Raw genomic sequence first — 57,671 nt, forward strand, 5'->3', positions numbered from 1 at the left:
TACTATCCAGCTCATTCGCATATAGATGTAAAGAAGAGGCGCAACCCTTAAAAAGGAAGACTAGGCTTCAAGGAGGTTAACTACGACCCCTATCTGTACAAATATTATCTCACCAGATTAGTGAGATAGAAAAGAAAATATAGTTTTTAAACTATGACTTTATTATACGAGGTGGTAATAAAAATACTTTTGAAAATAACATAGAATGTTAGATGAACACCTCTTTAGCTAACATACAGCAGGAGTACTATCGAAAACAAGGGCGGCATAGCCGTACATCTCGACCCTTGATTTTTGATTGTACACCTGCTATTTTTCTATTTAAGTTTCAAGTAATAAATATAAGTGAGCCTAACTAAAAAACAACATCTTCATATCATATGAATCAACGACATTGAATAAATATGATCGTTTATCCTATACAAATCACTCTATTTCTAGTATGGGAAATAATGTTCCAATTTGTTACAATAATAAGTATATAAAGTTTTTGGGAGTGAAAATGGTGACTAGTACAATTATAGAATTAAAGAATGTTTCAAAAAAATATGGTGATAAAATAATATTAGACAATGTAAGTCTAAAGCTCAATACAGGTGAACTGGTAATAATAAAGGGAATCTCTGGAGCAGGGAAGACAACATTATTAAACATATTAGCTTTTTTGGAAACAAAGGATTCTGGAGAATTATTCTGGAAAAACCAAAATATTGATATATTAAGTTCAAAGGAGAAGAAAAATATTAGAAGAACAGAAATGGGATTCATCTTTCAAGATTTTAATCTATATGAAAATTTAACTGTTGAAGAAAATTTAGAGATTTTTTTATCCCTAGCAACAGAAATGAAAAAAAATGAAATTCAAAGGCAAATAAAGGAATATTTAGATAAATTTCACATGGAGGATAGAAGAAAAACTTATGCAAGATTACTTTCAGGAGGAGAAAGACAAAGAGTTGCTGTAATGAGGGCTTTTCTAATAAATTCATCTATTGTTTTTGCCGATGAACCTTCTGCAAATATTGATGATGAAAACAAGAGAATAATAAGGGATTATTTAGCAGAGTTAAAAATTGGAGGTAAATCTATAATCATTGTTACACATGATGATTACTATGATAAACTTGCCGATGAAATATATGTTTTAAAAAACGGAAACTTAAGTGAAGCAAGTTGGGGGTAAAAAAATGAAAATAGTTTTATTATTTTTTAGAAGGAATTTCAAGAAATTCACAGGTATAATGTTCTCTATGATATCTTTCCTTTTGGTTATGAATCTCATATTAGGGATAATATTATCAGTGAAGGATCAATTTAAAACAGATATAGTTGATAACACTGATTTATATTTTATAGAAGTGTATAACGAGGAATCTCCTATGGATATTCCCCTAGAGTTAAGAGATGAAGTTAATTCTCTGGATGGAGTAGAGTCCTCATTTTTTGACTTTTCTCATCCAGTAAAGATTACTGATAGCCAAATAAACAACCTAGATATGACAAATATACTTGGAGTTGAGACAAAGGCATTAAAATATTTTAATATTGAAGAAATTGATGTAAAAGATGATTTTATTTTTATTAATAATGAATTAGAAAACAATGAAAAATTTAGGGATCTCAAAAAAGGAGATAAAGTTTATATTAGAGACTATAAATATGTAGAAAAAGATGGTGTGATGGATAGTGAAGAGTATCTAATAGAGAGAACATTTTACGGTTTTTTTTAATTTAATGAAAACCATATATTTAGAAACAATATATCATTGATTAATTATGACACAGCAGAAGAAATTGCAACAGGTATGACGAGAACAGGAGAGCCATTTTTTAGCAGGTTTATAGTTATTGTGCCAGAAGTTGATAAATTAGAGGAAGATGTTAATTTCATTTTAGCCGTTGGCATGTTAGTCTTGATAGGAACAATAAAGCTTATTAGAACATTTAAGCCTAATAATACTTTGAATTTTTACAAAGAGGTGTTAAAATAATGACGAAAATTATAAATTTAATTTCAATTTTACTAATATGTTTAATAATTATGAGTGGATGTAGTATTAGTACAAAAACAGACCTTTTTATTGACAAAGAGAATAATGGGGACAAGACTTTTAATATAGTACAAAACCCAATTTTTTATGTAGAGCCTTATGATGGATACCTCAAATATACTTATTATGACGATAATGATTCAGTAGTAAAAAAAGTGAACATAGGATATGAAGAAATTAAAAAAGAAGATCTTTTAACCCTAAGTAGTAGCGGAAACTACATATTGGTTCAAAAAAATATGGGGAAAGAAATTGATAGACTTGTATCCCTAAAGGATCTAAGAAGTTATCCGCTTAAATCGAGTGGATATCAGATAATAGCGGAAAACAATGAAAGTATTCTTTTTCAGAGATTTAATCATAATGGAAACCTATGGACAGTGGAGATTTTTGATAAGTCTAATGCTACAATAAGTGAGAGTGTTTTCTATAAAAAAATAAATGAAACAGCCTCAGAAATGAATGAAGGCATAAGTTTGGGAGATAATCAATTTGTATTTCTTTTCAGAGAAGCCGATGGTACTTATCTTGCTTATGTAAATGGTAATGACCTAATATATGATAAATTAAGTGATGATATAATGAGGGATATAAAGATATTAAAAAGTGAAGAAAATAAACTGGTTATATACAAAGGATACAAGGAAAGTGATTTTAAAAGTTTAATTGAGCCTCAAATAATATATCTGACCTACAGGGTAGAAGATAACAAATTGAATGTAAATGTAGATAAGATTATTAGTATTAGAGATAAAAATGTAGACCTTGATGGCAGTGACTGCCTTGAATTTATAAATAACGAAGATGGGAGCTACTCTATGCTGTTTAAATACAAAGGAAATGGCGCTATAAAAGTATTAGAAATAAATCAGTCTGGAGATATGGTGGAAAAAGATTCAATAAATAACTTTGATACAAAGCGAGTTAGAGTTGAAGGTAATGGTTTCTATTGTTTTGATGGGAAACAATTAATTTTTCTAGATAAGTAAATAAATTTATGAATTTACTTAAATTGCAATAATAAAAGCATTAAAGATAATACATTTTAAACCGAGAATAAATGAGAGTGTCAGATGAGTTAATTGATATCAATTAACTCATCTGTTTTTAAACTACACATAAAGGGTATATACTATTAAACTAATGTTGGGAGTAATAAAATGAACTACTACTATGAGCCAATAAATAAAGATGAAAAGATACCAATAAAAATATTCACTCAGACACTTGAACAATTTCCATTTCATTGGCACGATGAGGCGGAAATTATTTTTGTTTTAAAAGGCAAATGTTCTATTTATATAGATAACAATGTGACAGAACTAATTAAGGGGGATATTTTTATCATCAATAGTAGAGAAATTCATCAACTCAAATCTTCAGACCAACCCAAATGTGAGCTTTTAGTTTTTCAATTTGATCTTGATTATTTTGAAGATAAACATAAAGGAATAAATAACTTGACGTTTAAAGTAGATATAAATAAAGACAACAATGATATCATCGATAGGATAAAGAGCATTTTAGCAATGATAATGGATCAAACACTTAAACATGGAGAATATTATGAATTGAGAATAGAATTATTATTTACAGAGTTGATATTACTATTGGTTGATAACTTTGCTGTTAGAAATAATATAAATTCGGCAAGTATAAATAATGACTCTGAAAAAGTGTTTGAGATAATTGAGTTTATAAAAGACAATATAGACAATCAAAATTTAACTATAAAATTGATAGCAGAAAAGTTTCATTATAATAGTCAATACTTGTCTAAGTACTTTAAAAAGAGCACAGGCATTCCAATTAAAAAATATATTGAAAACCTGAGAGTTTCAAGATCGATAAACGATTTGAAGTATACAGATTTAAAAATAGTCGATTTAGCATTGAAAAATGGATTTCCAGATACAAAGAGCTATTACAGAGCGTTTAAAAACAGTATGGGAATTACGCCGAATGAGTTTAGAAATGAACATAAAGTAGATATATCTTACATGGATTTTAAAAATTATTTTTCTATTAATACAGAAGAACTATTATCTGAGCTATTTTTATACTTAGATAATTCTAAGCCAATAATTACTAGTGCAGACACGGCCACCAAAGAAATTAACATTTTATTAGACTTAAATCAATTAAATGTAGAATTACCAACATTACAAAAACCATGGGAAAACCTTATAACAATTGGATACTCAGTAGAGGGTTTGAGAAAAGATCAACTCGATATTATAGAGAAAGTCCAAAAAGATATAGGATTTAAATATATTAGATTCCACGGAATTTTCTCTGATTTTTTATCTATTTACAATGAAGATTCTTTAGGGAAAACCTTTTATGATTATAATGATTTAGATATGCTGATTGACTCATTAATGAAACTTGATATTAAACCTTTTATAGAATTAACATTTATTCCTACAAAATTAACGCAAAATGGCAATACGATTTTTAAGTGGAAAGATTCTATATCGAAACCTAGTGATATAAATAAATGGAATGATTTAATTGATAATTTCATAAGACATATAATTGATAGATATGGTATTGATGAAGTAAAGGATTGGTACTTTGAAGTATGGAATGAACCTGAAATAGAAGGTGTATTTTGGGATGGCAGCAAAGAGGAATTCTTTGAGTTTTTTGTTAGTACTTATCAAACGATTAAAAACATCTCAAAAGATCTAAAAGTAGGAGGAGTTGGGAATATGAGCTTCTTGCTATTTTTAGATTGGTTGGATAAATTTTATCAATATATAAATGAAAAAGATGTAAAACTGGATTTCTATTCTTTTCATGTATATTCAGTAGAATTAGTTGAAAGTATAACAGAAATCTCAAAATTAAAAGAAAAAATAGATGTAAATGATTATGAAGCTGTAAAATACAAAGCAAAATTAGGAGATGAAAATAAAGTAAGCGATTACATCACTTTATCAATTGATAGAGTACAAAAACTCCATAATTTTACAAAGGAAGAGTATTGGATTACAGAATTTAATAGCTCAACAATATCAAGAGATTTAATTCATGATACAGTATATATGTCAAGCTTTCTTGTTAAAAACTACTTAGAAAACTTCGAAAAGGTCAAGGGAATTGGTTATTGGACTTTAACGGATTTAAATAATGAATTTGAAATAGAGAAAGCTTTATTTTATGGAGGATTTGGACTTTTTACCTACAACGGTATACCAAAAGCATCATATAATGCGTATAATCTCCTACATGAACTTAAAGGTAATATCTTAGAAAAAAATAGTAATTATATAGTGTTAAAAGATAAAGACGATGTCTATTTAATGTTCCATAATTATATTCACTATGATGCTCAATATGAAAACTTAGATTTTTCTAGAATAAATTTATTGGATAGGTATTCGATTTTTGATGAATATAATACTAAATTTAACATTAATTTAAATGGATTGAGCGGAAATTACAAAGTAGAACAATATATAGTTAATAGAGAACATGGTTCTAGCTTTGATGCTTGGGTTGAAATGGGGTATCCCAAGTATCCATCATTAGTTCAAATAGAGTATTTGAAATCTCGCTCAGTTCCCAAAATATTGTATGAAGAAATGGAATTGGCTGATAAATTTGAAGAGACATTTGTACTTCTCCCTCATGAAATCAGATTAGTTAAATTAATAAAGCTATATAAGTAATATTTTTTAAAATCTACATTACTTATATAGCTTTTATTTTATAGTCATAAATTGGTATTGCAAAGGTTACATAATGGAATACATAATATTTTGAAACTGGATATAATATATGAAAATATATTAAGAAAGGGAGATAAATATGACAAAAAATAATTATCTAACTGGAAAAGCTGAACGTCTATCATATGGGTCATGGTTCGTGGGTCAGAACATAATTTATTTCATGGTAGTTTCATATTTAGCAATTTTTTTAACAGATGAAGTCGGGTTATTTGAAGGTTCTGTGGCTGCACTATTTTTAGTGGCTAGAATTTGGGATGCTGTAAACGATCCCATAATTGGAAGTTTATTAGATAAAGTGAATTTAAAGAAGGGTAAATACAAACCATGGGTTGATGCAGTAACCATTTTTATGCCAATCATAACTATTTTATTATTTTGGAATTTTAATGGTTCTTCAACATTTAACTTGGTCTATGCAAGTGTTTCATATTTAATCTACGACATACTTTATACTATTAGTGATGTTCCTATATTTGCTTTAGCAACTGTTATGACTGACAATTCAGATGAACGTGTCAGTATAATATCTATAGGAAGAGTTGCTGCCGGAATTGCATCTCTTATAATAGGAATAATTGCTCCACAATTGATAGCGAGATTAGGATACCAGTCTACAATAATTTATTTGATGATTATAGCATTCATATTGATGTTTCCTTTGAGATTTTTTGTTAAAGAGAGAGTAAAATATAATACAGAAGAAAATATAAGCTTAAAAGAAATGATAAAAGCGGTAGGTACGAATAGATATTTGCTAATATTTTATATAGCTTATATAGCAATAAATGCAACATTTACTACGATGACAATAGCTCCGTATTTTGCAAAATGGAATATGGGGGATATAGGATTTAATACAACTATGATGATTACTATGGCACTTCCTATAATACTTCTTCCTGCGTTGACACCAATGTTAATTAGAAAATTTGGGAAAAGAAAAATTTTTATGTGGGGGATAGGTTCCTCAATTGTATTCAGTGTAATTCAATATTTTGTCGGATATGAAAACGTTATTGTTTTTTTAATTTTAAATTTCTTGAAGATGATAGGCTTAATTGCACCAATGATGATGAATGGTATGTTTAGTGCTGACTGTGTAGAGTACGGAGCTTATAAGTATGGACAAAGAAATGCTGGAATGATTTTTAGCGTTCAAACATTTTCTACAAAACTAGGAAGCGCAATATCGAGTTCTTTATCCCTCTTAATAATATCTTATTTTGGATACCAAGGGACTGCATCGGTTCAGACTGCTGAAGCTTTGAATGGGATATGGATAACATTGAGTTTAGTACCAATAATCGGTTTAGTAATAGCGTTTATTGTTTTTGGTAAATACTATGATCTCAGCGAAAGTGAAGTACAAAGGATGATTGATGAAATGGAAGAGAAAAATTTACTAAAAACGGAGTAAGGAGGTTTTTTAATGGAGAGTGCAAATAAGATAATAGAAAAATTAACTCTTGATGAGAAACTAAATCTACTATCAGGCAAAAATTTCTGGCAGTTATATGAAATTCCACAATTTAACTTACAAAGTATAATGATGACAGATGGACCTCATGGTCTTAGAAAGCAGGAAGATAGTGCAGACAATCTGGGTTTAAACAAAAGTGTACCTGCAACTTGTTATCCAACGGCTAGCTGTTTAGCAAGTTCTTGGGATGAAGAACTTATATATCAGGTCGGGGAGCATCTAGGTGCTGAATGCCAAGTCGAGAAAGTTTCTGTTTTGCTTGGACCAGGAGTTAACTTAAAAAGAAATCCACTATGCGGACGTAATTTTGAATATTACTCAGAGGATCCACTTCTATCTGGGAAGATGGCTAAATCATGGATAAGTGGTTTGCAATCCAAAAATACAGGAGCTTCGTTAAAACATTTCGCAGCAAATAATCAGGAATACTATAGAATGGTATCTGATTCAATAATAGATGAAAGAACTTTGCACGAACTTTACTTGAAAGGATTTGAGATAGCAGTTAGAGAATCTAAACCATGGACTGTGATGAGCTCATATAACTATATAAATGGAGTTAGGACAGGCGAAAGCAGAGAACTTTTGACAGAAATTTTGAGAAATGATTGGGGATTTGATGGAGTAGTTGTCAGTGACTGGACTGCAGTTGATGATAAAGTTGCATCAATAAAAGCTGGGCTAGATTTAGAAATGCCTGGGAATAAAGGACTGTATAATGAAGAAGTAAAAAAAGCTTTGATGTCAGGACAGTTGACTATGGAGGAGTTAGAAGAAAGAGTCTTAAATGTGCTGAAATTGATTCAAAAATCACAAAACAACTTGAATGAAGAATTTAAAACTTATGACAAAGCAAAACATCATGAATTTGCTAAAAAAGTAGCAACTGAATGTATAGTATTGCTCAAAAATGATAATTCGATTTTACCTTTAAGCAATGATAAAAAAGTAGCATTAATAGGAGAATTTGCAAAAGTCCCAAGATATCAAGGAAGTGGTAGTAGTCAAATAAATCCTACTAAATTATCAATTGCTTTTGAAGAATTTCAAAAGCGTTTAGGTGATAATTTAATTTATTCTGATGGTTATGACTTAAAAAATGATAGCGTGGATGACGAAAGATTAAAAGAAGCTATAGAAATAGCTTCTAAGTCAGATGTGGCTGTTTTGATGGTGGGTCTACCTGATTCTTACGAAAGTGAAGGATTTGATAGAAAACATTTAAGTTTGCCTGAAAGCCATGATATTTTAATTAAAGAAATATCTAAAGTACAAGAAAATGTCGTTGTGATTCTATCAAATGGAGCTCCTGTGCTTATGCCATGGATAAACGATGTTGACGGAATTGTCGAGCAATACTTATCAGGTCAAGCCTCAGGAGAAGCAATCGCTGAGATTATATTTGGAGATGTAAACCCTTCAGGGAAATTAGCAGAAACTTTTCCGTTATCTTTAGAATCTGTACCTTCAAGTCACTTCTTCCCTGGAGAGCCAAGGCAAGTGCAGTATCGAGAAGGATTATATGTAGGATATCGTGCACACGATAGTTTAGGAACAGAGGTATTGTTTCCATTTGGACATGGTTTATCATACACGAAATTTGAATACAGTGCTTTAAGTACGGATAAGCCGACATATAAAAAAGGTGACACGATAAATGTAGCTTTTGATCTCAAAAATATCGGGGATAGAACAGGTAAAGAAATATGCCAATTGTATGTAGAAAAAATTGACTCAAAAGTATATAGACCAAAGAAAGAATTAAAAGCCTATGCAAAAATAGAATTAAAACCAGGAGATTTAAAACATACGATTTTGAATATAAAAGTAACCGATTTATATGTCTTTCAAAATGGCGAGTTTAAAGTAGAATCAGGTAGATATATTCTTCATATAGGAAGCTCATCAAGAGATATAAGATCAAAAACAGAGATATACATTGAAAGTGATGATGAAGTTTTTGATGATGGACTCAAAGAATATAAAGATATCACTCCAAATTATATATTCAACGAAAGCGACTTTGAAAAATTACTTGGGAGACCTGTTCCAAGACCAATTGCTACAAAACCTTATACAAGAAATACAACTTTGGGAGAGATAAAAGATACTTTTATTGGGAAAAGAATAGTTGGAGTTGTAGAAAAACAGGTTTCAAAAATGTCTATTGATGAAGAAAATACAATGAGCAATATGATAAGCGCAATGATATACCAAATGCCATTGAGAACGTTAGCTAGTTTTAGTGGCGGTGCAATATCTATCAATAGAATTGACGGGTTGGTTAATTTGTTGAATAAAAATTATTTAAAGGGAATAGGAAAAATTATTAAAGGTTAAATAAAAATCCTCGATATATTTATATACCGAGGATTTTTTGCTTACCATCTCCTATAATAATATATTAATATATTAATATATTATTATAGGAGATGGTTTTATATGTATGAGGAATTCTTTGATTCGAAAAGACAAGAACAAATGAGAAGATCCTTTTTAAAGATTGCTGAGAAAGGGAATTTGAAAAGCTATAAAAAAAACAGCATCATAAAAATACCAGATAAAAAGTGCATAGTAATAGTGATATCTGGAAATATAAAACAATCAATTTACAGTATGGATGGCGAAGAGAAAATTCTATATCTTCTTCAAGGTGGAGAGATATTTAAAGAAATGGATTATTTTTGTGGTGGTGAAAGCACTTTAGTTACGAAAGCGCTGGAAGATAGTACAATTTCGATTTTAGAAGAAGAGGTTATTGAGAATATATTATTAGAAAATCCCAATATTTACAGGGACATTATCCACAGTATAACAAGAAAGTTTAGGATAGTGATGTTTCAGATGGCAAATATGGCTTTCAGCGATTCTCTAGGGAAAGTTGCAGACACGTTGATAAGGCTATATTATCAGGAAGGGCAAGATATGGATAGAGGAAAGAAAATAAATGAAAAATTCACGCATGAAGAGATAGCAAAATTAATTGGTTGTTCTAGGGTTACAGTTACTAGAGCTTTGAATAAATTCAAAGATGAGAATATGTTAGAGATAAATAATGGAGAAATTATAATCCGAGATATTGAAAATTTAGAAAAATTTATCAAATGGAAGTGATTTTGTATACTGGTATACAGAAAGGCACCTTATTGTAGTGTATATTTAAATAAAAATAAATGGAGGTGTGAAAATGATTAAATTACTCGGAGTTTTAATCATTGTTGTAGGTTTCGCATTGAAGCTTGACACTATTGCTGTTGTGCTTACAGCAGGAGTAGTGACAGGCATAGTTGGAGGTTTAAGCTTCAACGAAATATTGACTATACTTGGAAAGGCATTTGTAGAAAACAGATACATGACTGTATTTTTTGTTACATTGCCTATTATCGGGTTGTTGGAAGGGTATGGACTTAAACAGAGAGCTGCAGAGTTAATAGGAAAAGTTAAAGCTGCAACAAGCGGAAAGATATTATCTATTTATATGGTCATAAGAACTATTGCGGCAGCTCTATCTTTGAGAATTGGAGGACATGTTGAGTTCATTAGACCACTAATCTATCCAATGGCAGAAGGTGCTGACAAAAATAAATATGAAGATTTACCAGAAGAAGCAGTGGAAACTATAAAAGGAATGAGTGCATCAGTTGAAAACTATGCTAACTTTTATGGTCAAAATGTTTTTATCGCAGCTGGAGGGGTGCTGCTTATAGTTGGTACTCTTGGAGAACTGGGGATAGAGGTTACTGAAAAGCAGGTTTCAAATGCATCTATACCGATAGCTATTATAGCTGTAATTTTAGTTGCTATTCAACTTAGATTACATGATAGAAAGATTAACAATATAATTAATAAAAATAAATAGATTGGTAGGTGAGAATTATGGCTTTGGAGATACTTTATATATTATCTGGACTTGTATCAATGGTAGCGGCAGTTTTATCCTTTAAAGATAAGACGTTGAAAACAAGATATGGGACCGCACTCTTTTGGGCAATTTTAGCTATAACATTTATATTTGGGAAAGTAATACCACCTTCTATTGTAGGAATTTTAGTGTTGGTAATGGGAGTGCTGACTGCAACAAAACAAGTCAGAATTGGTACTTTTAAACAAACCAGCGAAGAGTTTAAATCAGAAAAATCAAAACTAATAGGGAATAAATTATTTATACCTGTTTTGAGTATTGCAGCTTTTGCATTTGGCATAGGGCAATTCACATCTTTAGGTGGTCTTGTTGGTATGGGAATAGGGGCTGTTGTTGGTACAATCGCTGGACTTTTTATAACAAAAGCCTCTGTTGGTGAAACTTTAGAAGGAGGCAATAGATTGATACAGCAAGTTGGTCCTTTTGCAATTTTACCACAGTTACTTGCTGCTTTAGGTGCTTTGTTTAATGCTGCTGGTGTAGGAGAAGTGATCGCAAATGGGATTTCAAATGTCATACCAACAGGAAATATTGTGTTTGGAGTAATCGCATATTGTGTTGGAATGGCAGTATTTACAATGATCATGGGAAACGCTTTTGCTGCTTTTGCAGTTATTACTGCGGGAATAGGATTACCATTTGTATTTAGCCAAGGAGCAAACCCTGCTATAGCAGGAGCGCTAGCGCTTACAGCGGGATATTGTGGAACTCTTTTAACACCAATGGCAGCTAATTTTAATATTGTACCAGCGGCTGTACTGGAGACAAAGGATAAATACAAAGTTATAAAAACACAGGCGCCTATGGCAATCACACTATTAGTGATACACATTATATTGATGTTAGTATGGGCTTTTTAGAAGATAGGAGGATAAAATGAAAGTTTTAGTTACAGGATTTGATCCATTTGGAGGAGAAAAAGTAAACCCCGCATTTGAAGCAGTTAAGAGACTAGAGGACAAAATTGCAGGAGCTCAAGTTATTAAAGTTGAAATACCTACTGTTTTTAGAAAGTCGATTGAAATACTTGATAAGAAGATAGAGGAAGAAAAACCTGATGTAGTTATTTGTGTAGGCCAAGCTGGTGGGAGATTTGATATGACAGTTGAAAGAGTTGCCATAAATATAAGTGATGCCTCAATAGAAGATAATGAAGGGAATAAGCCTATTGATGAAACAATATTTGAAGATGGTGAAAATGCATATTTTTCATCACTACCTATAAAATCAATAGTTTCGAACATAAGAAATGAAAAGATACCAGCTAGCGTTTCAAATACTGCGGGAACTTATGTTTGTAATCACATCATGTATGGACTGCTTTATCTGATTGACAAAAAGTATAAAAATATTAGAGGAGGATTTATACACGTTCCTTATTTACCTGAACAAGTGGTGGATAAAAGATCAACTCCAAGTATGAATATAAATGACATTGTCACAGCACTTACGGTTGCTATAAAAACAACAGTTGAAACACAAAATGATATAAAAATCAGTGACGGTAAAACTCACTAAAAATATAGGCCTATTAAGATGAAAATTCTTAATGGGCTTATATTTTGCAATAAATAGATTATAATATAAGAAAGGCAGGTGATTATATGGAAACTTTTTTTATTACTAAAAATGATAGTTCGGTTTCAAATTGGGCTTTTGGAAAAACATACGAATACTTTATATATCCGTATTCTTCAAATTACAAAGAAAGAGATTTTCTAGTAAGACTTAGCTTGGCTACTCAAGAAACAGATGAAATTTCAGAATACACAAAGTTAGAAGGATTTACTAGATTTTTGACAAGCCTTTCTAATGATCTTACTTTATTCCATTCATCAAAAGAAGAAAAAACATTGCACGAACTTCTAGATATAGATGTATTCGATGGAGGGGAAAAAACATATGCTAAAGGGAAGGTAATGGACTTTAATATGATGTTAAAAAATGGTATAAGAGGAGATATGACTTATTTAAGGGACGATAGTTCAATTAAGCCTAAATATAAATCTATTGTATTTTTAAGTACAAAGGGAAAAGCAATCATAAAATATGAAGATAACCTTTCACGATTTTTGAATAAATATGATATGATTGTCTTAAGGGATATTTATCCGGATTTAAAGTTAAAAATCGATATGAATGGGGATATTTTACTTAGGATGGATTTTGATGTATAGGAGGGATTTATATGGATTTAATTAAAATCAAAGAAGACGTAAGAACTGTCACAAGACAACTTTTAGATGCAGCGAAATTAAATGAGAAAGAGGCAGTCATTATTGGTGGTTCTACTAGTGAGATAATAGGAGAAAAGCTTGGATCAAATTCAAACTTAGATATTGCTAGAGCTGTTATAAGTGTTTTTGTGGAAGAAGTAAAAAAGGATAATCTCTATCCTGTAGTTCAAGGTTGTGAACACATAAATAGAGCTCTTGTTGTTGAAGAGGAATATGCTAAAATGATGAATTTAGAGATAGTCAATGTTATTCCAATTTTGCATGCAGGTGGAGGGTTTGCTACAGCAGCAATGGAAATATTTGAAAAGCCAGTAGTTGTAGAAAATGTAAAAGTGAGTGCAGGTATAGATATAGGAGATGTGTTCATTGGGATGCATTTAAAACCTGTAGGTGTTGTAGTAAGGAGCGAAATTAAAGAGATAGGCAAAGCTCATTTGAGCATGATAAGGACTAGACCTAAACTTATCGGAGGAGAAAGAGCTATACATCAAAAACTATGATCTTTATGGTGATAATATGTTTTTTATCTTAGGAATTAGTCAAAAAGAGAAGAAGTTAGATTATGATGAAGTAGTTGTATGCAAGTGTTGTAATAAATATGGACATATCGAAGTGTTTTTAACTTATAGCTACTTTTTCTTATTTTTTATTCCTATTTTCAAATGGAATAAAAAATATTTTGTGAAGATGAGCTGCTGCGATGCAATAGCAGAGATAGATAGTGATTTAGGTCAAAAAATTGAGAGAAGAGAAATATCTCATATAGATTTAGACAAGATAGACTTGCACTGTTTTGAGAAAAGAGAAAAAATATGCAGAAATTGTGGCTACTTAGCAGAAGAAGATTTTATATATTGTCCAAGATGTGGTGAGAGATTATAATCCATTGGCACGAATCTTGCTTATATAATTACTGTAGATAGTAACTATATAAGGAGGGTAATCATGAGATTAAAAGACAAAGTGGCAATAATCACAGGTGGAGCTAGAGGAATAGGGGAAGCTACAGCTAAGAAATTTGTGGAAGAAGGGGCAAAAGTAGTAATTGCTGACATTAATGAAAAAGAATTATTAGAGACAGAAGAATTTCTAAAAGAACTCGGCGGAGATGTAATGAGCATAGTAGTTGATGTAACTGATTCTGCAAGCGTTAACAATATGATTGAAAAAACTGTTCAAAAATATGGCAGACTTGATTGCATAGTAAATAATGCAGGAATAACCATGGACTCTACTCTTTTGAAAATGAGTGAAGAACAATGGGATAAAGTCATAGACGTAAATTTAAAAGGTGTGTTTTTATGTGGGCAAGCTGCTGCAAAAGTGATGGTAAACCAAGGCAGTGGCGTTATTTTGAGTGCTTCAAGTGTAGTAGGTCTGTATGGAAATTTCGGACAAACTAATTACGCTGCAACAAAATGGGGAGTAATCGGAATGACTAAGACATGGGCGAAAGAATTAGGTAAAAAAGGGGTAAGAGCCAATGCTGTAGCCCCAGGGTTTATCGCAACTCCAATGGTTGCTAAAATGCCTGAAAATGTAGTGGATATGATGAAAGGAAAAGCACCGCTTGGTAGACTTGGAGAGCCAGAAGAGATAGCGAATGCCTATGCTTTTTTAGCATCTGATGAAGCTTCTTTTATTACGGGCGCTTGTTTGGAAGTAACTGGAGGAGTAGTACTTTAAGCTGATGATTTTCATCAGCTTTATTTTTTTATAGTAATGTGCTAATATGAAAATATATTCATATTAGGAGGAGTTGCAATGACTTCATTAAAAAATGGAGGTAATAGCTTGAAAGACAGCAAGACTGTTCAAAATATGGACAGTTTAGTTGAAATAGATGATGATACTGTTTTGACTGAATACCTTGTGGATATGCTTCATAAAATATTTGATCCTCTACCTGTGCCGATGATACTAATTGACAAGGATTCTAAGGTTAGGATGATAAACCAAGTATTTGCTGATTTTTTGGGGTATCCTAAGAGCTACATCATAGGGAAACCAGTTGCTGAAATTGATAAAAATACTAGGTTTCCATTTGTTCTTAAGACAAAGAAATCAGAAATAGCATGGAAACATAAATTTGGGAATGGTCGAACTGCTATAGTTCACAGAATAGTGGTTTTAGATGAACAAGGAGAAGTGAAATACGCTGTTGGCATGGTTTTGTTTGAAGATTTAGATCAGTTCAAAGACATAATAGAAAAAAATAAACTTCTAGAAAATGAAGTGCATCTTTATAAGAGTCAGTTAAAAGAAATGTACGGAGCCAAATACTCATGGGACACTATAATAGGAAATAGCCCAAAGATGAGTCAAACTAAGTTTATAGCTAAAAGAGCTGCTCAATCAATCTCAAATGTGCTCATATTAGGAGAAAGTGGAACGGGAAAAGAGCTTTTTGCACATGCAATACACAATGATAGTGCTAGAAATCACATGCCTTTTGTTAAAGTAAACTGTGCAGCAATTCCAAGTGAACTCTTGGAATCTGAACTATTTGGATATGAAGAGGGAGCGTTTACTGGAGCAAAAAAAGGTGGTAAGATTGGTAAATTTGAGCTTGCAAATGGAGGAAGTATATTCTTGGATGAAATTGGGGATATGCCTTTGAAAATGCAGGCAAAACTATTGAGAGTTCTTCAAGAGAGAGAATTTGAAAGAGTGGGTGGTAACAGAACAGTAAAGATAGATTTAAGAGTAATCGCTGCCACAAACAAAGACTTACAAAGACTTATTGCCGAAGGGAAATTTAGAGAAGATCTTTATTATAGGCTAAATGTAATGACTATTGAGATACCTCCTTTGAGGGAGCGAGTTGAAGATATCGAAGAGATTACGATAAAATTAATGGAAAAGCTTTCGAATCAGTTAGGGATCTATGTTCCTAAAATATCTAAAAAAGCTTTAGAGCTTCTGAAATCATACAGCTGGCCTGGAAATGTTAGAGAGCTAGAAAATGTCTTAGAGAGAGCAATAAATTTGACAGAAACTGATACTATATTGCCTATACATTTACCACTTTATATTACGCAAAACAAAAGGAAAATTGATCCTAATTCGATTGATTCTTTGCAAAATTTATTAGAACAAACTGAAAGAGAAGCTATAAAAAGCTGCCTAGAGTATACGAATGGAAATAAATTAAAGACAGCTAAGATATTAAACATCAGCAGAACTAACTTATATTCAAAAATAGAAAAATACGGCTTAGAATAAAAAATGTACTATATTTGGACATGTCCAAATATAGTACATTTTTTTTATTTAGAATATTTCTATTTTTCTAATAGTGATAGTACTTCTAAATTGAATTTTGATTGGCATGGAAGTTGCATAATATAAGTGAAACAGGAGGTGATATTACGGATGTGCTAAATTGCTTAATAAATACTGCACCCATATATAGTGAATTGACAAATAAAAAGGTTGCTATCTCAATTTGTGATTTAGAGAAATGCCTTCTGTATATTCCTGCGATTGATCTTGACCATAAATTAAAATCAGGAGATAGCCATATACAAAACACATGTGCTTATGAATGCATAAAAATTGGCGAAAAGATCGAGAGAAAAGTAGATTTTGATAATGGAAGACTAACTTACTATGCAGTTGCAATTCCAATTAGAGATGAAAATGGTGAAATAATAGGGGCAATATCCTTTTCTCAAAACTACAAACATAATGAGATGTTAAATGCTCTTGTAGATAATATATTTGATTCGTTTGAAAATTTTAGGAATTTATCTAGTCAAGTGCTAAATAATGCCAATGATCTAGAAAAACTAAATCAAAGATATTTAACAATAATAGAACATTATAACAAGAAATTAGAATTATTGGATTCTCATTTGAGATTATTAAATATATATGAAAAACTAGACACTTATAAAAATCAGATGGATATTGATGATCTAAATGTAGGACTGGGGTTTGACATTGAAGAGATAAGGAAACTATCCAATGATTTCAAAACAATTTCAAGCTACCAATTGGATTCTACTAGATATATTGCAAACACAACTGAGATAATTTCTAAAAGGATATCAAAGCTCAAAGAACAAGTAAAAAATATAATTTAATATAAAGTTGGCACATTAATTGCATAATTAAAATTTAGGAGGGATATCATGTTAAAAAAGATTGAATTACCAAATGGAGAAACTTTAGCTTATAGAAAGCATGGAAATGGGGAAAAGGTTTTACTACTCATCCATGGTAATATGTCATCATCAATGCATTGGGATACTGTTGTGGAAAGACTACCTGATGATTATACTGCTTATGCTATGGACATGAGAGGTTTTGGGGCATCAAGCTACAACAATAGATTTAACTCATTAAGAGATCTATCTAATGATATAAAGTTATTTTGTGATGCGTTGAAACTAGATAAATTCTCTATAGTTGCTTGGTCAACTGGTGGTGGAGTAGCAATGTATTTTGCAATTGACTATCCAGAAATGGTTGAAAAGATAGTGTTGGTAGAATCTGTTGGAATTAAGGGTTATCCAATATTTAAAAAAGATGAAAACAACCAACCGATTTTGGGACAGTTTTTGACTACCAAAGAAGAAATTGAAAATGATCCAGTTCAAGTACTGCCTATATTAAAGGCTTATGAAGATAAAAATAAAGACTTCATCAAATTTGTTTGGGATAATACCATATATACCTTTAAAAAGCCTGATGAAGAAAGATATCAAAGATATCTAGATGAGATTTTGATGCAAAGAAATTTAGTTGACATAGATTATTCTCTAGTTCATTTTAACATTTCTCATGAACACAATGGTGCAGAACAAGGAACCGGAGAAGTCGACAAAATCACTCAACCTGTTTTAGTTATGCAAGGAGAAAACGATATAGTAGTACCAAAGGAAATGGGAATTGAAATGGCCGCTGCAATAGGAGATAATGCGAAATTAGAATTGTTGCCTAACGGTGGGCACGCACCGATGGAAGATGATTTAGATAGATTTATGAAAGTAACATTAGAATTTTTGGCATAAAGGAGGGTTATAAGTGGCAAATTTGAATACAAATGTGGGAATTTTAGGAACAGGATTGTACATTCCTAAAAACAGAATGACAGCAAAAGAAATATCAGAGGCCACAAATGGCTTGTGGACAGAACAAGCAATAATTGAAAAACTAGGCATTATTGAAAAACCTATACCAGGTGACGGAGATGGAACTCAAGAGATGGGAGTTAAAGCAGCTTTAGATGCTTTAGAAAGGACTGGTCTAGATCCAAAAGAAATCGACTTAATTCTTTGCATTGGGGAAGAATGGAAGGAATATCCTTTGACAACATCTGGGATATACATTCAAGAAAAGATAGGGGCAGATAATGCTTGGGCAATTGATGTTCAACAAAGATGCTGTTCTACAGTTTCTGCGATGAAAATAGCTAAAGACATGATGATTGCTGATGATGAAATAAATACAGTTATGATAGTTGGCGGATACAGAAACGGTGATTTTGTTGATTATACAGATAAAGATATGTCTATGATGTACAACTTAGCTGCTGGTGGTGGAGCTATTATACTAAAGAAAAATTTAAATAGAAACGTCTTATTGGGCACTCATATAGTAACAGATGGTTCAATGGCAAGAGATGCAGGGGTTGAGTTTGGGGGCATAGAAAAGCCAATAACAAAAGAAAATGTAGATATTGCATATAAATCACTTAGGTTATTCGATGCAAAACACATGAAAGATAGATTGAATGAAGTGTCATTAAAAAATTGGTATCATTGCATAGATAGAGCATTTGAAAAATCCAACATAAGTAAAGAAGAATTAGGTTATCTTGCCGTACTACACTTTAAATACTCACAGCATAAAGCTATGCTTGAACACCTAGGGCTTACAGAAGATCAAACTAATTATCTTTCTCACTATGGCCACATTGGTCAGATAGACCAAATACTATCACTTCAACTTGGTTTGGAACAAGGGAAGATAAAGGAAGGCACTGTTATTTCAATGATAGCAGCTGGAATAGGTTATGCGTGGGCAGCAAACGTAATTAAATGGGGAAAATGGGAGGACTAGACATGGATTTGGAGAAGATATATAAGAGTAAATTATTATCATTAGAAGAAGCTTTAAGTCTTGTAAAATCAGATTATAATTTAGTTTCTGCATTAGCGGCTGCTGAGCCTAGAGAGTTTTTATCAAATCTTCATACAATAGCGGATAGAGTAAAAAATGTAAATGTTTCCACGTGTTTGCCTTTAGGGGATTATGAATATTTCATGAATCCAAAATACAAAGAAAGCTTTCAAATGGATGGATGGTTTTTTACACCTGCAACCAGAAGAGCCCATAAAAATGGAAATGTTTCTTTTATACCAAATCATTTACACTTAGCTGCAAAAAAGAGAATATTTCATAGAAAACCCAATATATTTTTAGGCACAGGTGCACCAATGGACAAACACGGCTATGTATCACTTTCTTTAAGCACAACTTATGAGAGGGAAATGATTGATGCGTCCGATATAGTGATAATCGAGATAAATCCAAACATGCCAAGGACTTTTGGAGATTCAGTAATCCACATTAATGACATAGATTATGTCATAGAAGCAAATTATCCTGTTCCTGAACTAGAAATAGTAGAACCTTCAGAGAAGGATACGATCATCGGAAGATATATTGCAGATCTTATTGATGATGGATCTACCATCCAATTAGGAATTGGTGGAATCCCAAATGCTGTAGCTAAAGAACTTATGCATAAAAAAGACCTCGGAATACACACGGAGATGCTTACTGATGGGATGGTTGACTTATACAATGCAGGAGTAATCACTGGTAGATACAAGACTTTAATGCCAGGGAAGATGGTTACAACTTTCGTACTAGGTAGTAAAAAACTATATGACTTTGTTGATGATAATCCTGGTGTAAATGTAATGAGAGGCTCATGGGTTAATGACCCATATATAATTGGTCAAAACTACAAGATGGTTTCGATAAACACCACGATAGAGATAGATTTAACTGGGCAATGTGCATCTGAATCAATAGGACATGTGCAGTTTAGTGGTACTGGTGGACAGGCTGACACAGCGATTGGTGCTCAAAACTCAGTAGGAGGAAAATCCATCATAGCACTTTATTCAACTGCAAATGTAAGGGTGGACGGATCTGATGAAAGAAAGACAATTTCAAAAATCGTTCCAGCATTAGCTAAAGGAGCTGCGGTTTCATTGTCTAGAAATGATGTAGACTATGTAGTTACTGAATACGGAGTAGCTTCACTTAGGGGAACATCTATTAGGGAAAGAGTAAAAGCTTTGATAAATATTGCTCATCCTGATTTTAGAGAAGAATTACAAAGAGAAGCTGACGAGTTGATGATTTGGTAGAGAAGGAGGCTAACCATGCCAAGTACAAAGATAAAAGGATACGAAATATATTATGAGGTCTATGGGAAAGGGGAGACAATAGTTCTTTTAAATGGAATCATGATGTCAACCTCCAGTTGGAATAGCTTCATAGATGTGTTTAGTAGAAATAACAGATTGGTACTAATTGATTTTTTAGATCAAGGTAAGTCACAGAAATCAGATAAACCATATGATCAAAAATTGCAGAGTGATATCGTAAAAGGAGTAATTGATGAATTAAAAATAGATAAAATTCATCTGGTGGGAGTGTCTTATGGGGGAGAAGTTGCTTTAAATTTTGCTTTAAAATATCAAGAGAATTTATCGTCATTGATATTAGCAAATACAACAAGCTATACTACCCAATTGCTAAGAGATGTAGGAAAATGCTGGAACTATGCAGCAAAAAACCATGATGGAAGAGCATTTTTTAAGGCTACTATGCCATTTATTTATTCGGTTGAATTTTATGAAGAAAACATTGACTGGCTTAAAAAAAGGGAAGATTTGTTTGTAACTATATTTGATGACGCGTGGTATGAAGCCTATATTAGACTTGTCGATAGTGCAGAGAATCTTGATATAAGAGAAGAAATAGAAAAAATAAAAGTACCGACACTTATTATTAGTGCAGAATACGATATCACAACACCTATAAGATATCAGAAAGTTATACATGAAAAAATACAAAATTCTAAATGGGTTCTCATCAAAGGGAGTGGACATGCAAGTATGTATGAAAAACCACAAGAATTTGCTTCAAATATACTTGGATTTATAAACACTTATGATGAAGAAATAAAAATTGTCTGAAGGGGTGAGAATTAATGGACATATTCGTACAAATATTACTCAATAGCCTAGAAACAGGAGGAATATACGCACTTGCAGCATTAGGTATAATTCTCATTTTCAGAACTTCTGTAACAACGAATTTTGCACAAGGCTCAATCAGTATGTTTAGTGCATTTTTAGCTACAATAGTATTGATAAGAACTGGAATATCCCCAATATCAGCTGCTATAGTAGGTATGCTATTTGCTCTTCTAATTGGTGTGTTAGTCGACTACTTTGTCATATCAAGGGCACAAAGAGTCAATCCAGTATCAAAACAGATTATTACTTTAGGCCTTATAATGATATTTTTGGGCCTAGCTCCAATGCTGTTTGGAACCGACCCCCTACAATTTCCAAGATTTGTCTACGGTTCCTACAGCTTTTTCGGAGCGACAATATCATATAATGCAATATTTAATATAGTTGTAGGATTAGCATTGATGGGTATTTTGTTCTTTGCACTTCAAAAAACAAAATGGGGGCTATCAGTTAGAGCAACTGCATCAAATGATGTAGTCGCTAGAATGATGGGAATTCCAACAGCACAAGTAACCAGAGCTTCATGGGCAATTGCAGCTGCTTTAGGGACATTATCTGCATTGATGCTTGCACCAACAAATAGTGTAAATCTATCTATGATGGACACAGTTCAAGTCACAGCTTTATTAGCATGTATACTAGGAGGATTCACCTCGTTTTATGGGGCTGTTATCGCAGCTTATCTAATTGGATTTGCTAGTAATTTATTGTCTTTTTATGTTTCCTCAATTTGGAGTGATTCAATTTTGTATTTATTGATTTTGACTGTAATTTTATTTAAACCAACAGGCATATTTGGTAAAAAAGTTATAAAGAAAGTATAGAGGTGAAGAGATGAACAGTAAATTGATGAATTTTTATAAATCACATAAACCATATTCTCAGTTTCTTCTATTTGGGATAATACTTTCTTTATTGCCTCTATTAGTTAACTTAGGCTTGGTGAAATATTCACTTTTAACGACTGTAGCGAGTATATTGATATATTCTATAGTTGCATTGGGACTAAATTTGCTTTTAGGTTATTCAGGCCTGATATCCCTTGGAACAGCAGGATTTATGGGAATGGGGACCTACCTAACAGCATTTATCACTGCTGATTTGGGTTTGCCGTTTGAATTAGCTTTGATAATCTCAGTGGCAGTACCGATGTTGATTGGGGTTTTAACTGGGTTGGTTTCGTTAAGGATAGAAGGATATTATCTTGCAATAGCAACTCTTGCTATATCTGAGATATTGAGGAAGGTGTTTGTAGAATTTGACTTTGTTACAAATGGTTTTTCAGGGAAACAAGCCCAATACCCAAAACTACTGGGATTTTTACAATTGGATAGAAATGGAACTTATATACTGATAGTTTTCTTCCTTATCCTTGTCATGGTTATGATGCACAATCTAGTAAACAGCCATACAGGTAGAGCATTATCAACTATGAGAGGTAGTGAAGCTGCGGCTAGTGCAATGGGAATAAATATTTACAGGCATAGATTATTGTCTTTTGCCATTGCGGTTTCATTTTCAGCATTAGGAGGGGTATTGTACATGCACTTTGTAAAATACACTTATCCGAATGCATGGATATTGATGCTTTCGCTCAATATTTTAGCAGTAATAGTAATTGGTGGCGTTAGGAGTATATCAGGAACTATCCTAGGTGCTTTTATAGTATTCGGAGTTCCAGACTTAATTTTAAAAAGACTTCCAATAATAGGAAGTATAGATGGGGCAGCATATATTTTCAATGGTTTATTGATTATTTTAGTTATCCTATTCTACCCAAATGGATTGATTAATATGAGATTTGACATACAGAGAAATTTCCGCAAGCTATTTAAGAGAGGAGAGGATCTCAATGGATAAGATGGACAATAAAGTTTTAAAAGTAGAAAACCTCTCCATTGCTTTTGGTGGGTTAAAAGCAGTTGACAATTTATCATTTGACATAGATGAAGGAGAAATATTTGGACTTATAGGACCAAATGGTGCTGGAAAAACTACGGTTTTTAACTGTATCACTCAGTTTTACAAACCTGATGAAGGGGATATCTACTTTAGAACAAATACTGGTGAAGTTGAAAACCTAGTGGGAAAGAAAACTCATGAAATAATTGGGAAAGGTCTTGTTAGAACATTTCAAAATATAGAACTTATTAGAGAATTGACGGTAGTTGAAAATATTATGGTAGGAGCTCATGTAGAGTTTAAAGCTTCCTTATTTAATCAATTTTTCAGACTCAAAAAGACTAGACAAGAAGAAAGCAGGATTAGGAAAAGAGCAGAGGAAATACTTGATCACATGGGATTATTATCTATAAAAGACATGTTAGTAGCAGGGCAGCCATATGGTGTGCTTAAAAAAATTGAGCTGGCAAGAGCTTTGATGCTCGACCCTAAACTCATTATATTGGATGAGCCGGCAGCTGGTTTAAACGACTCAGAAACATTGTCTTTAGTAAATATAATAAAAGAGATAAAGATGGAGAGAAATTGTTCAATTCTATTAATTGAGCATGATATGAAATTTGTAAATGGCCTATGCGATAGAATTTGTGCCATAAATTTTGGAAAACTTTTAGCCATAGGGACACCTGAAGAAATACAAGGTAATGAACAAGTCCAAATTGCCTATCTTGGAAAGGAGGACGACTGATGAATGAGTGTTTAGGAATTAAAAACTTAAAAGTTAATTATGGGAGCATTGAAGCGCTTAAAGGAATAGACATATCCGTTAAAGAAGGACAGATAGTTGCATTACTTGGTGCAAATGGAGCAGGAAAGACAACAACATTAAGAAAAATATCTGGCATATTGGAAGCAAAAAGTGGCAGTGTTCAGTTTTTCGGGGAAGACATTACAAAATTACCACCACATAAAATTGCTTCAAAAGGAATAATACAATCTCCTGAAGGCAGACAGGTATTTAGAGATTTGACAGTTGAAGAAAATCTTATGATAGGTGCATATACTATTAAAAATAAGAAAGAATTAAAAAATAATTTTGACAGAGTTTATTCATATTTCCCGGTTCTTAGGGAGAGAAAGAATCAAATTGCCTCAACATTATCCGGTGGAGAACAACAAATGCTCGCAATTGGTAGAGCTTTGATGGGAAACCCCAAATTGTTGTTATTAGATGAGCCATCTCTAGGTCTTGCACCTTTGATTGTAAAAAATATATTTCATATCATCGAAGAAATAAGAAAAGACGGTACAACTGTATTAATAGTAGAGCAAAATGCATTGCAAACATTAAAAATAGCCGATTATGCATATGTTTTAGAGGTAGGCAAGGTCGGTATGGAAGGGAGTGCTAAAGAGCTAAGAAATAACAGTTCATTAATTGAAGTTTATTTGGGAGGAAAAAATTAAACAGGAGGTAATAAAATGAAAAAAAGAATATCTATTATAATGGTTTTAGCTTTGATTATATCAACTCTAGCAGGATGTACGACAAGCAATGAAATTGCACAAGGGGTTACAGATACAACAGTTAAAGTTGGCAACACAGCGGCAACATCAGGGGCTTTTGCAGCAGTAGGTGTACCTTTCAATGCAGGTATAGAAGCATATTTCAAGATGGTAAATGATGCAGGTGGAATTGATGGCAGAAAGATTGAATTTGTTCATTATGATGATGAATTTGATCCAATAAAAGCTACTACTTTTACAGAGCAACTTATAAATGACGATAAAGTTTTTGCAATTGTAGGGCACTTCGGTACACCAACAATTGGCGCGACTTTGGATTTATTGAAAGAAACAGGTATACCTGCAGTTTATTTTGCAGCTGGTATAGCAGCTCTTTATAATGAAGATGCTACATCTATTGAAAATGGAAAAGGATTATTCCCAGTACAACCTATTTATGTAACAGAGGGTAGATTAATTGTAGCAAGAGCAATTGAAGAACATAATGCTAAAAAAGTAGGCGTAATTTATACAAATGATGATGCTGGAAAAGACTTATTAGCAGGAATAGAAAATCAAGTAGAAAAATTAGGTGCTGATTACACAGTTGTAAAAGAGCAAGTAAATCCAGGAGCAACTGATGTATCAAGTCAAGCACTAAAAATGAAAAATGAAAATGTTGATGTAATAGTTGCAGCATCTATACAAGCAACATTGCCAACAATTATTAAAGGTTTGATAGCACAAGGAGTAAATAAACCTGTCTTTACAACATATTCAAATGCTGATGCTACTACAATAGCAAATTTCCAAACTGATTATGCAAACGCTGCAAACAAATTCCCTATCTATTCAAATGCATGGGTAGATTTAAGCAATCAAGAAGAAGTTGACCAATTTGTTCAAGGCATGACTGACTTTGGGAAACCTGAATATGCAGCTAATGCATTTTCAATGGCTGGATGGATAGCAGGACATTTCTTCGTAGAAGGATTAAGAAGGGTTGAAGGTGAAACATTAAATTGGGAAAATTATATTAATGGAATGGAAAAAGAACCATTTAAAATCCCAATGGGTGGAACAGTAGACTTTGCAAATGGAAAGAGACTTGGGACTCAGTCAATGTCATTGCTAAAAGTATCAGAAGATGGCTCAGCATGGGAAGTAGTAAAACCAGTAGAAGACTTAAATGTGATACTAGATAGAATTCAATAAGATATACCGTTAAAAGCCTTTGAGGGAACTCAAAGGCTTTTACTATAAGTAAGTCTTATACAATATAACACAAGCTTATTACTATATTTAAAGTCTAAGTGATAAAATATAGATAAATAATTAACAAACAAAACATAGGAGGGATTACATGAAAAAGTCACAAACTATTATCGCGGTAGTGATTCTAGTACTGATGGGGGTGTTAGCACAAAATCTAGATACGTCAACTACGAATTTGCCATTATTTTTAATTACTGGACTTATGTTAGGCTACACATTGACAAGATCTAGATATGGTTTTGCTGGCGGGATTAGAAAGATTTATTTTACAGGAGACGGAGCGTTGACAAAAGCATTGCTATTGATGTTTGCTCTTTCAGCGCTTGGAACAGCAGGGATTCACTTCGGAGCAGCTCAAAAGGGAGCAGTTGCAGCATTTAAAGCAGTAGAAGGACAGATGATAATTCCGGGTACAGGCCATGTTCAAATCGCTAGTTTAGCAACTATAATAGGAGGAATATTGTTCGGAGTAGGAATGATATTTGGAGGTGGCTGTGCTTCGGGTACACTCACAGACACTGGTGAAGGAGAAATAAAAGCATTAATAGTTACTTTCTTTTTTGGCATAGGTGGAATGTTAGGAATTGCTCATAGCAACTGGTGGAACGAAAGTGTATTCACAAAAGTAGGTAAGACAGTTTATTTACCAGATGTACTTGGGTACATAGGCTCTGTTGTACTCACGTTAGTGTTACTAGGTATACTCTATATAATAACTATAAAGTATGAAGAGAAAAGAAAAAGAGAAGGCACTTTTGTAAAAGACGAGTTTGAAGAATGGCAAAAACCTATAAAAGCTGATGGGAAATTTAAGCTCTTTAGCAGTACTACTTATCACAATTTGTTTGTTGCAAGATGGCCGTTCATGACAGGTGCATTTATAATGTCGGTACTATTTGTATTTATAATAAATTCATCGGGCGCTAGTTGGGGTGCATCAGGTCCTTATGCACTTTGGACAATGTGGTTATTAGATAAAATTGGGATTGATTCATGGACAAATCCCGCATTGGTAAAAACTTTAGAAACAGTAAGAAATGGTCTATTAAAGGATCCAGTAACAGTAAGAAATTTAGGTATAATATTTGGTTCAAGCATTTCTATGCTATTGGCAGGAAAATTTAGATTTAACTTCCATTTTAATTTCAAAGATGTAATATTTTATGCCATTGGTGGAGTTTTAATGGGTTATGGAGCAAGAGTAGCAAGAGGATGTAATGTTGGAGCATTATATTCAGGTATATGTAATTTTTCATTGTCGGGATGGGTTTTCTTAGTAGCAATTACTTTAGGAGGAATAATAGGATCATCGCTGTATAAAAGAGCATTTTCTAAATAAGTTATTAAGGTTAGGAATATCCTAACCTTAATAACAAAAGCATCTTTTTTTAGATGTTATAAATGAATTAAATATCTGTTCATGCATCTGTAAAACATAATCATTTCTTTGAGCGAAGTAATATTTAAATGACATATCAATATCATCAATAGGGATTTCTTTGAGTAAATTTTTTCTAAGCTCTTTTTTAACAGTAATTTTTGGCAAAAAAGCAAAACCTTTTCCAGACATGACTACCGATTTAATTGATTCTGGAGAATTCGAGGTCAGTATTATATTTAAATCACTTACACTTAATCCACATTTTGATAACTTCAAGTTTAGTATAGAAGAATCATCAAGATCATATTCGCTCAATATAATAGGGATTCTAAGAATGTCAGCAGCGCTTTTTATATCGATATTTTCTTCTTTTGTTATCAGTACTATTTTGTCAGAAAGTATAGGAGTAGATATAATATCTTCAATTTCATTGATGCCGGCAATCACACCTAGATTTATTTCGTGATTTAAAATTTTGCTGATGATTTGAGTTGTATTATCAACATTTAGTTTTACATCTATATCTGGATGTATCTCTTTAAATGTATATATACTGCAAGGCAAGACGTATTCTCCGATATATTTACAAGCACAAATATTTAAAAGCTGTTTGTCTTTTTTCAATTCATTTAAATTTTTTAGTATGCTTTTTTCTAAAGAGAGCATGCTCTCAGCATGATCAAATACGATTTTACCTTCTTCAGTTAGTTCTACACCTTTGTTACTTCTGATAAGAAGGGTAGCATTCAATTCATTTTCTAGGTGTTGTATTTGCATACTTAAAGCAGGTTGTGTAATGTGAAGCAGCTTAGAAGCTTTTGATATACTATTACAATTCACAGTAGTATAAAAAGCTTTTAAATAGTCTAAGTTCATAAAAAACCTCCATTCAAAGACCTGTGTTTAGTCTATTTATTGTATTATAACATATATGAAATTATTTTCAAAAAATTAAGGGGGATGAAGTAAATGGGAAATAAACCAAAAAAAGTTGTCGTAGTAGGAGGCGTAGCAGGAGGTGCTACTGCAGCAGCGAGAATAAGAAGATTATCAGAAGAATGCGAAATAATTATGCTTGAAAAAGGGCCTCATGTTTCTTTTTCAAATTGTTCGTTACCATATCATTTGAGTGGGCTTATAGAAGATCATGAAGATTTAGTAATGATGAAACCTGATGATTTTTATAGTCAATACAGAATAGATGCCAGAATATACAATGAAGTTACAGAAATCGACAGGGAAAATAAAAAAGTAAAAATAAAAAATCTAGTCACTGGCGAAGAATACGAAGAAACTTATGACAAACTTGTATTATCACCTGGAGCAAATCCTATAGTACCTCCATTTGAAGGTTTAGAGAAAGTAAATTATTTTACTATTAGAAATGTTGTTGATGTAGCTAAACTTAATTCATTTTTAACAGATAGTGTATCAAAAGATGTTGTAGTAATAGGCGGAGGATTCATTGGAGTAGAAGTGTGTGAAAATTTAAAACTGGGAGGATACAACGTAACTTTAATAGAAGCGACACCACAGATAATGAATGTTTTCGATTATGACATGGTACAAATACTCCACAAAGAGATGATAGATAATGATGTTAATTTGATAGTAAACGACAAAGTAATGAAATTTGATAAAGATGAAGTAATATTAGAATCAAGCAAAAGCATACACGCAGACGCTGTAGTCATAGCAATAGGTGTAACTCCTGATACAAGACTTGCTGAGAAAGCTGGATTAAAAATTGGGCAAACTCGCGCTATTGAAGTAAATCATAATTTTCAAACATCAGATCCTGATATATATGCAGTTGGGGATGCAATAGAGGCATACAATACCTTAACTAATAAAAGAGCAAGACTTGCTCTAGCTGGCCCAGCTTTGAGACAAGCAAGATCTGCAGCGGATCACATGTTTGGGAAATCAGTTGACAATAGGGGAGTTATTGGATCTTCAGCAATTAAATTGTTTGATTTAAATGCAGCAGTAACAGGGTTGACAGAAAATGCTATAAAAATCAATAATCTAGCTCTTAATTATGATTCAGTAATGATTATTCCTAATGATAAAGTAGGCCTTATGCCAGATGCTAATCCAATCCACTTTAAGTTGATTTTTGAAGTGCCAACTGGGAGGATACTAGGAGCTCAGGCAATTGGAAGAGGAAATGTAGATAAGAGAATTGACATAATAGCAACACTAATAAGGTTTAATGGCACTTTGTATGATTTAAAAGAAATGGAGCTATGTTATGCACCACCTTTTAGTACAGCTCGAGATGTAGTTAATGTAGCTGCATTAGTAGGAATAAATGTATTAGAGAATAATTACAAACAAGTTCACGTATCAGAAGTTAGAGATCTAGTTGAAAGTGGAGCTTATATTATTGATGTTAGAGAAAAAGATGAGTATGAAGAGGGACATTTGATAAATGCAGTAAATATACCATTAAGTGAAATTCGAAACAGAACTAATGAGATACCAACAGATAGACCAGTGTATTTGCACTGCAGATCATCACAAAGATCTTATAATGCACTTACTGCTTTACAACATCTTGGGTTTACAAATCTTTATAATATTTCTGGAAGCTTTATGGGAATATGCTACTATGAGTATTTCAATGATGTAACTACCAATAGAAAGCCTATAGTTACTAAATATAATTTTAAGTAAATAAGAGAAATTTGATGTCGCTAGTTATTATTTAACTAGCGACAAAGAAAGGTGAAATTATGCAAGGAGTAAAAAAATCTCGTTTAAGCAAAATAGATGTTTTTTCTATTGTATTAGGCTCTATCATTGGATGGGGTTCTTTTATGTTGCCTGGCAGTAAATTTTTAATAGAAGCTGGGGTTATAAATACTACAATAGGGATTTTTAGCGGGGCATTGTTCATAATGATAATTCAAGGCAGTTATTACATAATGCTCAAAAATCACGAAGAAGAAGGCGGAGAATTCTCTTACACTTACGAAAACCTTGGTGAAAGATATGGATTTCTAGTGGGTTGGTTTCTAAGCATAGCTTATCTTACTATAATTCCGTTAAATGGAACTGCCTTTCCTTTGGTTGTAAATAAAGTATTTGGAAGTTTGTTTCAATTTGGATATTTGTATGAAGTTGCCGGATATAAAGTATATTTGGGAGAAATATTACTTTCTAGTTTTATTGTTATCTTATTTGCTTATATTAACATCAAAGGTATCAAAGATTCCGCAAGAGTCCAAAACTTGATAATTATGTTACTAGTAATTTTTGTTTTTACAGTTTTTATGGCAACTTTATTAGAGTCAGATAAGCCAAAATTTCTTAATAATTATATAAATAATTATAGCTTTGATATCAGCCAAGTTCTTAGGATATTTGCAATAACGCCATTTCTTTTTATTGGATTTGACAATATCCCACAGATGTTTCTAGAGTTTGATTTTGATGCTAAAAAAGCATCAAAAATAGCAGTTATTTCAATTTTAGTTGGAGCATTGATCTACGCGATATTAAATTTGACAACAGCTTTGATGTTTTCACCTGAAGAAGCACAAAAACTCGATTGGGCGCTAGGTAGAGGAGTTTTAGATAATTTAGGCATTGTATTTTTTATTATGTTGTCAATCGCACTTACAGCAGCAGTAACCTCTGGTATAAATGGGTTTATGATATCAACAAGTAAACTTCTTGGGTCTATGGCAAATTACGATATCATCCCTAAGAGCTTAGGGAAAGTAAATGACACCGATGTTTTTAGAAATGCAATTATTTTTGCAACTTTCATTAGTTTAATAGCACCATGGTTTGGCAGGGAGGTCATACTTTGGATTGTAGACATGTCATCACTTGGAGCAGCAATAGCATATTTTTTTGTAAGTTTTATTTCTAGGAGATTAGCTCCATCTAAAACATTTAAAATAATTAGTATACTAGGAATGATTTCTTCAGCAATAATAGTTTTACTTCTCTTATGGCCATCATCACCAGCTTCGTTAGGCAAAGAATCAATGATTGCATTGGCGATGTGGGTAATATTAGGACTGGTGTTTTATTTTATAGTTACAAAAAGAAAAGCCGCATGAATCATGCGGCTTTAAATTACATTCCTAATACTTCTTCGACAGGTGTATAGTCCATCTTAAATGCATCTGCAACAGATTTATAAACTACTTTTCCGTCTATTACATTTGCACCTTTTCTCAATGGTTCTTCATCAATTAATGCTTTTTTCCATCCTTTATTAGCAATTCTAACTGCATATGGTAGAGTTACATTTGTCAAAGCAAGCGTTGAAGTTTTTGGAACAGCACCTGGGATATTTGCTACAGCATAATGTATTACACCGTGTTTAACAAATATTGGATCAGCATGAGTAGTTGGATGATCTATAGTTTCAACGCTTCCACCTTGATCTATAGCAACGTCAACGATTACACTACCTGGTTCCATTTGTTTAACCATTTCTTCTGTTATTAATTTTGGAGCTTTTGCTCCAGGAATTAGAACAGCACCTACTACTAAGTCTGCTGTTTTAACAGCTTGAGTTAAATTGTAATTATTTGAGTACAATGTTTCAATGCTTCCCATAAACACTTCATTTAGATATCTTAATCTATCAACATTTATATCTACAACAGTTACTCGTGCACCAAGACCTACAGCTCTTCTAAGTGCAGCAGTCCCTACTATACCAGCTCCTACAATAACTATATGAGCTGGTGGAACGCCTGTAACACCGTCAACTAAAACACCTTTTCCACCTTTTGATTTTTCAAGATAAACTGAACCCTCTTGAATAGCCATTCTACCTGCTACTTCACTCATAGGTGTCAATAAAGGTAGAGATCTATCTGGGTTTTGTACTGTTTCATATGCTATCGCAACTACACCTGAATCAACAAGTGCTTTTGTCAATTCTTCATCTGCTGCTAAATGTAGATATGTGAATATAATTAAATCTTTTCTGAAATACTGATATTCTGAAGGAAGTGGCTCTTTTACTTTCATTATCATATCTGCTTTTTCCCAAACCATCTTTGCTTCAGGGAGTATTTCTGCTCCTAGTGCCTTATATGCTTCGTCACTAAATCCTGAACCTAAACCAGCATTTGTTTCAATCAATACCTTGTGTCCAGCTCTAACAAGTGCATCAACTCCAGCAGGTGTCATAGCTACACGATTTTCTTGTGCTTTTATCTCCTTAGGGACTCCTACAATCATTTATAAAGCCTCCTTTAATATTATAATAACGTTTGCTTTAATTATAACATATTTTTTAAATATTTGAAATCAAATAAAAATATTTTGTTAACAATTTATCTTGAAAAACTAATTAAGTAATCTTTCAAGGTATGGTCTGATAAAGCGAGTTAACGATGTAGCGACTACAACACCACAAGCTATGGCAATAGCAACAAAAATTGATTCTACACCAGTGCTGAGAGCATTTGACAAATCGTTATTTAATATATGAAACATCGTATAATATATTCCATAACCAGGGACAAATGGTATTATTCCTGGGATAATAAATAATGTTGCTGGCTGCTTATGATATATTGCCAATATTTCACCTATCAATCCTACGATTAAAGATCCGATTAAAGGTGGCAATATAAAATTTGTGCTAAACTTTTGAATATAGAAAAACACTATCCAACCAATCATACCATTTATGCTTGCCAAAAAAATTGATCTTCGTGGGATATTAAAAATTATTGCAAACCCAAAAATACTAAAGAAAGAAAGTATAACTTGCAATATGAAATTCATAACACACCTCCTAAACGAACGAAAATGAAATTTGCAAAGCTATACCTACGCCAAATGCTAAAGCTATAGCTATAAATATTGCTTCCAATATTCTTGCACCACCTGCTATCAATTCTCCAGATATTAAGTCCCTAATGCCATTAGTTAGAGCTACTCCCGGAACTAAAGTCATTAACGACCCTATGATAATTCGATTATAATCTAGATTGATTCCAAAACTTTTAAATAAAAAATATGAAAGCACTCCGATAGTAGCAATTAAAAAACCACCTATTATATTTTTTATAAAAAAATTAGGCTTAAACTTCGATAGTTTATCTAATATCAAACCCACAGATAGTGAAGCAATAAAAGTTATTATAGTCTCTAAAAAACTACCGCCTGTTAAACCGGTAAAAAGTCCACCAGCTAAACCCGTAAAAAACATTGTAGTTTTTTTTGAAAATTTTGGGATATCAGTTAAGCTCATCAATAATACGTCAAGCTCTTCATCTGTCAAGCTGTTTTGAGTGTATATCCTAGAAAAGGAATTAGCTCTTGATATGGCTTCTAAATCAATTTTAGATGATTGTATTCTTTCTAACCGTGTTATTGAGTCTGTTGAAGACTTTGCACTGACTATTATTCCAGTAGGTAAAACGAAAACATCTACTTTTGAATCTATTTTTGAGGATATCATTCGCTCGATTGTTTCTTCGACTCGGTATATCTCAGCACCGCTTTCTAGCATTATTTTTCCGACACTTATTGCAAGATTAATTACAAAATTTTCATCATTGGTTTTCATATTAACACCTTTCCATAGATTATATTGGTATTTTATCATAAATAATGAACTTTGATAACAAAAGAGGAATTATTTTTTAGCGTAGGTTAAAAAAAGATAATAATCACCGATATTTAATTTAAGTAAATACTGTTATCTTAAGGGGGATTCGCATGCAAATCTTTAATAAATCCATAAGGAAAAAAATTACAAGTGGATTTTTGTTGATCACATTACTAACCATGATACTTGGTTCGTTAGCTATTTGGAGTATATTAGAAGTACAAAAAAACGATGATAAACTCTATAAAGAGAATACAGTTCCCTTAGGAGAATTGGTGATGATTGTGGAGTCCTATCTTTCAATGCAAAGTGAAATAAAAGATGTTTTAATTGTTGGGCAGATGGCAGTGATAGATGAGGCATCTATAGAGAAGAAAAATTCACAATTTGATAAACTCTTAGAAAACTATTCTAAGGCAGCATCCGATCCTAAAGAAAAGGAAATAATCAATGCATTAAAAAGCTATAAAACTGAATACGATGAACTTATGGGTAAAGTAATAAGCTTATCAAAAGCAAATAAACCTAATGAAGCTAGGGTTTTAATGTATGGTCAAGGTGGAGAACTTAACAAAAAAATTACTGATGCGTATACTAAACTAATGACAATTAATGTAAATGAAGCAAGGTTAACTTCTGAGAGCAACGCAAAATATGCACAAAGAGACCTACTATTGACAGTTGTATTATTGGCATTGTCTATAGTATGTTCTGTAGTATTTGGATCTAAGATTTCAAATGACATAACCAAACCAATTAAAGAGCTTGAAAATGCATCATCTTTGATGGCTGAAGGAGATTTTGGATTTCAGCTAAACATTGATTACGGGAATCGCAAAGATGAAATAGCTAATTTAGCACGGAATTTTAGTAAAATGTTTGAGAAAATCAGTTCATTATTAAAAGAATTTGAAACAGCAGTAGAAGAAACCACAACTTCGAGTGATGAATTAACTAACGAGATAGCTTTAGTCTCAGAGCAAGGAATTAATATAAATAACTCAGTAAATCAAATTGCAGCAGGTATGCAGGAAACAAGTGCTTCAGTAGAACAAGTGGCATCTTCATCCGAAACCATAGCTACTAAAGCTAAAGAACTGGTATCAAAGGCACTAATAGGAGAAGAAAAGGGAGAAGAAATTGAGAACCGAGCAAAAGAGATGAAAGACTCAGCTGTAAAATCTAAGAAGAATGCTAGAGAAATATATCTGGATAAGCAAAATTCAATAAAAAAATCGATTGAAGAAGTAAAAATAGTTGAGGAAATTGAAAAAATGACTGATGTAATCTCTGAAATTGCTGGTCAAACAGATTTATTAGCTTTAAATGCGGCAATAGAAGCTGCAAGAGCAGGAGAAGCTGGGAGAGGATTTTCTGTAGTTGCAGATGAGATTAGAAAATTAGCTGAACATTCAGAAGAAGCAACATCGAAGATAAAGCAATTAATTGCAAAAGTAAATCAATCAGTAGATAGTTTATCTACTAGTGCTAGAGAAATTTTAAGATTTATTGATGAAGATGTAACAAATGATTATGATAAGTTAGAAAGTACTGGGAATTTGTATTTTGAAGATGCCTTATTTGTAAAAGAATTGACAAGAGATTTTTCTTTAGCAACATCAGAGATTTCTGTATCTGTAGATGAAATTGGATCATCCATAGAATCTGTTGCAGCAGTCATAGAAGAGTCAAATGCAGCTGCACAAGAAATTAGTTTAGGAAGCGATGAGACATCAAGATCATTGGTAGAAATTGCAAACAAAGCAAAAGAGCAAAAGGAATTGGCAAAAAGATTAAGAGAAATCCTTGGACAATTTAAGATTTAGTTTTGAAAAACTGGGGGATTAAAAATGAGAAAAATAGAAAATAACGATGAAGAAGGCAAAAATAAAAAGACTAAATCTATAAGCAGAAAAATATCAACAGTGATGATTTTGATAACTATATTTTCAATAATACTTGTTGGAGGAATCAATTATTATAACTCATATAATTTATATAAAGAAAAATTAATTGACTCTAGCGAACAAACCCTTGAGTATATAGAACTCAGTATAGATAATTATTTTATAGATATAGAAAAACAACTTCAAGTGTTAGCTAAAGATGACAAGGTTATAAATTTTTTTAATGAGGAAATCACTGAAGAAGATTTCATGATAAAATTAAAAGACTTTAAAGATTTAGATGATAATACATTGACAGTATATTTTGGAGCTTCTGATAAAAGAATGGTTTTGTACCCCAAAGTACCTCTGACAAACTATGATCCTACGATAAGAGAATGGTACACATTAGCCCAAGCAAATAAAGATAAAGTAATATGGGTTAATCCTTATGTTGATGCTGGTACGGGTAAAATCGTTATATCTGCAGCAAAAGCTGTTTTAAAAGACAACTCCATTGTAGGGGTAGTAGGTATAGATATCGATCTAGCAGTTTTATCAAACCAGTTAACTAATCTTGTAATAGGAGATTCTGGGAATATAATAATAACTGACCAAAATGGGGTTAATTTAATAGCTAAAGATATAAATACCATTGGAAAATCAACAATTACAGATTTAAAATTATGGGAAGACATGACAAGCAGTGAATACGGAATTTCGGAGTATGAAGATGCTTCAAATGATAAATATTATGGTGTATTCAGAACCAATGAAAGAACAGGGTGGAAGTTAGCAGCTCTATTACCAGAAACTGAATTAACTCAAAAAACTTCAGTATTGTTGATGAATACGATTATAATAGCAATAATAGCTGTAGTAATAGCAGTTATAGCTACATTGATATTGAGCAAAGATATTAGTAAAAAAGTAAACAAACTTCAAAAATCATTTGAGAAAGCTTCAGAAGGAGCATTAAATATAGATGCAAGAATAGAATCTAAAGATGAATTTGGGGCAATTTCTTTAAACTTTAATGATATGCTAATTAAAATTAGAAACACTTTGAAAAAAGTGTCAGACTCCTCTGGAGAAGTTGTGGAAGCTTCCGATATGATTTTGGGTATGACAAAAGAAGCAAATATGGCTTTAAATGAAGTATCACAAACTATATATGAGATAGCTAAAGGGAGCCAAGAGCAAGCTGAAGACATAGAAAAAAATTCTCAAAACATTATGGAATTTTCAAAGGTGCTTGACGAAGTATCTGACTCAATTGAAAAAATAAATGAACTTTCAAAAGAAGCAGATAAATATAGTAATGATGGGTTACTCAGAGTGGAGGAATTAACAGATAAAGCTAAAAAGACAGAAGATGCCACTAATTTTACAAATGATGTAATAAATGAAGTTAAAAATAATTCCAATGAAATTAACGTCATCACTGATACTATAAATCAAATTGCTGAACAGACAAATTTATTGGCTTTAAATGCAGCTATAGAAGCTGCAAGAGCAGGAGAAGCAGGGAGAGGTTTTTCTGTAGTAGCTGAAGAGATAAGGAAGCTTGCGGAAAAATCACAACATGCAACTAAAGATATTGCCAGTTTAATTAATTCAATGAACGATAGATCGGATGAAGCTGTCTTAGCAATGTCGAGAGCTAAAGTAGTTGTAAATGAACAAGTAGACACAGTTGCAAAAACAAAAGATGCATTTATTCAAATTTTGAACTCTATTAACGCGTTAAGTGATAAAGTAAGTAGCATTTCAGAATTAGTACAAGATTTAAAATCTAGAAAAAATGAGATTTTAGAGAATACACAAAACATTTCAGCAGTGTCTGAAGAAATTAGTGCAAGCACTCAAGAAGTATCAGCTTCCACTGAAGAAATAACGGCTACTACAGCAAGTTTTGTTGAATATGCAGAACAATTAAAAAATATTTCCAATCAGCTTGAAAAAATGATATCTAGTTTTCAAATATAAAAAATTGGAGGATAGTATGGAACAATATATAATTTTCAGCTTAAACAATCAAAGATATGCTATTGACATTAGTAGGATTGACAGAATAATTGATTATAATCAACCAAAAAAGATACCTGAAACTTTTGACTATGTACTCGGTGTAATAAAATATGATGACAAGATATTGCCAATTATAGATTTATTAAAAAAATTATATGGGATAAATGTCACAATAAATACTAAGAGCAAAGTTATAGTTACAACGTGGAAAGACAGAATGTTAGGGTTTTTAGTAGAAGATATTGAAGGTATACAAAGATTTGATTCCAATCAAATTGAAGAAAATCATGAGCAATATGAAATATCAAAAAAATATATTGAAGGTTTTATTAAACTTGAGGAGGATATCATCATCATTTTAGACACTCAACAGCTTTTTGACTATAATCAAGAAAAAGATTTATTAGATTTAGAGGATAAGCTTGAAGATTCGATTGATAAGGAAGAGGAATAATTAATGGTAGAGACTCTAAAAGTAGGGATATCGGATTATAAGATATCTACATCACCAAATATATTGATGACACTAGGGCTTGGCTCATGTGTAGGCATTGCAGTATATGATACTATTCATAAAGTGGGAGGGCTTAGTCATATTCTTTTGCCGGACAGCTCTAGTTTTACAAGAAATATAAAGGACGAAAAATTTGCGAATCTAGCCATTCCAAAGATGGTGATGGAAATGAAAAAAAGATATTCCAATATGAATTTAATAGCTAAGATTGCAGGTGGCGCCAGTATGTTTGAATTTAATATTAATGGAGCTGAGAATGGCATAGGAGAGCAAAATATTTTAGCGGTAAAAAGGGCACTTGAAAGTCTTGGCATACCATTAGTTGCAAGTCATACTGGTGGTAATTCAGGAAGGACGATGATAGTAGATTTAACTGATTTTACAGTGACTATTAGATGTGCAAATAGTGAAATTATTATAATATAAGGTGTTGATCAACATAATGATAAGACTTTTAATAGTAGATGATTCAGCATTTATGAGAAGAATTATCTCAGATATGCTTAAAGATGTTAAAGAAATTACAATAGTAGGGACTGCAAGAAATGGCAAAGAAGCGTTAGAAATGATACCTAAATTAAATCCCGATGTCGTTAGCTTAGACGTAGAGATGCCTATTATGAATGGGATAAAAACTCTTGAAATAATAAGAGAAAAATACAAGATACCAGTTATTATGCTTAGCTCAAATACAAATTCAGAAATAACTATAGAAGCCCTTGAAAAAGGTGCATTTGATTTTATCGAAAAACCTACAAATATCAATGAAAACATTGAAGAATTAAAAAATGACTTGGCAAGCAAGATAATAGCAAGTGTATTAAAGAGAAAAGGAAAAGAAGATTTCAAAACGCAGCAAGTAAAGAAGAAAGTTATAAAAAATAACGATCTTCAGATAAAAGCTATAGCAATAGGAGCTTCAACAGGTGGACCTAAAGCTTTAGTGAGCTTAATAAAAGAATTGCCAAGCGAATTAGGAGTCCCTATTTTTATAGTACAGCATATGCCAGCAGGATTCACCACGTCATTAGCGTCGAGAATGGACATTGAATCAAAATTAAAAGTTGTAGAAGCATCTGATGAGATGGTAATTGAGAAAAATGTAGTATATCTTGCACCAGGGGATTATCATATGACAGTAGGCAATAAAAAAATAAGATTAGATAAACGAGAAAAGATAAACGGAGTCAGACCATCGGTTGATTATTTGTTTGAGTCAGCTGCAGAAGTCTACACTAATAACCTTTTAGGAGTAATTTTAACCGGCATGGGAAAAGATGGATCTACAGGGATGAAAAGGATCAAAGAGTTTAATGGATACACTATAGCTCAAGATAAAGAGAGCAGCACGATTTTTGGCATGCCACAAAGTGCTATTAAGTTAGGTGTAGTTGATGAAATTTTGAGTTTAAATGAAATTTCTCAAAGAATAATAGAGCTATTGAGGTGAAGTTATGGAGAATGAATTCAATTATTTTTATGATTTTGTATATAGAGAACTCAACTTAAATTTAAATTCATATAAAGATGCTCAGATGCAAAGAAGGATACTATCTATTATGAAAAAATCTGGCGCAAAAGATATGATAGAGTATTCTAAGTTGATAAGTAAAGATGAGAAAATTAGAAAGGAATTTTTAGATCAGGTTACGATAAATGTCACAGAATTTTTTAGAAATAAAGATATGTTTGAACAACTAGAAAAAATAATAGTGAATACTACTAGTAAGAAATTCAACAAACTAAAAATATGGAGTGCAGCATGTTCGAATGGTGCAGAGCCATATAGCATAGCTATTATGTTAGATAGAAATAATTTATTAAACAAAGCTGAAATAATTGCAACAGATATAGATAAAGAAGTTTTGTCAAAAGCAAGAGATGGTAAATACAAAGAAACTGAATTAAAAGGTCTAGATAATAATCTTCTTAATAAATATTTTGCAAAAGATTTGGAGCACTATAGAATATCAGAGAACTTACGAAAGAAAGTGAATTTTAAAAGGCATGACTTGTTATTAGATAAATACGAAAGGGATTGTCATTTGATTGTTTGCAGAAATGTGACAATTTACTTTAAGCAAGATGTAAAAGATGAAGTGTATAGAAAATTTAGCGAATCATTAGTAAGCGGGGGAATACTTTTTATAGGTGCTACAGAAGGCATTTACAATCCAAAAGAATTTGGGCTTATGAAGGTGGCTACATGTATTTATGAAAAAATGTGATATAGAGGTGAATGATTAAGTGGACGACAACAGCAAATACAAAGAACTTTTTTTTGAAGAGACAGAAGAGTATCTACAGTTACTAAACGACAATATGCTCAGGATAGAACAAAATATCAATGACATATCTTCTCTTGAAGAGATGTTTAGAGCAGCCCATACTTTAAAAGGAATGGCTGCCACTATGGGATATAAGTCTATGACTGATTTAACTCACAGAATGGAAAGCCTGCTGGGACTTTTAAAAAGTGGAGAGAGCTTCGAAGAAAACAATATTATAAATTTAATCTTTAGATGTTTAGATAAACTAACTGAAATAGTAGAAGATCTAAGAAATGACAAGGACGACACCTATGTAGATGATTTAATTGAAGAATTGGAACAGATTATCAATAGAGATAATCAAAAAAAGGTTACTAAAAAAGAAAGAGAGTTAGAGGAATTTATATTATCAGATACAGATGAAAATGTAATAAAAAGCGCTTATGAAAAAGGTTACAATGCATTTGTAATTGATATATCAGTTGATGATGGATGTTTATTAAAAGGACCAAGAGCGTATCTTGTCATAAATAATTTGGAAAAAACAGGAGATGTAATATATACTCATCCAGATGCACAAAGCTTAGAAAATGGAGAATACGATAAGACATTTAGATTAATCTTATTAACCAAAGAAAATATTGAAGAAATAAGATCAAAAATAGAAAATATTTCAGAAATTGAAAATGTTGAAATTGTAGAAATTCAACCTAATTATTCATCAGAAACTAATAAAGATGCTAAAATTGAAAAATCTCATAACAAAAAAGAAAACAATAGGGCTGAAACTAAACTAACAAGTAGTAACAATTTAAATCAATCAATTCGAGTAGATATACAAAAGTTAGATAGCTTTATGAATCTAGTATCTGAACTTGTAATTTATAGAACCAGACTTGAAGATGTTTCTAAAAGAACAGATATTAGTGATATTGATGAACCTTTAAGTCATGTAGCTAGAATAACATCGGAGCTTCAAGATCTTGTTTTAAAGATCAGAATGCAACCTGTAAGTGTAGTATTTAATAGATTTCCGAGAATGGTAAGAGATTTATCAAAAGAATTGAATAAGAAGATAAATTTGGTCATTGAGGGAGAAGAAACTGAACTTGATAGGACAGTCGTTTCAGAATTAAGTGAACCGTTAATTCATCTAATTAGAAATGCTGCAGACCATGGAATTGAGGCAGTAGATAAAAGGAAAGCATTGAAAAAACCAGAAGAAGGAATAATAAAACTAAATGCTTACCAAGAAGGGAATCGTGTAATAATTGTAGTTTCAGATGATGGAGGAGGTATAAATATTGAAGCCATTAAGGAAACTGCAAAAAAGAGAGGGATAAGCACAGAAAATCTAACTGATGAGGATTTACTACAACTCATTTTTGATCAAGGATTTTCAACAGCAAAAGAGATTACCGACGTTTCTGGCAGAGGAGTGGGCATGGATGTAGTCAAACAAAAAATTAGCTCATTAGGTGGTAGCATCGAGGTAATTAGCGAAATCAACAAAGGCACATCATTCATTATTAAGCTTCCTTTGACTTTATCCATAATACAAGCGCTATTGGTTAAAATTGGAGGAGAAACTTTCGCTATTCCTTTAGGAATAATTGAAAAAGTAATAAAGATTGAAGAAAAAGACATATTAGAATCTCAGCTGAGCGAATTATATATGTATAGAGAAAAAGCTGTACCAGTAGTTAGAGTAAATCAAAAACTTGGATTAAACGAATCAAAAGAAAATGAGCATTTAATACTTACACTTTTAGGAGACCAATACTATGGATTAGTAGTAGATGAGTTGATTGGGCAACAAGAAATAGTTATAAAGAAATTAAATGGGATACTTGGTAAAATGAAAGAATACCTTGGTGCAACAATTCTTGGCAATGGTGAAATAACACTAATTTTAGATGTTGGCAGCATTTGTATGAGATAATTATAAAATTAATATATTTAGGAAGGAAGATAAACAAATGGCAAAAAGAGTACTAGTTGTTGATGATGCAATTTTTATGAGAATGAAATTAAAGGATATTTTAGAAAAAAATGGGTTTGAAGTGGTAGCAGAGGCTCAAAATGGGGTTGAAGCAATTGAAAAGTATAAAGCAGAAAAGCCCGATTTAGTAACTATGGATATTACTATGCCCGAGATGGATGGGATAACAGCATTAAAGGAGATAAAGAAAATCGATTCAAACGCAAAAGTTATAATGTGTTCAGCTATGGGGCAACAATCAATGGTTATGGAAGCAATTCAATCAGGAGCAATTGACTTTATAGTAAAACCATTTGATGTGGATAGAGTATCTCAATCTTTGTCAAAAATTTAGACAAGAGGTGATATAGTGCAAGTTATTGTTTTCAGCCTAAATAATAAATTATTTGCCATACCCACAAATAAAGTGAGTGAGATAACAAAGTCTGTGGCATCTATTAAAGTGCCAAATGCACCATATTGGGTAGAAGGACTTATTAATTTAAGAGGAAATGTTGTTACTTTATTAAACTTAAGTAAGATTCTTTCTATAGATGATGGTTTGTGTTATAATAGCATCATTATATTAAATTATGAAGATGACTTACTAGGATTACTCGTAGATAATGTGGAGCAGGTATTAGATATAAAAGAAGAACGGATACAGATTTTAAAAAAAGAAGATAATCAAAATATAATGGGTATTATTGATATAGATAATAACATAATTAATGTGCTAGACATCGAAAAGTTAATTGGACAAATAGAGAACAAGGCATAGTTGTTTATTTTATTCGTAAATGAGGGATTCACTTGAAACAAGTTCTATCACAAGAGGAAATAGATTCTTTACTTAAAGCTTTAAACAGCGGAGAAATAACGCCTGAAAATGTCACAACAGCAGAAGAAGAAAAAAATAAAATAAAACCTTATGATTTTAGAAGGCCTTTTAAGCTGTCTAAAGATCATATTAATTCTTTATACATGATATTTGAAAATTTTTCCAAAATCGCAGGGAATACTATTTCGAATTTAGTTAGAAACAATGTTGAAATAAAAGTAGTCGCTGTTGAACAAATAAGTTTTGATGAGTTCACTAGATCTGTACCAAATCCTACATTTATGACTGTTTTCAGATCAAAACCTCTAAATGGGAATTTACTTATTGAAATAAGCCCGCAGGCTTGTTATCAAATTATTGAATTAATGTGTGGAGGAACGGAGATAAAAGAAGCTGTGGTTTTGAAGAAAAAAGAAAATTTTACAGATATTGAATTATCAATTCTTGAAGAACTAGCAGCAGTAGTTTTAAATGCTTTTGATCTCGCTTGGGAAGATGTGGTAGAGATTGAATCAGATTTAGAAACTTTGGAAACTAATCCTCAAATTATTCAAATTGCTTCACCTAACGAGCCTGTAGTTCTTATTAGTTTTACTTTTGAACTCATGGAAAACAAAAATTTCATGAATATATGTATTCCCTATATTTCTTTGGATTCAGTAATAGATAAATTGAGTTTTAAAAACTGGTTTGAATCGGATGAAGGCATAACAGAGGATAATAGAGAGCTCGTTGAAAAACGAATAATGGGTGTGCCGATTGAGTTAGGTGTAGAGCTGGGGAAGACTTTTATCACAATTAGAGATTTTCTAAATCTTGAAGAGGGCGATTGTGTAAGACTTGATAGTAGAATTGACGGACCACTTATGATGTTAGTAGAAGGGAAACCGCATTTTTTAGTTAGAGCAGGAAAGATTAATAATAATTTAGCTGTTGAAGTATTACAATATATAGAAGAGGATGTTTTAGAATGAGTGATAATTTTATATCTCAAGAAGAAATTGATGCATTATTAAAGAAAAGTCAAAATAGTAACTCAAACGAATTTACTCTCTCAGATGTTGATAAAGATATTATTGGAGAAGTTGGAAATATTTCAATGTCTACAGCTGCAACTACCCTCTCAACTTTGTTAAGCAAGAGGGTACTAATAACAACTCCAAGAGTATCATGGATTCCTTTTAGGCAAGTAATTGATGAATGTAAAGTCCCAAAAGTAGTGGCAAATGTGAGATTTAAAAAGGGGCCTAAAGGAAACAATTTGCTTATGGTAGATGTTGAAGACGCATCTGTTATAGCGGATTTGATGATGGGTGGAGATGGAAATAGCGCGAAAAAAGAGTTATCTGAATTTGAAATGAGTGCAGTTGCTGAAGCTATGAACCAAATGATAGGATCAGCTTCAACATCGATGGCAACTATGCTTGGTATGGAAATTGATATATTGCCACCAGAAGTATCGCTTTGGGATACAAATGAAGCAAAGGGATTTGGAGATTTAGATCCAGAAATGTATATATGCAAAATTGCATTTAAACTAGATGTAGAGGGAAGCATAGAAAGTGAGATAATGCAGTTATATACTAGAGAAACTGTAGAAGAGATTGTTAAAAGAATGAAAGGTGAAGATGAGAATAAGAGCCCTAATGCTATTAACAACAATGCAGTAACTAATCATGATAATAATAAAAATTTGAATGAAAACACTACTGACAGAACAGAATATACAGAAGCTGTGAAAGAAGAGAAAAAAGAAAAAGTAAATATTAAAAAACCTTCATTTGAAGAATTAAATGTTTCCATAGATGATAAAAAGAACCCTAGGAATCTAGATTTAATTTTAGATGTGCCGCTAGAATTTAGCGTAGTGCTCGGAAAATCTAAGAAAACTATAAGAGAGGTCTTATCATTTGGCAACGGTTCAGTAATAGAATTAGATAAGCAAGCCGATGAGCCATTAGAAATCTACGTGAATGGGAAGCTCATTGCACAAGGTGAAGTTGTAGTAATAAATGAAAATTTTGGGATAAGGATAACAAATATAATGAGTAAGGAACAAAGGCTAAAGGAACTAAAATAAAGTCATGGTTAAACTATGACTTTATTTTTTTAATAACTATTAAATTATTGAAATACAATCCGATAAAAATGTAAAGAGGAGGAATTTTTATGAAAATAAGTAGAATTCAAAACCAAAACATAGTGAATAACATATATAAAGATAATGAAAAAAAGGCGCATACTAAAGAAGAAAAAGCAACTAAAGCTGTAGACATAGAGATTTCTGACTCTGCCAAAAAGTTAACCAGCAGGATAAATACTGCATCAAACGTAGATTATAGTGAAAAAGTTGAAAGAATAAGAAAACAGATTTTAGATGGAGTATATAAAGTTGAGCCTGAAAAAATAGCTGAAAAAATAATTTATGCCATGGACACACAGAAAGAAAGTGGAATAAATGAATAGTTTTAAAGAAATAACAAAAATATTAGAAAACCTTAAGAAAATTTTATTAATAGAAAAAGATGCATTGATTAATGATAAAGCAAATATAATTGAATCGGTTTTAGATGAAAAAACAAAGTTAATAAATGAATTAGGTTTGTATGATATAACGAACATTGAGACTGATATAGAAGTCAAAAATTTAATTTTCGAAGTGTTAGAGTTGCAAAAAACCAATCAAATGTTAACAAAACAGGCGCTGAGTTACCAAAAAAATCTTATGGAAAACATAGCAAAAGTTTTATCCAAAGGCAACACATACAAGAAAAATGGGTTAGAAAAACAAGATATTTCAACATTTATCGATGAAACAGTATAGGAGGAGAACATGTCTGGTATATTTGGAACTTTAAATACAGCTACAAAAGGATTACTTGCACAGCAAACTGCTTTACACACGGCTAGCCATAACATATCTAATGCAAATACAGAAGGCTTCTCAAGGCAAAGAGTACAGATGCAAGCAGATCTTTCCTATACACTCGCTGGAGTAGGTCAACTTGGAACTGGAGTTAAGATGGAAAGCGTCGTGCGTATGACAGATGACTACGTTAACAAGCAGATAAGAAACGAAAATAGTGCATATGAACAATACAATGTTAAATCTCAAACATTAGATCAACTTGAGATAACTTTAAATGAACCGTCTACTACAGGCATAAACTTTAATTTAAATGAAATGTTTAATGCGTGGCAGGAATTAAGTAAAAATCCAGAAAGCTTAAGTGCTAAGACTATAGTTGTTGAAAAATCAAAAGCACTTGTGGAAACAATTAACCATATAGCTAATCAAATAGAATCTTTAAAAGTGGAAACAAATGATCAAATAGATAAGAATATCCTAGATTTCAATACAACAATTGATAAAATAGATTCTTTAAATAAACAGATATTCAATATATCGGTTAAAGGGGAAGTCCCTAATGATTTACTCGACCAAAGAGATCTTTTATTAAAAGACTTATCAAGTATAGCAAAAGTAGATGTGAATTATGATAAATACGGTAGAGCTGAAATAAATCTTAACGGCGAAATAGTTTTAAATGGAGAATTAAAAAATACATTAACTAAAAATGCTGCTGGAGAGTTTTTTGTTGGAGCAGATAAAATAGACATTACTACAGGTAAAATAAAAGGGTATTTAGAAAGCATAGAAGTACTAGATGGTGTAATAAGTCAATTGGATGACTTTGTTAAATCAATGGCTACTGAAGTAAATAATTTACACAAACTCGTTCGCGATGTTGTAGAACCTGCTCCCGCTGGAAAAGACATATTTACTGATATTGATTCTGCTAAAAGTGTAAAAGTAAATCCAGATATCAACAATGACAATGAACTAATTTTGCCTGGATATACTATACATAAAGGTGATGGTCAAAGAGCTTTGGACATATCAAAATTAAACAAAAAATTACTTGGTGATGGGTCAACTATTACAGGGAAATACAATGATATTGTAACAAGAGTAGGTATATCTAAGCAACAGTCAGACAATATAGTCGCAAATCAAGAGGTACTATTGAATCAGTTAGTTTTAAAAAGGGAATCAACATCTGGTGTATCTATAGATGAAGAAGTTACTAATGTCTTAAAATATCAGAAGGCATATGAAGCAAATGCTAGAGTTATATCTGTGCTAAACGATATGCTAGATGTGCTAATTAATAGGACCGGGGTGTAGAAATTGAGAATAACAAATTCAACTCTAACAACTAATTATTTGAGAAATTTAAATAGAAACTTAGCATCTATGCAAAAGCTTCAAAACCAACTATCCTCAGGGAAAGTTGTAACAAGGCCTTCAGAAGATCCTCTATTAGTTTCTAAGATAATGGATTTAAGAAATACAATATCAACTAACGAACAATACAATAAAACTATAACAGACACTATCGGCTGGGTAGATACGCAAGATGGTGCTTTACATGGGGCCATTTCAACAGTACAAAAAATCAGAGAACTTGTCATATATGGGGCAAATGGTCCTTTATCTAATGATGATAGAAATGCAATAGCAGAGGAAGTAAACGTAAAAGTTGGAGAACTAGCAGATGTGCTGAACACAAATTTTGATGGCAGGTATATTTTTTCGGGGACAAAGACAACTGATAAACCTTTTACTCCAGATTTGGTGTACCAAGGAAACAACAACAATATAAATAGAGAGATTTCCACTGGAGTTGAAGTCGAGTTAGCGGTGAATGGAGATGAATTTACAAGGCAGGATGGACAGCCATTGAGCGATTTACTAAAAGACATCATAACTGCATTAGAAGATGGTGATAGCGACGCTCTTTCAGGGAAATTACTAGGAGACTTAGATAAGCATTTAGATAACATCCTAAGTTTTAGATCTAAAATAGGGGCTATATCCAATAGACTAGAAGCAGCAAAAGAAAGGAATGAAGCCGAGAATTTGAACTTGAAAAATCTTTTATCACAAAGAGAAGATATAGACTTAGCTCAAAAGTATACAGAAGCGAACACTCTAAATTCAGTGTATTTGGCTTCGTTGTCAATTGGGGCTAAAATATTACAACCAAGTTTACTCGACTACTTAAGGTGAATAACTATGGGAAAAATAAAAATTGAAACTAAATATTTAGAGGAATTAGAAGTTGAGAATGAAAATATTTTAAGTTTTCCAAATGGGATTTTAGGGTTTGAAAACAGTACTCGTTTTGTACTAATTGATTTTCCAAACAATTCTTTATTTAAATTTTTACAAGATGTAGACAATGTTGATATTTGCTTTATACTTATTAATCCTTGGGATTTTTTTGAAGACTACGAAATAGATATACCAGACAAAGAACTCGACACTATAGATTTAAATCCACAGATTGAAAATTCGCTTGAAGTTTATTCTATCGTAACTCTAGGAAATAGTTTAAATGAAAGCACAGCTAATCTATTAGCTCCAATCATTATAAATATTAAGTCCAAGATAGGCAAACAATATGTATTAACTTATACTTCTTACTCTACAAAACATAAGTTAATTGCAAAAGGAGCTGATGAATAATGCTCGTGCTAAATAGAAAAATAGGTGAAGGAATCGTAATTGGGAACAATATAGAAATTAAAATATTAGACATACAAGAAAACAGAGTAAAGATTGGAATAGAAGCGCCAAGACAGATCAACATCCTAAGAAAAGAAGTATATGATGAAATAGTAAGTGAAAATTTAAATTCTCTAGAAATAGACATTGATTTAAAAGAATTGCTATTAAATAATTTTAAAGTGGAGTGATTCTGATGGTTAACTCAATCAAACAAGTAGCGGGAATAAACGAAATAAATAAAATTAAAAGAATACCTGATAAAGAAATTTTGCAAAAGGATACAAATTCGATTGATACTACTTCATATAATAAAGAGATTAAAACTAAAACTGATGTTGGAACAAATCTTGAAAATACTAGAGGCTATGATAATAAAAAGCTATACGAAGCTGTGGAAGAAGCGAATAAATATTTATTCAAAGATGATGATCATTTTGAATTTCAAATTCATGAAGGAACTGGAAGGATAATGGTAAAACTCGTTGATAACGAGTCAGAAGAAGTTATTAAAGAGATTCCACCGGAAAAAATACTTGACTTGGTTGCTAGCATATGGGATTTAGTAGGAATACTTGTTGATGAAAGGGGTTGATTAAATGACATCTGCCATAAATTTTCTTGGAACATATTCAGGAATAGACCAAACATCAATAGATAAACTCATGGAAGCTGAGAGAATTCCATTGACTAAGTTAACTGACAAAAAAACCACTATAACAAATAAACAGAATGCTTGGAAAGATATAAACACTCGACTAAATTCTCTTTTTGAGAAGCTAAAAGTTTTACAAGACGCGAGTACATTTACTGCTAAAAAATCAACATCTACTGATGACAATATTGTTTCAATGACGGCAAATAGCAAAGCTATTGCTGGAAGCTATAAAATTAATGTTTCCTCATTAGCAACTGCGACAAATGTTATAGGTGGAAAGGTATTGGAGGAAGGACAGAAAATATCAGATGAACTTCATTTAAATGGAACAATTAAGTTAACTAATCATGAAGGTATAGAAATAGAAATACAAATTGAGGATAGTGATAGCTTAAAGACAATAACAAACAAGATAAATTTAAGTACAAAAACTACTGGGATAAGTTCTAGTATCATAGATGGAAGGATAATACTAAGCGATGTAAAAACAGGAAATAGGAATATTGAAGTTTCAGGGACTTTAGTTGAAGATTTGAAACTTGGAACCGACAAAGAAGTGAACTATGGAACGAATGCAAAATTTACTGTAAATGGAATCGAAGTTGAAAGATCAACAAATGAGATAACAGATGTTATTGAAAACATAACTATAAACTTAAAAAAAACGCATCAAAATTCTAGTGAATATGAGACGATAAATATTGTAAATGATAATGATAAAGTTGTGAGTGCTATTAAAGATTTTGTTGATCAATACAATTCAACAATGCAATTTATTGAAGAAAAATTTTCTTCAGGGAATCCTGAAGTCGCAAATTCCAGAGGGGTGCTCGCAGGGGATTCTTCACTTCAAATGCTTCATTCAACATTAAGAAGGATGGTGACATCACCAATTCAAAATCCAAATACGTCGATAAGAGATATTTCTCAGCTAGGCATTTCCACTACTGATAAATCCGGTGTGTTGAAATTTGACCAAGAAAAATTATTGGATAGTTTAAATCAAAATGCAGAGAATGTAATTAATTTCTTTTCTACAGATTTAGATGGCGAAAAAAAAGGATTTGTTCCTAAATTAAATAATTACATTGATTCGTATATATCGAAATCAAATGGAGTTGTAAAAAACAAGACTGAGAGCTTTGAAAGATCTCTAAAAGATATAAATAGACAAATTGAAATTTTTAATACGAGAATGGAGAAAAAGCAAGAGTATTACACAAATATGTTTTCAAAATTAGATACCGCAATGATGCAGGCAGAAGATCAGATGAATTGGCTTACTGCACAATTAGGTGCTTTCAGTACTAGTAAATAATTAGCGAGGTGTTAGTATGAATCAAGCTCAAGCATATAATGCTTATAAACAAAATGAAGTATATACTGCATCAAAAGTAAAGTTAGTGGTCATGCTCTACGATGGAGCTATTAAGAATTTAAAATTAGCTGAAGTAGCTATAAATGAGAAAAACATAGAGAAAACCAATGAACATATCAAAAAAGCCCAAGATATAATAATTGAATTTATGAATACCTTGAACTTTGAACAAGGTGGACAAATCGCTAATGACCTATACAAATTATATGACTATCTATATTATAGATTAATAAGAGCAAATATTGACAAAGACATTGAAGCTGTTGGAGAAGTTAGACGATTTTTAGAAGAGCTAAGAGATGCGTGGGCTCAGTTATGATTGAAAGAGATGAGAGAATAGAATTACTTGAAAAAATAATCGATAATTTATCAAATTGGGATGGGAAATTAGATTCAGCAATAAAATTGATTGAATTAAACGATCAAATACTAGTAAAAATCAAAGAGTTGAAATCAGATTATCAAACAAACAATGAACTCTATGAAGAAAAACTAGCAGAGACAGTTAAACTATTGGATGATTTCTTAGAGGCTATAAAAAAAGCAAGGGCTGCGTTGATTGAAGAAAACAAACAATTGAATTTGAAAGACAAAGTTTTACAAAATTATATTCCTCAAATTGATGAGACTATATTTATAGATAAAGATGTATTGTAATGCCAAGATTAAATTCTTGGCATTTTTTAAATTTAGTTATTGAAATTTTTAGTTAACGATGATATTATAGCATTAAACTTTGTAACAGAAATGTAATATAATTTAATTAACTTTTTTCGAAATGGCACACTTACCGTGAGGTAGGGTCGCAAAGCTACAGGGCCTTAAAATAAGGCAGCCAGTTATCGAAGAAAAAGTTTTTTTGTTGCTCTTAAATAACTTAGGACGGGGAGTGTAAAAATGAGTGATAATACATACCAACTTATCAAAAGAGGATTAGATGTTTCATCTCTTAGACAGAAAACCATTTCAAGCAATATAGCCAATGTAAATACCCCCAATTATAAAGTAAGTAAAGTTGAATTTGAAGAATATCTTCAAAAAGCAATAGATGGAGTTAATTTGAGTAAAACAAATGAACTTCATTTTGGTGCGAGCAAATTAAGCGATGTAGAGCCGATTGTTAAAAAAAGGACAAACACTGCATACAATGACAATGGTAACAATGTTGATATTGATCTTGAAATGACTGAATTAGCTGCGAATGAGATATATTACAGTGCACTTACACAGATTATAAATGCAAAATTATCAAGTTTAAATTATGTAATAAATAGATAAGGGGGAATTTTAGTATGAGCGTATTTAAATCATTGCAGATAAATGCAAGTGGGCTCTCTTTAGAAAGACTAAAAATGGATATAATTTCAACAAATATTGCAAATATAAATACTACACGAGCAGAGAATGGTGAAGCATATAGGAGAAAAGTAGTGACATTTAGCGAAAACCTAGAAAAAGAGATAGACAGAACTAGCGGGATAAGGAAAAATGTTAGTAGTGGAGTTAAGGTAGATGGAATAGAAGAAGATCAAACTGAATTTAGAATTGTCTATGACCCAACTCATCCAGATGCTGATGAGAATGGATATGTTCAGATGCCAAATGTAAATATTGTTGACGAAATGATTGCATTGATAAATACACAAAGAGCGTATGAAGCAAATGTGACATGTTTAAATGCAAATAAAGCTATTCTAAAAAAAGCGCTAGATATTTCTAAAGGCTAAGGAGGATTAACATGGAAATAAATAAAATAGGATTATCAGGGATAAATTCAGTAAATTCAAAGGTAAACGACAAAACTGAGACTGACTTTAGAGCAGTGTTAAACGAACAATTAAATAAATTAAATGACAAGCAAGTTGAAGCTGACAATTATATAAGTGATCTTATAAGTGGAAATGATGTGGACTTACATCAAGTTATGATAGCCACTGAAGAAGCAAGGCTCTCTCTTGAATTAGCAGTTCAAATAAGAAATAAGGTTGTAGAAGCATATAAAGAACTCAACAATATGCAACTATAAATAAAAGGAGAAGCTTTTAATGGATGGTGTAAAATCGACATTTAGTAATGTCAAGAGCGGCTGGACCAAAATTGATAAAAAAAAGAAGAAAAGGATGATAGCAACAATAGCTGTCATAGCTTTAGTTGTGATTGGATTAACATATTTTGCTAATAAGGTCACATATAGAGTTCTTTTTACAAATCTTGAGCTTGACGATGCAGGGGTTATAGTAAATGATCTTGAGACAAAGAAAATAAAATACAAAGTTGCTGACGGGGGCACAACCATCTTAATCGATGAGGATTATATTGATACATACAGGATGGAATTGGCAATGAATGGTATGCTTCCCGAAAATTCAATTGGATTTGAGATATTTGACAGTACAAGCATGATGTTAACCGAGGAAGATAGGCAGATCATGTATCAAAGAGCGCTTACGGGAGAAATCCAAAGAAGCATAATGTCATTAGATGCCATAAACAATGCAAAAGTGCACCTAGTGCTGCCACAGAAAAGCATTTTTGATGCTGAAGAAAAACAAGGGTCTGCATCGATAGTCATAGATGTAAAACCTACTAAAAAAATTACAGAAGAAATGATTAGAGGTATAGCAGCATTAGTTTCTGGAGCAGTAGATAATATTCCACTAGAGAACATACAAGTAGTAGATTCTTCAGGCGTGTTGCTAAGTTCTTTTCTAGCTGATGATGGTACAAGTCTTGGAACGTCAAATTTAATCAGTAAACAACAAGAGGTAAGAAGACAATTTGAAAAGGAATTGGAAACAAAACTTAACAACTTGTTGGGCAGTGCATTTGGCGTAAATAAGATAAAAGTTTCAGTTTTTGCTGACATGGACTTTGATTCTACAGAGAGCACAATCATAGAGTACCGTGATCCAGTCGTAAGAAGCGAGCAAGTTGACGCTAGCGGAAACAACATAGACATACAAGATGTTACTGGTGGTAATATAAATGACAATATAAGTAATGTAGTCCAAGGTGTAGATGGTGAAAACTCAACATATTCAAAAACTACAAATAACGAGCTAACAACAGAAACCACATCAATCATTAGAGCACCCGGGAAAATCAATAAGATAAGCACATCTGTGATATATGACGGCCAATTAAGCCAGGCTAATATTTCAAATATACAGAATATTATTGCAACAGCAATTGGATACGATGCTGAAAGAGGAGATTTAATTAATGTTGTTGGGATAGAGTTTAACAAAGATTTGAGTGAGGATATTCCGCCAACAGACACAACTAATACAAACTTTATTCAAGACAATCTGCCTTTACTCATTGGTATAGGTGTAGGAAGTTTAATTTTTATTATCGGGACAGTGATAATATTGAATTCTAGGAAGAAAAGGAAGGAAGACAAAGAATTCCAAGAAAATTTAACAAAAGGCGTTACAGTGGAAGATACAATTAAAGTTTTAAATGAAAATACAATTGGTGAAAAAATAGAAGCCCAACCTGACACAAAAGGGAAAATGGCTAAAGATTATGCTAAGGATAATCCTGAATTAGCAGCAGAATTGATTAAAGCATGGTTAAGGGAGTAGATGAGAATGAAAAATCCTAGGAAGGGAACAACAAAAGCAGCCATATTTCTTATATCTTTAGGCCCTGAAATATCAGCACAAGTTTTAAAACTATTGCCAGATAATATGATACAACAAGTAACATATGAAATTGCAAACATAGATTACGTAGAGCCTGGGGAAAAGGATAAAGTAATTGATGAGTTTATTGATATGGCTACAGCGAGAAAATTTGTTTTAGATGGAGGAATAGATTATGCAAAAAACCTTCTAAACAAGGCATTAGGGGTACAAAGGGCTAAAGAAGTCATCGATGTATTATACCAATATAAACAGATAGAAAAACCTTTTTCAATAGCAAGAAGAGCTGATCCTCAACAGTTAACTAATTTATTAATCAATGAACATCCACAGACCACAGCGCTGATACTGTGTTATATGCAACCTGATAAAGCAGCAACTGTATTATCTCAATTTCCTGTTGACTTGCAAGCTGATATAGCCCAAAGGGTTGCGACTATTAATAGGACTTCTCCGCAGGTCATCAAAAGGATAGAAAAAGTTATGGAAGATAAATTTTCAGGATTAATAGATAATGAACAAGAAACAATTGGTGGAGTAAAGACATTGGTTGAAATTTTAAATTCGGTTGATAGAAATACTGAGAAAAACATAATTTCATCTTTAGAAATAGAAGAGCCAGAATTAGCTGAACAAGTTAAATCAAGTCTATTTGTATTTGAAGATATAGTTAACTTAGATAAGAATTCCGTTCAACGTATATTAAGGGAAGTAAGTAATGAAGACTTAGCTCTAGCATTAAAAGGTGCATCAGAGAAGGTTACAAGTGTAGTATTTGCTAATATTTCTCAAAGAGCCGCAGAAATGCTAAAAGAAGATATACAATTCATGGGCCCAGTAAGACTATCTGCGGTAGAAGAAGCTCAAAGAAAGATAGTTAACATCATTAGAAGATTAGAAGAAGCCGGTGAAGTGGTTATTGCAAGAGGAGATCAAGATGGAATCATCATATAGAGTCATAAAAAAACATGAGGTTGAATTAGATAGACATACTATAGAAGTAAAAGAAGTAAACGTAAAAAAAATTGAGGTTGATTCAAAAAAAGAGGACTTAAATATATACGAGAACGAAGAAAATAAAGAAGAATTTCTAGAAGCAATGTCTATAAAACAAAGAATAATAGAAGAGGCAGAAACCGAAAGGAAATATATTCTACAGAAGGCTAGTGAAGAGTTAGAAGATTTAAAAAAAAGCGCATTCGAAGAAGGATACAACAGTGGGTATGAAAAAGGTTACATTGAAGGGAAAGAAAGAGCAAAAATAGAATCCGAAAACATTAAATTAAACGCAATCAAATTATTAAAAAATGCACAAAAAGAGAGTGAAGACTTTTTAATTAACTTTAGGGAAGAAATTATAAAACTAGCAGCAACTATTGCAGAAAAAATGGCCAATATCGCTATAGATACTTCTGAAGAAAACATTATGAATATAATTCATCCTATACTTGAAGAAATAGAAAATGCAACAAATGTTATAATAACTGTAAATCCAAGCAAATATGAGATTTTAAAGAAAAACTTGCCAAGTTTAAGAGAAAGATATAAGCAAATAAATTTTAATGTTTTAAAAGATGCTGATATAGAGATAAACGGATGTATCATTGAATCTGGAAACAAAATAATAGATGCACAATTTAGAAACCAAATAATATCCATCGTCAATGAATTGATTAATTCAGGTGAGTAAACTATGATAATAGATTTTGATAATTTAACTAATGCAGTTAAGAACAAAGAACATTACTTAGTTATGGGAAAAGTGACAGAAGTAATAGGACTTATAATCAAAGTAGAAGGTATAGAAGCATTCATTGGAGAAGTATGTGAAATTATCATAAGATCAACTAAAACCATTGTATTAGCTGAAGTAGTAGGGTTTAAGGACGACTGTGTTCTGCTAATGCCATTAGATGAAATAAGTGGGATCGGACCTGGCTGTCTTGTTAAGCCTACAGGTAAGAAACTAAGTATAAAAATAAGTGATGATTTATTAGGGCACACTCTTGATGGACTTGGAAGACCACTTGATAGAAAATTAAAAATAAATGGCGAGTTTTACAATGTTGATAGAGAACCTCCTAATCCATTTGACAGGAGAAGAATATCTACCATAATGAGTACTGGAGTTAAAGCAATAGATGGGATATTAACTTGTGGAGAAGGGCAAAGAGTTGGGATTTTCTCAGGAAGTGGAGTCGGGAAGAGCACACTTTTAGGGATGATAGCTAGATATTGTGAGGCAGATGTAAATGTCATTGGACTAATTGGAGAAAGAGGAAGAGAAGTGCTTGAATTCATACAAAAAGATTTAGGCATAGACGGTTATAAAAAAAGTGTTGTGGTTTGTGCAACATCTGATCAACCACCACTTGTTAGACTCAAAGGCGCATTTGTAGCGACAGCAATAGCAGAGTATTTCAGAGACCAAGGGAAAAAAGTAATGCTTATGATGGACTCTGTAACGAGATTTGCAATGGCACAAAGAGAGATAGGCCTTGCAACTGGAGAACCAC

61 protein-coding genes and 1 riboswitch (1 of these 62 running past the window's edge) are annotated in these 57,671 nt (G+C 32.1%); of the genes, 57 read left to right on the plus strand and 4 right to left on the minus strand.

Annotated elements, in window-relative coordinates; all coding sequences use genetic code 11:
- Positions 1 to 505 precede the first annotated feature (505 nt).
- From E4100_RS06255 to E4100_RS06385, 27 genes are all read left to right on the plus strand, one after another.
- Positions 506 to 1,183, plus strand: coding sequence for an ABC transporter ATP-binding protein (locus E4100_RS06255; RefSeq protein ID WP_167792093.1), 678 nt, complete (start codon positions 506 to 508; stop codon positions 1,181 to 1,183).
- Between the two features lie 4 nt (positions 1,184 to 1,187).
- Positions 1,188 to 1,730, plus strand: coding sequence for a hypothetical protein (locus tag E4100_RS06260; RefSeq protein ID WP_135271179.1), 543 nt, complete (start codon positions 1,188 to 1,190; stop codon positions 1,728 to 1,730).
- A gap of 36 nt (positions 1,731 to 1,766) precedes the next feature.
- Complete coding sequence (locus tag E4100_RS06265) at positions 1,767 to 1,991, plus strand: hypothetical protein (RefSeq protein ID WP_135271180.1); 225 nt, start codon at positions 1,767 to 1,769, stop codon at positions 1,989 to 1,991.
- Complete coding sequence (locus tag E4100_RS06270) at positions 1,991 to 3,040, plus strand: hypothetical protein (RefSeq protein ID WP_135271181.1); 1,050 nt, start codon at positions 1,991 to 1,993, stop codon at positions 3,038 to 3,040. Before E4100_RS06265 ends, E4100_RS06270 begins: the two co-directional genes overlap by 1 nt.
- Before the next feature lie 171 nt (positions 3,041 to 3,211).
- Positions 3,212 to 5,728 carry a GH39 family glycosyl hydrolase gene (locus E4100_RS06275; protein ID WP_135271182.1) on the plus strand — a complete coding sequence of 839 codons (2,517 nt, stop codon included), beginning with the start codon at positions 3,212 to 3,214 and terminating at the stop codon, positions 5,726 to 5,728.
- A 139-nt stretch (positions 5,729 to 5,867) separates the two neighbouring features.
- A complete protein-coding gene (locus E4100_RS06280) occupies positions 5,868 to 7,208 on the plus strand; it encodes an MFS transporter (RefSeq protein ID WP_135271183.1) in 1,341 nt (446 codons plus the stop codon).
- Between the two features lie 12 nt (positions 7,209 to 7,220).
- Positions 7,221 to 9,611 carry a glycoside hydrolase family 3 C-terminal domain-containing protein gene (locus E4100_RS06285; protein WP_135271184.1) on the plus strand — a complete coding sequence of 797 codons (2,391 nt, stop codon included), beginning with the start codon at positions 7,221 to 7,223 and terminating at the stop codon, positions 9,609 to 9,611.
- A 102-nt stretch (positions 9,612 to 9,713) separates the two neighbouring features.
- Complete coding sequence (locus E4100_RS06290; RefSeq protein ID WP_135271185.1) at positions 9,714 to 10,385, plus strand: Crp/Fnr family transcriptional regulator; 672 nt, start codon at positions 9,714 to 9,716, stop codon at positions 10,383 to 10,385.
- Positions 10,386 to 10,458: 73 nt separating this feature from the next.
- Positions 10,459 to 11,130 (plus strand): DUF969 domain-containing protein, encoded by a 672-nt coding sequence (locus E4100_RS06295; protein WP_135271186.1) that lies wholly within the window; start codon positions 10,459 to 10,461, stop codon positions 11,128 to 11,130.
- Between the two features lie 17 nt (positions 11,131 to 11,147).
- Complete coding sequence (locus E4100_RS06300; RefSeq protein WP_135271187.1) at positions 11,148 to 12,053, plus strand: DUF979 domain-containing protein; 906 nt, start codon at positions 11,148 to 11,150, stop codon at positions 12,051 to 12,053.
- Between the two features lie 16 nt (positions 12,054 to 12,069).
- Entirely contained in the window at positions 12,070 to 12,711 is a 642-nt protein-coding gene (gene pcp / locus E4100_RS06305; protein WP_135271188.1) for a pyroglutamyl-peptidase I, read from the plus strand.
- Between the two features lie 86 nt (positions 12,712 to 12,797).
- Positions 12,798 to 13,370 carry a HutD family protein gene (locus E4100_RS06310; protein ID WP_135271189.1) on the plus strand — a complete coding sequence of 191 codons (573 nt, stop codon included), beginning with the start codon at positions 12,798 to 12,800 and terminating at the stop codon, positions 13,368 to 13,370.
- Between the two features lie 11 nt (positions 13,371 to 13,381).
- Complete coding sequence (locus E4100_RS06315) at positions 13,382 to 13,930, plus strand: TIGR01440 family protein (RefSeq protein ID WP_135271190.1); 549 nt, start codon at positions 13,382 to 13,384, stop codon at positions 13,928 to 13,930.
- 16 nt (positions 13,931 to 13,946) lie between these two features.
- A complete protein-coding gene (locus E4100_RS06320) occupies positions 13,947 to 14,312 on the plus strand; it encodes a zinc ribbon domain-containing protein (RefSeq protein ID WP_135271191.1) in 366 nt (121 codons plus the stop codon).
- A gap of 63 nt (positions 14,313 to 14,375) precedes the next feature.
- Positions 14,376 to 15,116 (plus strand): 3-oxoacyl-ACP reductase FabG, encoded by a 741-nt coding sequence (gene fabG, locus E4100_RS06325; protein ID WP_135271192.1) that lies wholly within the window; start codon positions 14,376 to 14,378, stop codon positions 15,114 to 15,116.
- A gap of 78 nt (positions 15,117 to 15,194) precedes the next feature.
- Positions 15,195 to 16,655: a sigma-54 interaction domain-containing protein gene (locus E4100_RS06330; protein ID WP_209315297.1), complete on the plus strand. Its 1,461-nt coding sequence runs from the start codon at positions 15,195 to 15,197 to the stop codon at positions 16,653 to 16,655.
- 152 nt (positions 16,656 to 16,807) lie between these two features.
- Positions 16,808 to 17,518: a hypothetical protein gene (locus E4100_RS06335; RefSeq protein ID WP_135271193.1), complete on the plus strand. Its 711-nt coding sequence runs from the start codon at positions 16,808 to 16,810 to the stop codon at positions 17,516 to 17,518.
- A 48-nt stretch (positions 17,519 to 17,566) separates the two neighbouring features.
- Positions 17,567 to 18,448, plus strand: coding sequence for an intracellular short-chain-length polyhydroxyalkanoate depolymerase (phaZ, locus tag E4100_RS06340; protein WP_135271194.1), 882 nt, complete (start codon positions 17,567 to 17,569; stop codon positions 18,446 to 18,448).
- Between the two features lie 13 nt (positions 18,449 to 18,461).
- Positions 18,462 to 19,499, plus strand: a complete 1,038-nt coding sequence (locus E4100_RS06345; RefSeq protein ID WP_135271195.1) for a 3-oxoacyl-ACP synthase — start codon at positions 18,462 to 18,464, stop codon at positions 19,497 to 19,499.
- A gap of 2 nt (positions 19,500 to 19,501) precedes the next feature.
- The gene (locus tag E4100_RS06350; protein ID WP_135271196.1) at positions 19,502 to 20,821 is read left to right on the plus strand and encodes an acetyl-CoA hydrolase/transferase family protein; all 1,320 of its coding nucleotides are present in this window, start codon (positions 19,502 to 19,504) and stop codon (positions 20,819 to 20,821) included.
- A 15-nt stretch (positions 20,822 to 20,836) separates the two neighbouring features.
- Positions 20,837 to 21,655 carry an alpha/beta fold hydrolase gene (locus tag E4100_RS06355; protein WP_135271197.1) on the plus strand — a complete coding sequence of 273 codons (819 nt, stop codon included), beginning with the start codon at positions 20,837 to 20,839 and terminating at the stop codon, positions 21,653 to 21,655.
- 14 nt (positions 21,656 to 21,669) lie between these two features.
- Positions 21,670 to 22,542, plus strand: a complete 873-nt coding sequence (locus tag E4100_RS06360) for a branched-chain amino acid ABC transporter permease (protein WP_135271198.1) — start codon at positions 21,670 to 21,672, stop codon at positions 22,540 to 22,542.
- 10 nt (positions 22,543 to 22,552) lie between these two features.
- The gene (locus E4100_RS06365; RefSeq protein WP_135271199.1) at positions 22,553 to 23,578 is read left to right on the plus strand and encodes a branched-chain amino acid ABC transporter permease; all 1,026 of its coding nucleotides are present in this window, start codon (positions 22,553 to 22,555) and stop codon (positions 23,576 to 23,578) included.
- Positions 23,571 to 24,368: an ABC transporter ATP-binding protein gene (locus tag E4100_RS06370; protein ID WP_209315302.1), complete on the plus strand. Its 798-nt coding sequence runs from the start codon at positions 23,571 to 23,573 to the stop codon at positions 24,366 to 24,368. Before E4100_RS06365 ends, E4100_RS06370 begins: the two co-directional genes overlap by 8 nt.
- The gene (locus E4100_RS06375) at positions 24,368 to 25,087 is read left to right on the plus strand and encodes an ABC transporter ATP-binding protein (RefSeq protein ID WP_135271200.1); all 720 of its coding nucleotides are present in this window, start codon (positions 24,368 to 24,370) and stop codon (positions 25,085 to 25,087) included. Before E4100_RS06370 ends, E4100_RS06375 begins: the two co-directional genes overlap by 1 nt.
- A 15-nt stretch (positions 25,088 to 25,102) precedes the next feature.
- Positions 25,103 to 26,341, plus strand: coding sequence for an ABC transporter substrate-binding protein (locus tag E4100_RS06380; protein ID WP_135271201.1), 1,239 nt, complete (start codon positions 25,103 to 25,105; stop codon positions 26,339 to 26,341).
- Between the two features lie 148 nt (positions 26,342 to 26,489).
- Positions 26,490 to 27,740, plus strand: coding sequence for a YeeE/YedE family protein (locus E4100_RS06385; protein ID WP_135271202.1), 1,251 nt, complete (start codon positions 26,490 to 26,492; stop codon positions 27,738 to 27,740).
- A 27-nt stretch (positions 27,741 to 27,767) separates the two neighbouring features.
- Here the strand turns inward: E4100_RS06385 and E4100_RS06390 are convergent, their stop codons facing one another.
- Positions 27,768 to 28,658, minus strand: a complete 891-nt coding sequence (locus E4100_RS06390; protein WP_135271203.1) for a LysR family transcriptional regulator — start codon at positions 28,656 to 28,658, stop codon at positions 27,768 to 27,770.
- A 93-nt stretch (positions 28,659 to 28,751) separates the two neighbouring features.
- On the opposite strand from E4100_RS06390, the gene E4100_RS06395 reads away from it, so the two are divergent.
- Together E4100_RS06395 and E4100_RS06400 are read left to right on the plus strand one after the other, a co-directional pair.
- Complete coding sequence (locus E4100_RS06395; protein WP_135271204.1) at positions 28,752 to 30,461, plus strand: FAD-dependent oxidoreductase; 1,710 nt, start codon at positions 28,752 to 28,754, stop codon at positions 30,459 to 30,461.
- A 59-nt stretch (positions 30,462 to 30,520) separates the two neighbouring features.
- A complete protein-coding gene (locus E4100_RS06400; protein ID WP_135271205.1) occupies positions 30,521 to 31,858 on the plus strand; it encodes an APC family permease in 1,338 nt (445 codons plus the stop codon).
- Between the two features lie 16 nt (positions 31,859 to 31,874).
- Here E4100_RS06400 and ald read toward each other — a convergent pair whose 3' ends face one another.
- The 3 genes from ald to E4100_RS06415 form a co-directional block, all read right to left on the minus strand.
- Positions 31,875 to 32,996, minus strand: a complete 1,122-nt coding sequence (ald, locus tag E4100_RS06405) for an alanine dehydrogenase (RefSeq protein ID WP_135271206.1) — start codon at positions 32,994 to 32,996, stop codon at positions 31,875 to 31,877.
- A 108-nt stretch (positions 32,997 to 33,104) separates the two neighbouring features.
- Positions 33,105 to 33,548: a threonine/serine exporter family protein gene (locus E4100_RS06410; protein WP_135271207.1), complete on the minus strand. Its 444-nt coding sequence runs from the start codon at positions 33,546 to 33,548 to the stop codon at positions 33,105 to 33,107.
- Between the two features lie 10 nt (positions 33,549 to 33,558).
- Entirely contained in the window at positions 33,559 to 34,335 is a 777-nt protein-coding gene (locus E4100_RS06415; RefSeq protein WP_167792094.1) for a threonine/serine exporter family protein, read from the minus strand.
- Between the two features lie 152 nt (positions 34,336 to 34,487).
- Between E4100_RS06415 and E4100_RS06420 the strand changes: the two genes are divergently transcribed.
- From E4100_RS06420 to fliI, 28 genes are all read left to right on the plus strand, one after another.
- A complete protein-coding gene (locus E4100_RS06420) occupies positions 34,488 to 36,203 on the plus strand; it encodes a methyl-accepting chemotaxis protein (protein WP_135271209.1) in 1,716 nt (571 codons plus the stop codon).
- 24 nt (positions 36,204 to 36,227) lie between these two features.
- Positions 36,228 to 38,252: a methyl-accepting chemotaxis protein gene (locus E4100_RS06425; protein WP_135271210.1), complete on the plus strand. Its 2,025-nt coding sequence runs from the start codon at positions 36,228 to 36,230 to the stop codon at positions 38,250 to 38,252.
- Between the two features lie 16 nt (positions 38,253 to 38,268).
- Entirely contained in the window at positions 38,269 to 38,748 is a 480-nt protein-coding gene (locus tag E4100_RS06430) for a chemotaxis protein CheW (RefSeq protein WP_135271211.1), read from the plus strand.
- Positions 38,749 to 38,751: 3 nt separating this feature from the next.
- Positions 38,752 to 39,234 carry a chemotaxis protein CheD gene (locus E4100_RS06435; RefSeq protein ID WP_135271212.1) on the plus strand — a complete coding sequence of 161 codons (483 nt, stop codon included), beginning with the start codon at positions 38,752 to 38,754 and terminating at the stop codon, positions 39,232 to 39,234.
- Between the two features lie 16 nt (positions 39,235 to 39,250).
- Entirely contained in the window at positions 39,251 to 40,258 is a 1,008-nt protein-coding gene (locus E4100_RS06440) for a protein-glutamate methylesterase/protein-glutamine glutaminase (protein WP_209315298.1), read from the plus strand.
- Between the two features lie 4 nt (positions 40,259 to 40,262).
- Positions 40,263 to 41,036, plus strand: a complete 774-nt coding sequence (locus E4100_RS06445) for a CheR family methyltransferase (protein WP_135271213.1) — start codon at positions 40,263 to 40,265, stop codon at positions 41,034 to 41,036.
- Between the two features lie 19 nt (positions 41,037 to 41,055).
- Positions 41,056 to 43,020, plus strand: a complete 1,965-nt coding sequence (locus E4100_RS06450) for a chemotaxis protein CheA (protein ID WP_135271214.1) — start codon at positions 41,056 to 41,058, stop codon at positions 43,018 to 43,020.
- 37 nt (positions 43,021 to 43,057) lie between these two features.
- Positions 43,058 to 43,414 carry a response regulator gene (locus E4100_RS06455; protein ID WP_135271215.1) on the plus strand — a complete coding sequence of 119 codons (357 nt, stop codon included), beginning with the start codon at positions 43,058 to 43,060 and terminating at the stop codon, positions 43,412 to 43,414.
- A 15-nt stretch (positions 43,415 to 43,429) separates the two neighbouring features.
- Positions 43,430 to 43,840 carry a chemotaxis protein CheW gene (locus tag E4100_RS06460; protein ID WP_167792095.1) on the plus strand — a complete coding sequence of 137 codons (411 nt, stop codon included), beginning with the start codon at positions 43,430 to 43,432 and terminating at the stop codon, positions 43,838 to 43,840.
- 32 nt (positions 43,841 to 43,872) lie between these two features.
- Positions 43,873 to 44,874, plus strand: coding sequence for a flagellar motor switch protein FliM (gene fliM, locus E4100_RS06465; protein WP_135271217.1), 1,002 nt, complete (start codon positions 43,873 to 43,875; stop codon positions 44,872 to 44,874).
- The gene (gene fliY / locus E4100_RS06470; RefSeq protein ID WP_135271218.1) at positions 44,871 to 45,980 is read left to right on the plus strand and encodes a flagellar motor switch phosphatase FliY; all 1,110 of its coding nucleotides are present in this window, start codon (positions 44,871 to 44,873) and stop codon (positions 45,978 to 45,980) included. The genes fliM and fliY overlap by 4 nt, the downstream gene beginning before the upstream one ends.
- A gap of 89 nt (positions 45,981 to 46,069) precedes the next feature.
- The gene (gene flgM, locus E4100_RS06475) at positions 46,070 to 46,366 is read left to right on the plus strand and encodes a flagellar biosynthesis anti-sigma factor FlgM (RefSeq protein WP_135271219.1); all 297 of its coding nucleotides are present in this window, start codon (positions 46,070 to 46,072) and stop codon (positions 46,364 to 46,366) included.
- Entirely contained in the window at positions 46,359 to 46,724 is a 366-nt protein-coding gene (locus tag E4100_RS06480; RefSeq protein ID WP_135271220.1) for a hypothetical protein, read from the plus strand. The genes flgM and E4100_RS06480 overlap by 8 nt, the downstream gene beginning before the upstream one ends.
- A 9-nt stretch (positions 46,725 to 46,733) precedes the next feature.
- Positions 46,734 to 48,089 (plus strand): flagellar hook-associated protein FlgK, encoded by a 1,356-nt coding sequence (gene flgK, locus E4100_RS06485; protein ID WP_135271221.1) that lies wholly within the window; start codon positions 46,734 to 46,736, stop codon positions 48,087 to 48,089.
- A 3-nt stretch (positions 48,090 to 48,092) separates the two neighbouring features.
- Positions 48,093 to 48,974, plus strand: coding sequence for a flagellar hook-associated protein FlgL (flgL, locus tag E4100_RS06490; RefSeq protein WP_135271222.1), 882 nt, complete (start codon positions 48,093 to 48,095; stop codon positions 48,972 to 48,974).
- A 6-nt stretch (positions 48,975 to 48,980) separates the two neighbouring features.
- Positions 48,981 to 49,433 carry a flagellar assembly protein FliW gene (gene fliW / locus E4100_RS06495; protein ID WP_135271223.1) on the plus strand — a complete coding sequence of 151 codons (453 nt, stop codon included), beginning with the start codon at positions 48,981 to 48,983 and terminating at the stop codon, positions 49,431 to 49,433.
- Positions 49,433 to 49,663 carry a carbon storage regulator CsrA gene (csrA, locus tag E4100_RS06500; RefSeq protein ID WP_135271224.1) on the plus strand — a complete coding sequence of 77 codons (231 nt, stop codon included), beginning with the start codon at positions 49,433 to 49,435 and terminating at the stop codon, positions 49,661 to 49,663. Before fliW ends, csrA begins: the two co-directional genes overlap by 1 nt.
- A gap of 5 nt (positions 49,664 to 49,668) precedes the next feature.
- The gene (locus tag E4100_RS06505) at positions 49,669 to 50,067 is read left to right on the plus strand and encodes a flagellar protein FlaG (protein WP_135271225.1); all 399 of its coding nucleotides are present in this window, start codon (positions 49,669 to 49,671) and stop codon (positions 50,065 to 50,067) included.
- 4 nt (positions 50,068 to 50,071) lie between these two features.
- Complete coding sequence (gene fliD, locus E4100_RS06510; protein ID WP_135271226.1) at positions 50,072 to 51,448, plus strand: flagellar filament capping protein FliD; 1,377 nt, start codon at positions 50,072 to 50,074, stop codon at positions 51,446 to 51,448.
- Between the two features lie 16 nt (positions 51,449 to 51,464).
- Positions 51,465 to 51,827 (plus strand): flagellar export chaperone FliS, encoded by a 363-nt coding sequence (fliS, locus tag E4100_RS06515; protein WP_135271227.1) that lies wholly within the window; start codon positions 51,465 to 51,467, stop codon positions 51,825 to 51,827.
- Entirely contained in the window at positions 51,824 to 52,165 is a 342-nt protein-coding gene (locus E4100_RS06520) for a hypothetical protein (RefSeq protein WP_135271228.1), read from the plus strand. Before fliS ends, E4100_RS06520 begins: the two co-directional genes overlap by 4 nt.
- Before the next feature lie 113 nt (positions 52,166 to 52,278).
- Positions 52,279 to 52,355, plus strand: a riboswitch (cyclic di-GMP riboswitch).
- Positions 52,356 to 52,405: 50 nt separating this feature from the next.
- On the plus strand, positions 52,406 to 52,786 hold the full coding sequence (gene flgB / locus E4100_RS06525) for a flagellar basal body rod protein FlgB (RefSeq protein ID WP_135271229.1): 381 nt from the start codon (positions 52,406 to 52,408) through the stop codon (positions 52,784 to 52,786).
- Positions 52,787 to 52,800: 14 nt separating this feature from the next.
- Positions 52,801 to 53,235 (plus strand): flagellar basal body rod protein FlgC, encoded by a 435-nt coding sequence (flgC, locus tag E4100_RS06530; RefSeq protein WP_135271230.1) that lies wholly within the window; start codon positions 52,801 to 52,803, stop codon positions 53,233 to 53,235.
- Between the two features lie 11 nt (positions 53,236 to 53,246).
- Positions 53,247 to 53,534 carry a flagellar hook-basal body complex protein FliE gene (fliE, locus tag E4100_RS06535; protein ID WP_135271231.1) on the plus strand — a complete coding sequence of 96 codons (288 nt, stop codon included), beginning with the start codon at positions 53,247 to 53,249 and terminating at the stop codon, positions 53,532 to 53,534.
- Positions 53,535 to 53,553: 19 nt separating this feature from the next.
- On the plus strand, positions 53,554 to 55,095 hold the full coding sequence (gene fliF, locus E4100_RS06540) for a flagellar basal-body MS-ring/collar protein FliF (protein WP_135271232.1): 1,542 nt from the start codon (positions 53,554 to 53,556) through the stop codon (positions 55,093 to 55,095).
- 6 nt (positions 55,096 to 55,101) lie between these two features.
- A complete protein-coding gene (gene fliG, locus E4100_RS06545; protein ID WP_135271233.1) occupies positions 55,102 to 56,109 on the plus strand; it encodes a flagellar motor switch protein FliG in 1,008 nt (335 codons plus the stop codon).
- A complete protein-coding gene (locus E4100_RS06550; RefSeq protein ID WP_135271234.1) occupies positions 56,093 to 56,845 on the plus strand; it encodes a FliH/SctL family protein in 753 nt (250 codons plus the stop codon). The genes fliG and E4100_RS06550 overlap by 17 nt, the downstream gene beginning before the upstream one ends.
- A gap of 3 nt (positions 56,846 to 56,848) precedes the next feature.
- A protein-coding gene (gene fliI, locus E4100_RS06555; protein WP_135271235.1) for a flagellar protein export ATPase FliI crosses the window boundary here: on the plus strand, positions 56,849 to 57,671 show its 5' portion. 494 nt of this gene lie beyond the right edge of the window; the window shows 823 of its 1,317 coding nt (coding positions 1–823); the start codon lies at positions 56,849 to 56,851; its stop codon lies off the right edge, out of view.

Source organism: Soehngenia longivitae, from assembly GCF_004684055.1.
GTDB lineage: Bacteria > Bacillota > Clostridia > Tissierellales > Tissierellaceae > Soehngenia > Soehngenia longivitae.

Bases quoted from the DNA above. Each gene is read 5' to 3' on its own strand.
- E4100_RS06455 (WP_135271215.1), top strand. From the start codon at position 43,058: ATGGCAAAAAGAGTACTAGTTGTTGATGATGCAATTTTTATGAGAATG.
- pcp (WP_135271188.1), top strand. From the start codon at position 12,070: ATGAAAGTTTTAGTTACAGGATTTGATCCATTTGGAGGAGAAAAAGTA.
- E4100_RS06385 (WP_135271202.1), top strand. From the start codon at position 26,490: ATGAAAAAGTCACAAACTATTATCGCGGTAGTGATTCTAGTACTGATG.
- E4100_RS06285 (WP_135271184.1), top strand. From the start codon at position 7,221: ATGGAGAGTGCAAATAAGATAATAGAAAAATTAACTCTTGATGAGAAA.
- fliS (WP_135271227.1), top strand. From the start codon at position 51,465: ATGAATCAAGCTCAAGCATATAATGCTTATAAACAAAATGAAGTATAT.
- E4100_RS06550 (WP_135271234.1), top strand. From the start codon at position 56,093: ATGGAATCATCATATAGAGTCATAAAAAAACATGAGGTTGAATTAGAT.
- E4100_RS06390 (WP_135271203.1), bottom strand. From the start codon at position 28,658: ATGAACTTAGACTATTTAAAAGCTTTTTATACTACTGTGAATTGTAAT.
- E4100_RS06370 (WP_209315302.1), top strand. From the start codon at position 23,571: ATGGATAAGATGGACAATAAAGTTTTAAAAGTAGAAAACCTCTCCATT.
- E4100_RS06435 (WP_135271212.1), top strand. From the start codon at position 38,752: ATGGTAGAGACTCTAAAAGTAGGGATATCGGATTATAAGATATCTACA.
- flgK (WP_135271221.1), top strand. From the start codon at position 46,734: ATGTCTGGTATATTTGGAACTTTAAATACAGCTACAAAAGGATTACTT.
- fliG (WP_135271233.1), top strand. From the start codon at position 55,102: ATGAAAAATCCTAGGAAGGGAACAACAAAAGCAGCCATATTTCTTATA.
- fliW (WP_135271223.1), top strand. From the start codon at position 48,981: ATGGGAAAAATAAAAATTGAAACTAAATATTTAGAGGAATTAGAAGTT.
- E4100_RS06275 (WP_135271182.1), top strand. From the start codon at position 3,212: ATGAACTACTACTATGAGCCAATAAATAAAGATGAAAAGATACCAATA.
- E4100_RS06445 (WP_135271213.1), top strand. From the start codon at position 40,263: ATGGAGAATGAATTCAATTATTTTTATGATTTTGTATATAGAGAACTC.
- E4100_RS06260 (WP_135271179.1), top strand. From the start codon at position 1,188: ATGAAAATAGTTTTATTATTTTTTAGAAGGAATTTCAAGAAATTCACA.
- E4100_RS06480 (WP_135271220.1), top strand. From the start codon at position 46,359: ATGAATAGTTTTAAAGAAATAACAAAAATATTAGAAAACCTTAAGAAA.
- flgB (WP_135271229.1), top strand. From the start codon at position 52,406: ATGAGTGATAATACATACCAACTTATCAAAAGAGGATTAGATGTTTCA.
- E4100_RS06375 (WP_135271200.1), top strand. From the start codon at position 24,368: ATGAATGAGTGTTTAGGAATTAAAAACTTAAAAGTTAATTATGGGAGC.
- fabG (WP_135271192.1), top strand. From the start codon at position 14,376: ATGAGATTAAAAGACAAAGTGGCAATAATCACAGGTGGAGCTAGAGGA.
- E4100_RS06320 (WP_135271191.1), top strand. From the start codon at position 13,947: ATGTTTTTTATCTTAGGAATTAGTCAAAAAGAGAAGAAGTTAGATTAT.
- fliF (WP_135271232.1), top strand. From the start codon at position 53,554: ATGGATGGTGTAAAATCGACATTTAGTAATGTCAAGAGCGGCTGGACC.
- E4100_RS06295 (WP_135271186.1), top strand. From the start codon at position 10,459: ATGATTAAATTACTCGGAGTTTTAATCATTGTTGTAGGTTTCGCATTG.
- E4100_RS06330 (WP_209315297.1), top strand. From the start codon at position 15,195: ATGACTTCATTAAAAAATGGAGGTAATAGCTTGAAAGACAGCAAGACT.
- E4100_RS06420 (WP_135271209.1), top strand. From the start codon at position 34,488: ATGCAAATCTTTAATAAATCCATAAGGAAAAAAATTACAAGTGGATTT.
- fliE (WP_135271231.1), top strand. From the start codon at position 53,247: ATGGAAATAAATAAAATAGGATTATCAGGGATAAATTCAGTAAATTCA.
- E4100_RS06355 (WP_135271197.1), top strand. From the start codon at position 20,837: ATGCCAAGTACAAAGATAAAAGGATACGAAATATATTATGAGGTCTAT.
- E4100_RS06425 (WP_135271210.1), top strand. From the start codon at position 36,228: ATGAGAAAAATAGAAAATAACGATGAAGAAGGCAAAAATAAAAAGACT.
- E4100_RS06415 (WP_167792094.1), bottom strand. From the start codon at position 34,335: ATGAAAACCAATGATGAAAATTTTGTAATTAATCTTGCAATAAGTGTC.
- fliY (WP_135271218.1), top strand. From the start codon at position 44,871: ATGAGTGATAATTTTATATCTCAAGAAGAAATTGATGCATTATTAAAG.
- ald (WP_135271206.1), bottom strand. From the start codon at position 32,996: ATGATTGTAGGAGTCCCTAAGGAGATAAAAGCACAAGAAAATCGTGTA.
- csrA (WP_135271224.1), top strand. From the start codon at position 49,433: ATGCTCGTGCTAAATAGAAAAATAGGTGAAGGAATCGTAATTGGGAAC.
- E4100_RS06440 (WP_209315298.1), top strand. From the start codon at position 39,251: ATGATAAGACTTTTAATAGTAGATGATTCAGCATTTATGAGAAGAATT.
- E4100_RS06400 (WP_135271205.1), top strand. From the start codon at position 30,521: ATGCAAGGAGTAAAAAAATCTCGTTTAAGCAAAATAGATGTTTTTTCT.
- E4100_RS06365 (WP_135271199.1), top strand. From the start codon at position 22,553: ATGAACAGTAAATTGATGAATTTTTATAAATCACATAAACCATATTCT.
- E4100_RS06430 (WP_135271211.1), top strand. From the start codon at position 38,269: ATGGAACAATATATAATTTTCAGCTTAAACAATCAAAGATATGCTATT.
- flgC (WP_135271230.1), top strand. From the start codon at position 52,801: ATGAGCGTATTTAAATCATTGCAGATAAATGCAAGTGGGCTCTCTTTA.
- E4100_RS06315 (WP_135271190.1), top strand. From the start codon at position 13,382: ATGGATTTAATTAAAATCAAAGAAGACGTAAGAACTGTCACAAGACAA.
- E4100_RS06360 (WP_135271198.1), top strand. From the start codon at position 21,670: ATGGACATATTCGTACAAATATTACTCAATAGCCTAGAAACAGGAGGA.
- E4100_RS06505 (WP_135271225.1), top strand. From the start codon at position 49,669: ATGGTTAACTCAATCAAACAAGTAGCGGGAATAAACGAAATAAATAAA.
- E4100_RS06520 (WP_135271228.1), top strand. From the start codon at position 51,824: ATGATTGAAAGAGATGAGAGAATAGAATTACTTGAAAAAATAATCGAT.
- E4100_RS06290 (WP_135271185.1), top strand. From the start codon at position 9,714: ATGTATGAGGAATTCTTTGATTCGAAAAGACAAGAACAAATGAGAAGA.
- E4100_RS06395 (WP_135271204.1), top strand. From the start codon at position 28,752: ATGGGAAATAAACCAAAAAAAGTTGTCGTAGTAGGAGGCGTAGCAGGA.
- E4100_RS06310 (WP_135271189.1), top strand. From the start codon at position 12,798: ATGGAAACTTTTTTTATTACTAAAAATGATAGTTCGGTTTCAAATTGG.
- flgM (WP_135271219.1), top strand. From the start codon at position 46,070: ATGAAAATAAGTAGAATTCAAAACCAAAACATAGTGAATAACATATAT.
- fliD (WP_135271226.1), top strand. From the start codon at position 50,072: ATGACATCTGCCATAAATTTTCTTGGAACATATTCAGGAATAGACCAA.
- E4100_RS06280 (WP_135271183.1), top strand. From the start codon at position 5,868: ATGACAAAAAATAATTATCTAACTGGAAAAGCTGAACGTCTATCATAT.
- E4100_RS06270 (WP_135271181.1), top strand. From the start codon at position 1,991: ATGACGAAAATTATAAATTTAATTTCAATTTTACTAATATGTTTAATA.
- E4100_RS06410 (WP_135271207.1), bottom strand. From the start codon at position 33,548: ATGAATTTCATATTGCAAGTTATACTTTCTTTCTTTAGTATTTTTGGG.
- phaZ (WP_135271194.1), top strand. From the start codon at position 17,567: ATGTTAAAAAAGATTGAATTACCAAATGGAGAAACTTTAGCTTATAGA.
- E4100_RS06300 (WP_135271187.1), top strand. From the start codon at position 11,148: ATGGCTTTGGAGATACTTTATATATTATCTGGACTTGTATCAATGGTA.
- E4100_RS06380 (WP_135271201.1), top strand. From the start codon at position 25,103: ATGAAAAAAAGAATATCTATTATAATGGTTTTAGCTTTGATTATATCA.
- E4100_RS06350 (WP_135271196.1), top strand. From the start codon at position 19,502: ATGGATTTGGAGAAGATATATAAGAGTAAATTATTATCATTAGAAGAA.